The 46,600-nt window shown below is 72.3% G+C and carries 43 protein-coding genes, 1 tRNA gene and 1 riboswitch; of the genes, 20 read left to right on the forward strand and 24 right to left on the reverse strand.

Going from position 1 to position 46,600, the window contains the following annotated elements:
- Positions 1-57: 57 nt before the first annotated feature.
- From HF577_RS14990 to HF577_RS15020, 7 genes are all read left to right on the forward strand, one after another.
- Positions 58-2,331: a xanthine dehydrogenase family protein molybdopterin-binding subunit gene (locus HF577_RS14990; RefSeq protein ID WP_169396464.1), complete on the forward strand. Its 2,274-nt coding sequence runs from the start codon at positions 58-60 to the stop codon at positions 2,329-2,331.
- Positions 2,332-2,342: 11 nt separating this feature from the next.
- Complete coding sequence (locus HF577_RS14995) at positions 2,343-2,798, forward strand: (2Fe-2S)-binding protein (RefSeq protein ID WP_169396465.1); 456 nt, start codon at positions 2,343-2,345, stop codon at positions 2,796-2,798.
- A 142-nt stretch (positions 2,799-2,940) separates the two neighbouring features.
- Complete coding sequence (locus tag HF577_RS15000) at positions 2,941-3,783, forward strand: TIGR03621 family F420-dependent LLM class oxidoreductase (protein WP_169396466.1); 843 nt, start codon at positions 2,941-2,943, stop codon at positions 3,781-3,783.
- Between the two features lie 117 nt (positions 3,784-3,900).
- A complete protein-coding gene (locus tag HF577_RS15005; RefSeq protein WP_211174305.1) occupies positions 3,901-4,143 on the forward strand; it encodes a hypothetical protein in 243 nt (80 codons plus the stop codon).
- A gap of 4 nt (positions 4,144-4,147) precedes the next feature.
- Positions 4,148-4,840, forward strand: a complete 693-nt coding sequence (locus HF577_RS15010) for an alpha/beta fold hydrolase (protein WP_169396468.1) — start codon at positions 4,148-4,150, stop codon at positions 4,838-4,840.
- A 31-nt stretch (positions 4,841-4,871) separates the two neighbouring features.
- Positions 4,872-5,348 carry an OsmC family protein gene (locus HF577_RS15015; protein WP_169396469.1) on the forward strand — a complete coding sequence of 159 codons (477 nt, stop codon included), beginning with the start codon at positions 4,872-4,874 and terminating at the stop codon, positions 5,346-5,348.
- Positions 5,345-5,728 carry a hypothetical protein gene (locus HF577_RS15020; RefSeq protein WP_169396470.1) on the forward strand — a complete coding sequence of 128 codons (384 nt, stop codon included), beginning with the start codon at positions 5,345-5,347 and terminating at the stop codon, positions 5,726-5,728. The genes HF577_RS15015 and HF577_RS15020 overlap by 4 nt, the downstream gene beginning before the upstream one ends.
- A gap of 19 nt (positions 5,729-5,747) precedes the next feature.
- On the opposite strand, the gene HF577_RS39730 is transcribed toward HF577_RS15020, so the two are convergent.
- Entirely contained in the window at positions 5,748-7,019 is a 1,272-nt protein-coding gene (locus HF577_RS39730) for an FAD-dependent oxidoreductase (protein WP_169396471.1), read from the reverse strand.
- A complete protein-coding gene (locus tag HF577_RS15030) occupies positions 7,016-7,600 on the reverse strand; it encodes a TetR/AcrR family transcriptional regulator (RefSeq protein WP_169396472.1) in 585 nt (194 codons plus the stop codon). Before HF577_RS15030 ends, HF577_RS39730 begins: the two co-directional genes overlap by 4 nt.
- A gap of 98 nt (positions 7,601-7,698) precedes the next feature.
- Here HF577_RS15030 and HF577_RS15035 point away from each other — a divergent pair, with 98 nt between their 5' ends.
- Positions 7,699-8,907, forward strand: coding sequence for an amidase (locus HF577_RS15035; protein WP_169396473.1), 1,209 nt, complete (start codon positions 7,699-7,701; stop codon positions 8,905-8,907).
- 39 nt (positions 8,908-8,946) lie between these two features.
- Here HF577_RS15035 and HF577_RS15040 read toward each other — a convergent pair whose 3' ends face one another.
- Complete coding sequence (locus tag HF577_RS15040) at positions 8,947-9,774, reverse strand: putative protein N(5)-glutamine methyltransferase (protein WP_169396474.1); 828 nt, start codon at positions 9,772-9,774, stop codon at positions 8,947-8,949.
- Between the two features lie 611 nt (positions 9,775-10,385).
- On the opposite strand from HF577_RS15040, the gene HF577_RS15045 reads away from it, so the two are divergent.
- A complete protein-coding gene (locus tag HF577_RS15045) occupies positions 10,386-11,492 on the forward strand; it encodes an ice-binding family protein (RefSeq protein WP_211174306.1) in 1,107 nt (368 codons plus the stop codon).
- A 179-nt stretch (positions 11,493-11,671) separates the two neighbouring features.
- Here HF577_RS15045 and HF577_RS15050 read toward each other — a convergent pair whose 3' ends face one another.
- The 4 genes from HF577_RS15050 to HF577_RS15065 all read right to left on the reverse strand — a co-directional run bounded on the left by HF577_RS15050 (position 11,672) and on the right by HF577_RS15065 (position 14,926).
- The gene (locus HF577_RS15050; protein ID WP_169396475.1) at positions 11,672-12,373 is read right to left on the reverse strand and encodes a TetR/AcrR family transcriptional regulator; all 702 of its coding nucleotides are present in this window, start codon (positions 12,371-12,373) and stop codon (positions 11,672-11,674) included.
- 54 nt (positions 12,374-12,427) lie between these two features.
- A complete protein-coding gene (locus HF577_RS15055; protein WP_169396476.1) occupies positions 12,428-13,735 on the reverse strand; it encodes a cytochrome P450 in 1,308 nt (435 codons plus the stop codon).
- A 182-nt stretch (positions 13,736-13,917) separates the two neighbouring features.
- On the reverse strand, positions 13,918-14,409 hold the full coding sequence (locus tag HF577_RS15060) for a hypothetical protein (protein ID WP_169396477.1): 492 nt from the start codon (positions 14,407-14,409) through the stop codon (positions 13,918-13,920).
- A 73-nt stretch (positions 14,410-14,482) separates the two neighbouring features.
- The gene (locus HF577_RS15065; protein WP_169396478.1) at positions 14,483-14,926 is read right to left on the reverse strand and encodes a MarR family winged helix-turn-helix transcriptional regulator; all 444 of its coding nucleotides are present in this window, start codon (positions 14,924-14,926) and stop codon (positions 14,483-14,485) included.
- 90 nt (positions 14,927-15,016) lie between these two features.
- Here HF577_RS15065 and HF577_RS15070 point away from each other — a divergent pair, with 90 nt between their 5' ends.
- The 3 genes from HF577_RS15070 (at position 15,017) to HF577_RS15080 (ending at position 17,646) form a co-directional block, all read left to right on the forward strand.
- Positions 15,017-15,406 (forward strand): VOC family protein, encoded by a 390-nt coding sequence (locus tag HF577_RS15070; protein ID WP_246266395.1) that lies wholly within the window; start codon positions 15,017-15,019, stop codon positions 15,404-15,406.
- A 370-nt stretch (positions 15,407-15,776) separates the two neighbouring features.
- The gene (locus tag HF577_RS15075) at positions 15,777-17,051 is read left to right on the forward strand and encodes an HNH endonuclease signature motif containing protein (protein ID WP_169396479.1); all 1,275 of its coding nucleotides are present in this window, start codon (positions 15,777-15,779) and stop codon (positions 17,049-17,051) included.
- 124 nt (positions 17,052-17,175) lie between these two features.
- Positions 17,176-17,646, forward strand: coding sequence for a VOC family protein (locus HF577_RS15080; protein ID WP_169396480.1), 471 nt, complete (start codon positions 17,176-17,178; stop codon positions 17,644-17,646).
- Here HF577_RS15080 and HF577_RS15085 read toward each other — a convergent pair.
- The 4 genes from HF577_RS15085 to HF577_RS15100 all read right to left on the reverse strand — a co-directional run bounded on the left by HF577_RS15085 (position 17,643) and on the right by HF577_RS15100 (position 20,553).
- Positions 17,643-18,116, reverse strand: coding sequence for a hypothetical protein (locus tag HF577_RS15085; protein WP_169396481.1), 474 nt, complete (start codon positions 18,114-18,116; stop codon positions 17,643-17,645). The two genes, HF577_RS15080 and HF577_RS15085, sit on opposite strands and share 4 nt — an antisense overlap.
- Positions 18,117-18,267: 151 nt before the next feature.
- A tRNA-Leu gene (locus HF577_RS15090) sits at positions 18,268-18,341 on the reverse strand.
- A 44-nt stretch (positions 18,342-18,385) separates the two neighbouring features.
- Complete coding sequence (locus HF577_RS15095) at positions 18,386-19,822, reverse strand: NAD(P)/FAD-dependent oxidoreductase (protein ID WP_169396482.1); 1,437 nt, start codon at positions 19,820-19,822, stop codon at positions 18,386-18,388.
- Positions 19,823-19,851: 29 nt separating this feature from the next.
- On the reverse strand, positions 19,852-20,553 hold the full coding sequence (locus tag HF577_RS15100) for a uracil-DNA glycosylase (RefSeq protein ID WP_211174311.1): 702 nt from the start codon (positions 20,551-20,553) through the stop codon (positions 19,852-19,854).
- A gap of 31 nt (positions 20,554-20,584) precedes the next feature.
- Here HF577_RS15100 and HF577_RS15105 point away from each other — a divergent pair, with 31 nt between their 5' ends.
- Positions 20,585-22,036 carry a S10 family peptidase gene (locus tag HF577_RS15105; protein WP_169396483.1) on the forward strand — a complete coding sequence of 484 codons (1,452 nt, stop codon included), beginning with the start codon at positions 20,585-20,587 and terminating at the stop codon, positions 22,034-22,036.
- Between the two features lie 13 nt (positions 22,037-22,049).
- Here HF577_RS15105 and HF577_RS15110 read toward each other — a convergent pair whose 3' ends face one another.
- Positions 22,050-23,003 carry a Ppx/GppA phosphatase family protein gene (locus tag HF577_RS15110; protein ID WP_169396484.1) on the reverse strand — a complete coding sequence of 318 codons (954 nt, stop codon included), beginning with the start codon at positions 23,001-23,003 and terminating at the stop codon, positions 22,050-22,052.
- A 143-nt stretch (positions 23,004-23,146) separates the two neighbouring features.
- On the opposite strand from HF577_RS15110, the gene HF577_RS15115 reads away from it, so the two are divergent.
- Entirely contained in the window at positions 23,147-24,805 is a 1,659-nt protein-coding gene (locus tag HF577_RS15115; RefSeq protein WP_312859144.1) for an acyl-CoA dehydrogenase family protein, read from the forward strand.
- A 6-nt stretch (positions 24,806-24,811) separates the two neighbouring features.
- Here HF577_RS15115 and HF577_RS15120 read toward each other — a convergent pair whose 3' ends face one another.
- The 3 genes from HF577_RS15120 to eno form a co-directional block, all read right to left on the reverse strand.
- Entirely contained in the window at positions 24,812-25,342 is a 531-nt protein-coding gene (locus tag HF577_RS15120) for a DUF501 domain-containing protein (RefSeq protein ID WP_169396485.1), read from the reverse strand.
- On the reverse strand, positions 25,339-25,860 hold the full coding sequence (locus tag HF577_RS15125) for an FtsB family cell division protein (protein WP_312859145.1): 522 nt from the start codon (positions 25,858-25,860) through the stop codon (positions 25,339-25,341). Before HF577_RS15125 ends, HF577_RS15120 begins: the two co-directional genes overlap by 4 nt.
- A gap of 64 nt (positions 25,861-25,924) precedes the next feature.
- Positions 25,925-27,220, reverse strand: a complete 1,296-nt coding sequence (gene eno / locus HF577_RS15130) for a phosphopyruvate hydratase (RefSeq protein WP_169396486.1) — start codon at positions 27,218-27,220, stop codon at positions 25,925-25,927.
- Between the two features lie 205 nt (positions 27,221-27,425).
- On the opposite strand from eno, the gene HF577_RS15135 reads away from it, so the two are divergent.
- Complete coding sequence (locus HF577_RS15135) at positions 27,426-27,824, forward strand: tetratricopeptide repeat protein (RefSeq protein WP_169396487.1); 399 nt, start codon at positions 27,426-27,428, stop codon at positions 27,822-27,824.
- 11 nt (positions 27,825-27,835) lie between these two features.
- On the opposite strand, the gene efeB (HF577_RS15140) is transcribed toward HF577_RS15135, so the two are convergent.
- The 3 genes from efeB (HF577_RS15140) to efeU (HF577_RS15150) are packed head-to-tail and all read right to left on the reverse strand — an operon-like array spanning position 27,836 to position 31,131.
- Entirely contained in the window at positions 27,836-29,071 is a 1,236-nt protein-coding gene (efeB, locus tag HF577_RS15140; RefSeq protein WP_169396488.1) for an iron uptake transporter deferrochelatase/peroxidase subunit, read from the reverse strand.
- A 3-nt stretch (positions 29,072-29,074) separates the two neighbouring features.
- The gene (gene efeO / locus HF577_RS15145) at positions 29,075-30,220 is read right to left on the reverse strand and encodes an iron uptake system protein EfeO (RefSeq protein WP_169396489.1); all 1,146 of its coding nucleotides are present in this window, start codon (positions 30,218-30,220) and stop codon (positions 29,075-29,077) included.
- 53 nt (positions 30,221-30,273) lie between these two features.
- The gene (gene efeU / locus HF577_RS15150; RefSeq protein ID WP_169396490.1) at positions 30,274-31,131 is read right to left on the reverse strand and encodes an iron uptake transporter permease EfeU; all 858 of its coding nucleotides are present in this window, start codon (positions 31,129-31,131) and stop codon (positions 30,274-30,276) included.
- A 444-nt stretch (positions 31,132-31,575) separates the two neighbouring features.
- On the opposite strand from efeU (HF577_RS15150), the gene efeU (HF577_RS15155) reads away from it, so the two are divergent.
- From efeU (HF577_RS15155) to efeB (HF577_RS15165), 3 genes are read left to right on the forward strand one after another with little or no spacing between them, the layout of a single operon-like run.
- Positions 31,576-32,409, forward strand: a complete 834-nt coding sequence (efeU, locus tag HF577_RS15155) for an iron uptake transporter permease EfeU (protein ID WP_169396491.1) — start codon at positions 31,576-31,578, stop codon at positions 32,407-32,409.
- Positions 32,410-32,440: 31 nt separating this feature from the next.
- Complete coding sequence (gene efeO / locus HF577_RS15160; protein WP_169396504.1) at positions 32,441-33,583, forward strand: iron uptake system protein EfeO; 1,143 nt, start codon at positions 32,441-32,443, stop codon at positions 33,581-33,583.
- Positions 33,580-34,842, forward strand: coding sequence for an iron uptake transporter deferrochelatase/peroxidase subunit (gene efeB / locus HF577_RS15165; protein WP_169396492.1), 1,263 nt, complete (start codon positions 33,580-33,582; stop codon positions 34,840-34,842). The genes efeO (HF577_RS15160) and efeB (HF577_RS15165) overlap by 4 nt, the downstream gene beginning before the upstream one ends.
- 22 nt (positions 34,843-34,864) lie before the next feature.
- On the opposite strand, the gene HF577_RS15170 is transcribed toward efeB (HF577_RS15165), so the two are convergent.
- The 5 genes from HF577_RS15170 to mfd all read right to left on the reverse strand — a co-directional run bounded on the left by HF577_RS15170 (position 34,865) and on the right by mfd (position 41,850).
- Positions 34,865-35,635 (reverse strand): lytic murein transglycosylase, encoded by a 771-nt coding sequence (locus tag HF577_RS15170; RefSeq protein WP_169396493.1) that lies wholly within the window; start codon positions 35,633-35,635, stop codon positions 34,865-34,867.
- A gap of 18 nt (positions 35,636-35,653) precedes the next feature.
- On the reverse strand, positions 35,654-36,646 hold the full coding sequence (locus HF577_RS15175) for a MazG family protein (RefSeq protein ID WP_169396494.1): 993 nt from the start codon (positions 36,644-36,646) through the stop codon (positions 35,654-35,656).
- 3 nt (positions 36,647-36,649) lie between these two features.
- A complete protein-coding gene (locus HF577_RS15180; protein ID WP_169396495.1) occupies positions 36,650-37,582 on the reverse strand; it encodes a SurA N-terminal domain-containing protein in 933 nt (310 codons plus the stop codon).
- An 89-nt stretch (positions 37,583-37,671) separates the two neighbouring features.
- Positions 37,672-38,160 carry an RDD family protein gene (locus HF577_RS15185; RefSeq protein WP_169396496.1) on the reverse strand — a complete coding sequence of 163 codons (489 nt, stop codon included), beginning with the start codon at positions 38,158-38,160 and terminating at the stop codon, positions 37,672-37,674.
- Between the two features lie 111 nt (positions 38,161-38,271).
- On the reverse strand, positions 38,272-41,850 hold the full coding sequence (gene mfd / locus HF577_RS15190) for a transcription-repair coupling factor (protein ID WP_169396497.1): 3,579 nt from the start codon (positions 41,848-41,850) through the stop codon (positions 38,272-38,274).
- Between the two features lie 200 nt (positions 41,851-42,050).
- Positions 42,051-42,160, forward strand: a riboswitch (guanidine-I (ykkC/yxkD leader).
- A 52-nt stretch (positions 42,161-42,212) separates the two neighbouring features.
- Here mfd and HF577_RS15195 point away from each other — a divergent pair.
- A complete protein-coding gene (locus tag HF577_RS15195) occupies positions 42,213-43,379 on the forward strand; it encodes an agmatinase family protein (protein ID WP_312859146.1) in 1,167 nt (388 codons plus the stop codon).
- Positions 43,376-44,890 carry an amino acid permease gene (locus HF577_RS15200; RefSeq protein ID WP_169396498.1) on the forward strand — a complete coding sequence of 505 codons (1,515 nt, stop codon included), beginning with the start codon at positions 43,376-43,378 and terminating at the stop codon, positions 44,888-44,890. Before HF577_RS15195 ends, HF577_RS15200 begins: the two co-directional genes overlap by 4 nt.
- 7 nt (positions 44,891-44,897) lie before the next feature.
- Here HF577_RS15200 and HF577_RS15205 read toward each other — a convergent pair.
- On the reverse strand, positions 44,898-46,600 hold a 1,703-nt coding region (locus HF577_RS15205), incomplete at its 5' end, for a S41 family peptidase (RefSeq protein ID WP_211174308.1).

A 46,600-nucleotide genomic window follows, 5' to 3' on the forward strand; every position in this document is an offset into this window, starting at 1 on the left:
CGCTACCCCCACCCCCGCGATGAGGGGCACGCCGTCGTGCCCTCATGAGGAGCCCGGATGGCACAACACCCCACCGACGAGCCGACACGCGGACGCCACCGCACGGTCCACCCCGGGCTCCGCCACCCGGTCGTCGACCGACGCAGGTTCCTCACCTATCTGGTGGCGGGTTCGACGTTGACGGTTGCCGCGAAGCTCGGCGTCGACACCCTCGCCCCCGGGTCGGCGTCCGCCGTGCCGACGCCCAGCCTGCCCCAGCCTGCCGACCTGCAGGATCTCGGCGACGTCCTGATCCTGGCGGGAAGGCCGACCGATGCGCTGCTGTTCACGGTGGAGGTCACCGAGGACGGCCGGGTCCGGGCCGAGCTGCCCCGCATGGAGGTGGGCCAGGGCCTGACGACGGCGGTCGCGATGCTGGTCGCGGAGGAGCTCGACCTCCCGCTCGACCGGGTCGACATGCCACTGGCGCCGGCGCGGCCGGAGCTGCTGATGAACCAGCTCACGGGCGGGTCGAACTCGATCCGGTCGGTCTACGGGCCAGTACGCGCGGCAGCAGCGGCGGCCCGGGCCCGGTTGTGTGGAGCCGCGGCCGACCGCTGGGGCGTTGCGGCCGTGGGCCTGCGCACGGAAGGCGGCCGCGTCCTCGCCGCCGACGGACGCAGCGCCGGCTACGGCGAGCTCACCCGCCTCGCGGCGAGCCTGCCGATCGACGAGCTGGTGGCCCGGCCGAAGTCTCCGTCGGAGTTCACGCTCGTGGGCACGCCGCAGCCGCGGGTCGACGCCCGCGCCATGGTGACCGGCGCCTTCACCTACACGCTCGACCTGGACATCCCGGGTGCCACGCCCACCATGGTCCGCCGCCCCCCGACGATCAACGGCACGGTCGAGCAGGTGCACAACGAGGACGACGTCCGGGCCATGCCGGGCGTCCTCGACATCGCAGTGATCGAGACCGGGGTCGCCGTCCTCGCCGAGACGTTCGGCCAGGCACTCGACGCGGTGACCGCGCTGGACGTCAGCTGGGGTCCCGGCACCGTCGACGACCTGTCCGACGCGGCGATCCGCGACGAGCTGCGCCGGGCCACCGTTCCGCTGGTCCCCCCGATCTCCCTGCCGGACCAGCTGGACTTCGAGTTCGACTGGGCCCCCATCAGCCACGCGCCCATGGAGACCAACTCGGCGGTGGCCGACGTCCGCGGCGGGAAGGCCGAGATCTGGGGCGGTATGAAGTCACCGATCGTGGCCCAGCAGCAGATCGCGAAGGAGCTGGGCCTGCCGCCGGGCAAGGTCGTCTGCCACGTGGTGCAGGCGGGCGGCTCGTTCGGGCGCAGGCTCTTCTGGGACGGCCCGCTGGAGGCGGCGCGGATCTCCCATGCGACAGGCCGGGTGGTCAAACTGATGTGGTCGCGCACCGACGACATGCGTCACGGCCGGGCCAGACCGCCTGCGCACCACCGCTTCAGGGCCACTCTCGGGCCCGACACGGTGCTGCGGCTCGAGCACCACGCCGCGTTCGTCGAGACCGACTGGACGCACGGCCTCGGCGAGATCCTCACCGCGACCGCCGCGGAGCTGCCGGGCGGCAACCTCGGCTTCGCGCAGAGCGTCTTCACACTCACCGTGAAGAGCCCCTACAACTTCGGCGCCGTGGAGCAGGTGCTCACCGAGGCACCGATCAACATGCACACCGGCGCATGGCGCTCGGTCTACTCGGTGAGCTCGCGGGGGTGCGAGGAGATCGTCGTGGACGCGGTCGCGGCGAAGCTAGGCAAGGACCCCTACGAGTTCCGCCGCGCCTTCCTCAAGATCGACGCGCAGCGTGTTGTGCTCGACAAGGTCGCCGAGGAGGGCGACTGGGGCCGCTCGATGGACGACGGTTTCGCCCAGGGCATCGCGTTCCACGAGGAGTACCGGTCCCGTACCGCCTGCCTGGTGGAGGTCGACGGCCGTGATCCGCGCGCACCGCGCGTGACGAAGGCCGTGATCGCGGGTGACTACGGGCTGCCGATCAATCCCCGAGGGCTGAAGGCGCAGCTGCTCGGCGGTCTCACCGACGCGATCTCGGTGACGCTGCGGGCCGGCCTGCACATCGACAAGGGGCTGCCGCTGGAGGGGAGCTACTCGCAGTTCCACTACGCGCGCCAGGCGGACTCCCCCGCCGACGTGCAGATCTTCATCCTGCCGGGAGAGTCGGAGCCGGGCGGGGCCGGCGAGCTGGGTGTACCCGCCGCGGCCGGCGCGATCGCCAACGCCTACGCCCGCGCCACCGGCATCGCCCCGCGCAGCTTCCCGATCAACTTCCCGGTCGACTTCGAGCCTTTCCCCCGCTAGGAGGCACCGCCATGCCGAGCTACAGCTTCAGGGTCAACGGCCGTTCGGTCACCGTCGACGCCCCGGCCGACCTGCCCACCCTCTGGGCACTGCGCGACAAGCTGGGAGTCACCGGTCCGAAGTACGGCTGCGGGATCGACGTCTGCAAGGCCTGCACCAGCCACCTGGACGGCGAGGCGTTCAACCCCTGCGTCACGCCGGTGTCGGAGGTGGAGGGCCGCGACGTCACCACGATCGAGGGCCTCGCCGACGGCGACGAGTTGCACCCCGTGCAGGAGGCCTGGCTGGAGCAGGACGTCGCCCAGTGCGGCTACTGCCAGCCGGGCCAGATCATGGCCGCCGTCGCCCTGCTCAACAGGACCGCCGACCCGACGGACGCGGAGATCGACGAGATCGAGAACGTCTGCCGCTGCGGCACCTACTTCCGCATCCGCGAGGCGATCAAGAGCGCCGCGGCCAAGATGTGATCGCGTTCCGAACGGCGGACAGGGTCCGGAGGGTCGAACCCGTTCCGGTCGACACGAAGATCGTGAACCCGGCAGTGCTGGCGTACGTACTCCATTCGGGACGCCTCGGCGGCTCACCCGTTGATCAGCACGAAAGGCAGTTATGACCAACCACCCGTTCCGCTTCGGCGTCACCCTGCTCACCGTCGGCTCCCGATCGGGCTGGCGCGCTCGTGTGCAGGAGGTGGAGGACCTGGGGTACGACGTGCTTCAGGTGGCCGACCACCTGGGTCTGACCGCGCCGTTCCCGGCGCTGGTGGCCGCGGCCGACGTGACGAGCATCCGGCTGGGCACGTTCGTGCTCAACGCCGGCATTCTCAGCCCCGCATACCTGGCCCGGGACGTCGCCGACGTGCACCGCCTCACCGACGGCCGCCTCGAACTGGGGTTGGGCACCGGCTACGTCCCGACCGAGTTCGAGGCAGCGGGCGTGCCCTTCGGCACCGCGGGTGAGCGACTGCGCAAGCTGGAGACGACCCTGACGGAGACGCGTGCGCTGCTGGCGGCGGAGGCCGACCACCCCCAGCCGCCGATCATGCTGGGGGGCGCGGGCGAGCGCATGCTGCGTCTCGCCGGCCGCGAGGCCGACATCTTCAGCTTCTCCATCATGGCCGGGGTGACCCCGGGTGTCGCCCCGCAGGAGGCGCTCGCCCGCCGCATTCAGGTGCTGCGCGACGCCGCCGGCGACCGTTTCGACGACATCGAGCTGAACCTGTTCATCGCAGCGCTGGGCGAGAGCACCGAGAAGGTCGACATCGAGATCGTCCGCCAGGCCAGCGGTCTCCCCGAGGACCAGATCACCCAGCTTCCCGGCGTCCTGATCGGCTCGCCAGCCGAGGTCGCGGACCGGCTGCGGCGCTACCGCGAGGAGTTCGGACTCAGCTACATCAGCGTCCTGGAGCCGCACATGGCCGCGTTCGCCGAGGTCATCAAGCACCTGCGCTGACGGTCCGGTCCGGTCCGGGGCCCGGTGACGGTGGCGCTTGATCGTGCGGGAAGGGTCACACCCGCATAGGCTCCCCGCCGCCGGGCCGGACCGACCGGCTCGATGGAGGTGAGCCCGATGTGGGCGTTCTTCTCGGCGCGGCTGCGGATGTGGCTCATCCTGGCGGTCGCGGCACCGCTCGTGGGCTGGCTGCTCGGACGCATCGGCGATCTCATCGAGGCTCGGCGGGGACCGACCTCTGCGAGCCGGATGCTGAAGAAGGGCCGCGACTTCCTGGGGCGCCGCTCGCGCGGGCCGCTCGCTCCCCGGCCCACCGCCGACCGCACCGGCAGCCGCGACGCCGGCCTTCCCACGCGCTGACCAGGTGGCCTGCTACGTCCTGGTACACGGCGCCTGGGGCGGCTCCTACGGGTTCCGGCTCGTACGGCGGCTGCTCCAGGCCGACGGCCACGAGGTGTTCACCTCCGCCCTCACCGGCATCGGCGAACGCTCACACCTGACCGGCCCGCACGTCGACCTGTCGCTGCACGTGCTCGACGTCGTCAACGTGGTGCGCTACGAGGACCTCGACGACGTCGTGCTCCTCGGCTACTCCTACGGGGGCATGGTCGTCACCGGCGCGCTGGAGCACATCGGCGACCGTGTCCGCGAACTCGTCTACCTCGACGCGTTCGTGCCCGCAGACGGCGACAGCATCGCCTCGCTGAGTGGGCAGCCCCCCGCGGGACCGGTGGCGCAGATCGGAGCGCCGTGGCTCGTCCCGGCCGAGCCGCGGGAGTTCGATGACCCGGCGACGGGGGCGTGGTCGAACCTGCGCCGCACGGCGCAGCCGGTCGGGACGTTCACCGAGCCGGTCCGGCTCCCGGTGCCGCTGGAGGAGCAGCCCTTCGGCCGCACGTACATCCGGGCGACCGCCGACCCGGGCGGCCCCTTCGAGATACCGGCCCGCCACGCGCGGGAGAGCCCGGCCTGGCGCTACCACGAGATCGCGACGAACCACATGGTCCCGGAGAACCGGCCCGCCGAGCTCACCGCACTGCTCGGCGCGCTCGCCTGAGCGGGCTAGATTCTGATCATGGGGTCTGATCATGGATGAGCCGCCCGTCCACCGGTACCGCGCCCTCTGCTCGTGGTCCGGCTCCACCGCCGCGGGCTACGACCACTACGGACGGGCTCACACCGGCTCGGCCCCACCCGCCGGGGCGGAGCTGGCGCTGTCGTCCGACCCGGCGTTCCGTGGAGACCCGGCCCTGCTCAACCCCGAGCAGCTCGTGGTGCTCGCCGCCGCGTCCTGCCAGCTGCTGTCGTTCCTGGCCGTCGCCGCGAGGGCTCGCCTGGACGTGCGCGACTACCGCGACGACGCGACGGCCACGATGCCGGAGGCGCAGCGCCCGATCCGGCTCGCGGAGATCGTGCTGCGACCCCGGATCGTGCTCGCCGCCGGTCCGAGCGAGGAGCGCGTGCGTCACCTCGTGGAGGTGGCGCACCGCGAGTGCTTCATCGCCAACAGCCTCGCCACCCCCGTGCGCGTGGAGCCCGAGATCGAGTTCGTGGCTGCCGGATGATCCGGGCCGCGGGTGTCACGGCGCTGTTCGCCCTGGCCACAGCCGTCCTGTGGTGGGCGGTGTTCCCCGCCGACTGGAGCGTGGTGCCCACCCGCGACCCGAACACCCTCGCATCGCCGGTGCGCGTGAGCCACTGGGCGACGGCAGGCGCCGGGCTGGCCGTCCTGTCGGGAGCCGCCGGATACCTGCGGGGGGTGCGGGTGGCGCTGGTGAGCGTCGCCGCGCCGGCGGTGGTGCTGTTCTGCGTCTACAGCGCGGCCGCCGAGGTCGTCGGCGCGAACCTGTGGCCGGTCGGCGCCCTCTTCCTCGCCGTGCCACTGGCAGCGGGCGTCGCGGTCATCGCCGCGCTGGCGCGGCGCCTCCCGACCGGCGGGCGCTGACGTCCGGCTCGGCCCGCACTCACACCCGTTCCCAGGCACGGGCCGCGGCCGGGCCCGCGAACCCGCTCCCGAGGGTGCGGCGGCGCAGCGCGGGCACCGCGGCACACAGCCGGAACCAGCCGCGGGCCCCTGCCGTCGCCAGCACGCCCCGGGACAGGGCCTGCTCCGTCTGCGCCAGCACGTAGCGGACGGTCGCGGTGCCGTACTCCCGCATCTCGGACTCGTACTCACCGATCGCCGAGACGGTGTCGCGCTCACCGCGGGCGACCGCGCCCAGCAGGCGGCTGAGCAGGTGCGCGTCGCGCAGCGCGGTGTTGCCGCCGAGCCCCCCGACGGGCGGCATGAGGTGGATCGCGTCGCCCATGACCGTCACCGGTGTGGTCGGCCACGGCTCCCCGGGCTCCGCGGCGCGGAAGGCGATGGCGCTGCGGCTGCCGTGGTCCGACGCGGCCAGCGCGCGGCGCAGCTGCGGATGCCAGCCCGCGACGAGCACGTCGACCACGGCCCGCAGCGCATCGCTGTCGAGCTCGCTGACGTCGGGCGGGAGCAGGTCGGGACGGGTCACGAGAGCACAGAGCAGGTACGGCGCGGAGGAGCTGTCCGGCGGCTCGAAGACCGAGGTGAACAGGAAGCAGGGCGCGTTCACGTTGACGATGTTCATGCCCGTGCCGAGCCGTGACGGCAGTGCGGCGCGCACCTCGTCGGTGAGCCAGATCTTGTGTGCCACCCCGACCGCGCCGGCATCGACCGTGCGGATGTGGGGCAGGTACTGCCGGCGGACGCGCGACGAGGCCCCGTCCGCTCCGACCAGCACGTCCCCGACCGCGGTGCGACCGTCGGCGAACGACGCCTCGACCGTGCCGTCCGGACGCTGCTCGTAGCCGACGAACTCGGCACCGAACTGCACGACGTCCTCCAGGCCCGTCAGCAGGAGCCGGCGCAGCGTGGCCCGGTCGGCGGCGTAGTGGTTCTCCGCCGGGTCCGCGCCGTCGGGGTACATGACCGACTCCTCGACGACGACGAGCTCGTCCATCTGTTCGGTCAGGAAACCGAAGTCGCCGCCCGGCCCGGTGGTGGCCAGGAACTCCTGCCAACGGGCATCGGGCAGGCAGGCGTGCAGCGCTCGCGCCCCCACCGGGTTGACGTGGATCCGGTACCCCTCCCACCGGCTGCCGACGGCCTGGTCGCGCTCGTGGACCGCGACGTCGATGCCCGCCCGGCGCAGGCCTTGGGCGAGGCACAGACCGCCTATGCCGCCGCCGATGATGATCACCCGTCCTGGTGCGCTCACTGCCGCTCCCCCTCCGCGTTCCCGGATGCCCCGCCGATCAGCAGGGCCTCGAGCTGTTCGAACGCCTGTGCCGCGACCCGGGGGGTGAGCCGGACACCCTTGACCGTCGCGATCACGAGCTCGGTGGCGACCACCGGTTCGACGGGCCTCGCCCACACCCCTTGCGCGGCGCCGGCGGCCAGCACTCCCGTCAGCACCTCGCGCCACCCGGCCTCGTGGTGCTCCATCGCCGCGGCCACCGCCGGATCGCGGCGCCCCCTCAGGTCGAGCTCGGCCGTGACGACGAGGAGGTCGGGCCGGTCCTCGATCATCCGGCGGAGCGCCGCCAGGTGCTCGCGCAGCGCGGCGGCCGGCTCGGCGCTCTGCGGCGCCGCCGCCCAGAAGTGCCTCGTCGTGTACTCGGCGACCGCCCCGACCAGGTCCTGCTTGGTGGCGAAGTGGTGGTGCAGCGTCGAGTGGTCGATACCGACGTCCTCGGCGACCTGCCGCAGCCGCAGCCCCTCGAACCCCATCTCGGCAACACGCCGGAACGCCGCGGCGACCAGCTGGTCGCGTCGCTCCCCTTGTACTCCACCAACCACTTGGTTGACTGTACGGCACGGACGGCCGATCCGCACGCCGCGCGGATACAGTCGTGGCAAGGGGCGCTCGCACCGTCCGGATTGGGATGCGGAGAACGATGACCGACCGACTCGACCGCGTGTCCGAGCTGGACCGGAGCCTGCGGGCGTTCACCTGCGTCGGCACGTCGCCGGGCGCGTCGGACGACCGGCCGGACGCCCTCCCCCTGGGCGTCAAGGACCTGTTCGACGTCGCCGGCCTGCCGACCGCGCTCGGCACCGCGGCCCTGCCCACGCGGTTGGCTGAGCGCACCGCCGCTGCGGTCACCGCGCTCCAGCAGTGGCGCGCCGTGGTCGTCGGCAAGACCGTGACCAGCGAGTTCGCCTACTTCGGCGCGAGCGCCACCCGCAACCCGTGGCATCCCGCCTTCAGCGCGGGCGGCTCCTCCACGGGATCAGCCGCCGCGGTGGGCGCAGGCGTGATGCCGCTGGCGATCGGGACGCAGACCAACGGCTCGGTGGTGCGGCCCGCCTCCTACTGCGGGGTGGTCGGCTTCAAGCCCACGTACGGCTCGATCCCCACCGACGGACTGTGGTTGTTCGCGCCGAGCTTCGACACGGTGGGGACGTTCGCCCGCACGGTCTCGCTGGCCGGCACCGCCGCCGACGTGATGGCCGCGGGTCGCCTGGGTTTCCACGGCGGCACCGGGCCGCTCGACCTCGCGGGCCTGCGGATCGCGGTGGTCCGCACGCAGGACTGGTCGATGACCACCGACGAGATGCGCGCCGCGCTGGAGCGCACGGCGCGGCTGCTGGCGGAGGCGGGCGCGAAGGTGGATGAGCTGACCACCCCGCTCTGCGGCGAGGAAGGCCTCTCGCTGCACCGGACCATCTCGGAGTTCGAGGGCGCGGCCGGCATCGGGCGGCTGGGGATCGAGCGCACCGACCTGCTCGGTGCGAAGGTCCGCGAACTTCTCGAGCACGCCTGCACCATCAGCGCCGATACCTACGGCGACGCGCTCGCCCGGCGCACCGACCTCCTCGCCGAGTTGGACGGCACGCTCGCCACCGTCGACGCGGCGCTCACCGTTCCGGCGGCCGGTGCCGCCCCACCGACCGGTGACAACGGCGACCCCCGCTTCTGCACCAGGTGGAGCCTGGCCGGCACACCGGCGGTCTGCCTGCCCGCGACGCTGGGCGAACACGGCCTGCCCCTCGGCGTCCAACTCGTCGGCCGGCGCGGCACCGACGGGCGGCTGCTGCGCCTCGCCCTGTCGGTGGAGGAGCTACTGGGCTTCGCCCCGAACTATGAACGGCTCGCCGCGTGACAGTGGCCGCCGGCGTCTGACGGCGTCCGGCGTGCCGGCCTAGCCGGGTCGAGTCCCGATCACGACGGTGGCGCCCAGGTCCTCGGAGGCGACCACCCGCGCAATCAGCCCTTGCTCCGCCAGTGCGGCCGCGGCCTGCGGCGCCTGGCGCTCGCTCGTCTCGGTCAGCAGGTGGCCACCCGGCCTCAGCCACAGCGGCGCCGCGGCGGCCACCCGCCGCAGGATGTCGAGCCCGTCCGCACCGCCGTCGAGCGCCACCCGCGGCTCGTGGAGCCGAGCCTCCGGCGGCATCAACCTGATCGCCTCGCTGGGCACGTAGGGCGTGATCGCCACCAGGACGTCCACCCGGCCGCGCAGCACGGTGGGCAGCGGCTCGTAGAGATCGCCCTCGTAGACGTGACCACCGGCGTCAGCGAGGTTGCGCCGGGCGCACCGCACCTCGGCAGGGTCGATGTCGACGGCGTGCACCTCGACCCGCTCCAGGGCCGCGGCCAGCGCGACGCCCACGGCACCGGATCCGCAGCAGAGGTCGACGACGACCGTGGCGCCGGACCCGGCGACCCGTCCGAGCGCGGCGGCCTGCTGGACGAGGAACTCGGTGCGGCGGCGGGGCACGAAGACCCCGGGATCCACGGCTATCCGCAGACCGCAGAACTCCGCCCAGCCGAGGACCTGTTCGAGGGGCACGCCGGCGACCCGCCGGTCGACCATCGCGACGAGGTCGGCCGGGGTCCGGGCCGCGGAGCGGAGCAGGCGTGCCTCGTCCTCGGCGTAGACGCAGCCTGCGGCGCGCAGCGTGCTGACCGTGGCGGACTCGGGTTCCGGGAGAGGCACGGAGGAGGAAGAAGCTGACGGTGGTGCCGACATAGGAGCCTTTCGAGATGCCCGTGGGCGCTCCCTCGGTGACCTACGTCAGGTCGACCGCGCGGCCGTGGAGGGGGAGCACCCGGCCTGAACCAGCAGTGATCGGTCCCACCTCCTCGAACTGCGCACGTTCTCGTTGCAGCGTCCACCCTAACCACCGGCGGGGATCCTCATCCACGAGGGCGAAGTCTTTCCGTCCCCGAGCGGCCCGCACGGCCGATCGGGGGGCCCGGCCACCCGTCTGCCGTGCCGTCATCGCTCCTGCGACAGCCGCGCTGGGCGCTACGAGTGGCGGTGCGGCGCGAGCGGGCGAACCCGGACCGCTCTCACCCGGATTCTCGTCACACACCGTGCTTGCCGATCCAGCATTTTCTGCACCCGAATGGGTATTCCTGAACACAGGTGTGAAAGAAGTGTAACTGTCTTCTCCTGCCGTTGCCGCATCGAGCGACGTTCGTTAAGTCGCTGAGGAGTCAGATCCGTTTCCGACGGCCCCGAATTCATTCGGGTGCCGGCCTTCGGGACGTTCACCGGTAGGGAGAAACTTCGTGACATCGGCAAAACATTCGGCTCACCCAAACAGGCTGCGTGCCTCGCTGGGAGCCGTCCTGGCGGTGGGAACTGCCGCAGTCATGGTGCTCATGGTGGGTGTCGCGGGGATGTCGCCGGCATCGGCGCAGTCGGCCCAGGCGCCGGTCGGGTTGGGTACGGCCACGTCCTTCGCCGTGCTCGCGGGCTCGACGGTGACCAACACCGGCCCCTCGGTCATCTCCGGTGACGTGGGCGTCAGCCCGGGATCGGCGATCGTCGGCTTCCCGCCGGGAATCGTGGTCAACGGGGTCTTCCACGCGGCGGACGCCGTCGCGGCACAGGCTCAGGACGACCTGACCACGGCCTACAACGACGCCGCCGGGCGCTCCCCTGTCACCGCGGTCGGCCCCGAGCTCGGCGGTCTGACCCTGGCGCCGGGCGTGTACGGCGGCGGAACCTTGCAGATCACCGGCACGCTCACCCTGGACGCGCAGGGCGACCCGAACGCGGTCTTCATCTTCCAGGCGGCCTCCACGCTGATCACCGCGTCGGCCAGTGACGTCTCGCTGATCAACGGAGCGGACCCCTGCAACGTGTTCTGGCAGGTGGGTAGCTCGGCCACCCTGGGCACCGGCTCGGACTTCGTCGGAACCATCCTGGCGCTGACCTCGATCACCGCCCAGACCGGTGCCGACGTGCAGGGACGGCTGCTGGCCCGCAACGGTGCGGTAACCCTGGACACCAACACGATCACCCGGCCGGACTGCGACGTCGTCCCGCCGACGACCACCACCACCGCGCCGCCCACCACCAGCCCGACGGTGACGCCCCCGATCCCGCCGGTCGTCATCCCCCCGATCGTCATTCCGCCGATCGTCATCGGTCCGATCACCATTCCGGGAATCACGATTCCGGGAATTGGCGACGACCGGCCGAACTTCCCGAACTTCCCCGGCTTCCCGGGCTTCCCCGGCTTCCCCGGTGACCGCGACGACCGCGGAGACCGCGGAGACCGAGGCGACCGCGGAGACCGCGGCGATGAACGCGGCCGCGACGAGGGCCAGAAGGACAAGGACAAGGACGGCAACCAGAACGGACACGACAAGGACTCCCACAAGTCCTACGACAACGCCGAGTACAAGGACCACGACAAGGACAAGGACAAGAAGGACTCCCACGAGTCCCACTAGTGGCGGGGCTGCTCCGGCCACCCCCGGCGGAGCAGCCACATCCATCGCGCGCGTCGCACGTTGACACAGCGCACGGGACGTCACGAGGCCTGATTCGTCACCGCCTCACACGCCACCCCCGTCGGATCCCGGTTCCGGGTTCCGCCGGGGGTGGCGCTCGTTGTGGGTGGTTCCTCCGCTCAGGAGGCGCCGGGCCGGTCCAGGCCGGCTGCCAGCTCGGTGATCGCCTGGTCGATCTCCGCGCGCAAGGCGTCGAGCGGCGGGGTGTCGTCGGGCCCGGTGGCCCGGTCGAGCCACCGGTCGACGACGAGACGCAGAGCCGCGAACGCTGCTGCCGCGCAGAGAGCCGGGTAGATCGGCCCGGCGGGTGGAACGGCTGTCCCGGCCGGGTCCCCGTGGGGGTCGAGGCGCTCGGCGATCGCCTCGGCGAGTGCCTTCTCGGCCACGGCGAGGATGGCGAGCTGGTGCGGGACCAGGGAGGGCGCCTTGCGAACCAGCCGCAGTGCCTCGATGTGGTCGCGACCGGCCGCGTCGCTCTGGTCCATGACGACGAGCACCGCTTCGCGGATCGCCTGGAGCACCGACTCCGTTCGCGGCCGGGCCCGGAAGGCCACGATGACCGCGTCGGCGCCGGCCGCCGATGCGGCCACCACCGCGTCTTCCTTGCTGGGGAAGTGGTTGAAGAAGGTTCGCAGCGCGATGTCGGCTTCCGCCGCGATCTGTTCGACGGTGACGTTCTCGACGCCGTGCCGTACGGACAGCCGCAGCGCCGCGTCGCGAACGGCGGCCCGAGTGGCGAGCTTCTTCCGTTCACGACGCCCCACCACCGCCGCAGTCTCGCCGGCACGGGACTGCGTGCCCGGCGGCACGGAACCAGCCATCCTGTCCCCCTCGTGGTCGCCGGATGCGGTGCAACCCGAGTATCGCCGCCCGGCTCAGGCCCAGGTCACCGGCAGCGCGTGGACGCCGAAGATCTGCATGTCGTTGCGCAGCGGGACCTCCTCGGCGGGGACGGCCAGCCGCAGGTTCGGCAGGCGGGTGAGCAGCTCGCTGAACCCGATGCGCATCTCGATGCGGGCCAGCTGCTGGCCCAGGCACTGGTGAACGCCGTGACCGAAGGCCAGGTGCGGGGTGCGGTGCCGGTGCACGTCGAGCCGGTCCGCATCGCGGAACTGCCGTGGATCGCGGTTGCTTTCGGGCATCGCGATCACCACGGTCGTCCCGGCGGGGATGTCGACCCCGCCGACGGTGACGTCCTTGATCGCCACCCGGGTGACCCCGAGCTGGACGATGCTCAGGTAGCGCAGCAGCTCCTCGACCGTGTTGTCGATCAGCGTGGGGTCGGCGCGCAGCGCGGCGAGCTGGTCGGGGTTCTCCAGCAGTGCGAGCGTGCCGAGACCGAGCATGTTCGCGGTGGTCTCGTGGCCGGCCCCGAGCAGCACCAGTGCCATGTCGACCAGCTGAGCGTCGGTGAGCGGCGGGTCGGAGTCGTGGACGAGGCCGGAGAGCAGGTCGTCGGTCGGGTTCTCCCGCTTCTCGTTCACCAGGCGCTGGATGAACCCGTAGAGCGCCGCCCCGGCGCGCGCCCGCTCCTCGTCCCCGGAGTTGATGTTCAACGCGATGGCCGTGTTCGCCTGGAACTCCTCGCGGTCGGCGTAGTCGACGCCGAGCAGCTCGCAGATCATCAGCGAGGGGATCGGCAGCGCGTAGGCGGCCACCAGATCGGCCTCGGTGCCCCTCGCCTGCATGGCCTCGATGTGCTCGACGGCGATCTCGGTGAGCCGCGCCTCCAGAGCCTTCATCCGCCGCACGGTGAACTGGCCGGTGAGCAGGCGCCGTAGCCGCGTGTGCTCGGGCGGGTCCATGAACACGAACATCCCGTCGGTACGGCTCTCCACCCCGGTCCCGGCCGGGGCCTCGCCCCGCTCGGCAGCAGCGGCCATCTCTGCGACCTCGTGCGGCTGCAGCTGGGAGGCGTCGCGGTGGCGTACCCGGTCAGAGCTGAACCGGGGGTCGGCCAGCACCGCCCGGGCCTCCTCGAACCCGGTCACCAGGACGGCACGGGCGCCGTTGAGCAGCGTCAACGGCTGCACCGCCCCGTCTCCCCGGCGCCGCTCCAATCCGGGCGCCGGATCGAACGGGCACTTCCCGCGTTCGGTCATGTCCGCGGGCAGGACCCGGGTCATCGCGGTCGCCGACCCCGCCGGGGACTCGTTCGAGGTCTGTTCGCTGGTCGCGCTCATCAACGTCCTTTCCAGGCACGCCGTCGCGTGGCCGCCCGTGGTGGGAGGGCGCCGCCAGCCTACAAACGTGCACGACGCGCATCAATGCACGTCGTGTCACATCAAGGCAGCCGAACGCGCACCCGTTCATGATCGCCTCTGAACCAGTGCACGCTCGGCGTCTGGCGGCGGTCAGCGCCGCGTCACACGTACGCGCCCGGCCGGACGATCATCAGCACCACGACGACCGCCCACAACACGTTGTAGATGCCCGCGAACATGCTCAGCCTGCGCAGCCGGCTGCCGTCGTCGGGCTCGGCGAGCGCATCCCGCTGCCCCGGCACGATCAGCAGGGCGAGCAGCAGGCCGGCAGCCAGGGTGAGGACCATGGCGATGTTGATCCAGATCTCCCCCATCCGCCCCTGGACGACGGCGAGCGCGATCCCCACGACCGGCACGGCGATGCCGAAGACCCCATAGACCCGGGTGATGCGGTGCAGCGCGACGGCGACCGACCGGCTGCGTCCGCCCTCCCCGTCGGACGGCGACCCGGCGTCGACGCCCGCCGCGTCCGGCCCCACCACCACCCCGGCGGTGACCGGCGCGTAGCGGGAGAACAGGCTCGCCGCGACGGCCGACCCTCCGACGAAGACGATGCCGGCGAGCACGTGCACCGACAGCAACAGAGCTTCCACAGCCAGACCCCGTCCCTCAACCTTCAGAGTGCCTGAAGCCTAACAGGACCTTCAGGGCGGCTGAAGCTGACGGTCAGGGCCGCGCGCGCTCTCCGAAGACACCGTCCAGGGCGGCGGCGACCCGTTGCTGGATCGGGTCGGCGTCCGGCCCGAAGAGCAGCGCGTCGACACGTGCCACCCCTGCCATGGCCTCGCCGAGCAGCCGAACACCCTCCGGGGTCAGCTCGATGTTCGACGCCGACCCGGCGCGCGCGGTGGTGTCGCGGACCAGCCCGGCACCGACCAGCGACTTCACCGCCGCGTGGACGCTCTGCACCGCGACCCCGGACATCCGGGCCAGATCACTGAACGAGGCACCGGGCACACCCGAGATGTGCCCGAGCAGGCTCAGCCTGCTCACCGTCAGGCCCAGCGGCGCCAGCGCGGCGGCCAACTCCGACTCGATCCGGTGCGCCAACGTGAGCAGCACGATGGACGTGCTGATCGTCGGCGGTGCCGGGACGTCCTCGCGAGTCACGCATCCAGTTTCCCGTAGCGCCTCGACGGCCGACAACTGCGCCACAGTGCACGGTCGTCAACGCTTGACCTGGTGCGCGGTGTGCGCAGGATGGTCCTCCCGACCATCAACCCTGGGAGCGCGTCGATGATCCACCGCCGCATCGTGCCGAACCTCAACGTCGACGACGCCACCACCGGCCACGAGTTCTACGAGGAGTTCCTCGGGCTGCGGAAGGAGTTCGACATGGGCTGGGTCGCGAGCTTCCGGTCACCGACGAACCCCACAGTGCAGGTGAGCCTCGTCTCCGGCGACCGCACCGCGCCGGAGCCGTCGTCGCTCAGCGTCGCGGTAGCCGATGTCGACGCCGCCTACGCCGACGCCCAACGCCGCGGCTACGAGATCGTCCACCCCCTCACCCACGAGCCCTGGGGCGTGCGGCGCTTCTTCGTCCGCGACCCCCACGGCATCGTGGTCAACATCGTCGGCCACGCGGACTAGCTGCAATGCCCAGCCGGGTTGTTGACCCGGCTGATGAGTGGGTGGCCGCCGAGCGCGGTGTGGCCGTCGTGGGTTTTCTCGTCGGGGTGGATCTCGGCGTGGGCCAGGCGGGTGTCGTCGTCGATGGCGGCGTGGACGGAGCTGAACCCGACCCGTGGCCGGTGCGGGTCTGGCGGGAACGGTCGCTGTCGCGGCCGTGCACCGGCCGGCGCTGCCGTCGCGGAGCCGGGCGAGCTTCTTCACATCCACGTGCGTGGCGGACGGCGGGGGCGATCGGCGAGTCCGGAAGGCCACTGCCACGAGCGCTGAACGGCTGTTGACCTGCGACGACGAACATTAATTCGAACATATGTTCGAGTATGATGGAAGGGTGTCGGACAGCCCGCTCACCACCACCCATCGCCTCCTGGTCGAGGCGATCGACGCGCTGTCCGCGGCCATCGACGGCGCTACCGACGACGACCTGCTCTCGGTCCTCACCTTGTGCGAGGGCACGAGCCGGCGGTTGGACCGGGTTGTCGTTGCCGCCGTGTCGATTTTGGAGCGGCGGGGGACGTTCGCGGAGCGGGGCTACAGGTCGACTCCGGCGGCGTTGGGGGATCTGCTCGGGTGGGAACGGTTCGAGGCCCGGCAGCGGGTGGTCGCCGCCGAACAGGTCTGCCCGCGGGTCGGGCTAGACGGCACCGCGCTGCCCGCCCGGTTGGCCGCCACCGCGGAGGTGTTCGCCGCCGGCGCCACCGGATTGCGGCACGTCGCGGTGATCGCCCGCGTGTTGGCCAGCCCGGCCGCCGAGCGGCTCACGCCCGAGGTGTGGGCGGGTGCCGAAGCCCAACTCGCCCACAAAGCGGCCGTCTATACGCCGTCGGAGCTGCAGACCTGGGGCACCGCTCTCGTGGAGGCCCTCGACGAGGACGGGCCCGAGCCCGACGACCGTCCACCCGCGCCGGTCAACGAACTGCACCTGCTCCGGCACCGCGGAAAGGCGGGCGGCACGCTGAAGGGCCGGTTCGATGACGCGGCGATGTTCGATGCCATTGCCACCGTGGTCGACTCCCACGCCCGACCCGTCACCGGTGATGAGCAGCGCAGCCTCGCTCAACGCCAGGCCGAAGCCCTCGCGGATGTGTGTGGCTACGTGCTCGACCACGGTGACGTGCCCGAGTGCGGCGGGCGCCGCCCGCACCTGAATGTGTTGATCCGGCTGGAGGACCTGGAGAACCGGGCCCGCGCCGCGTGTTTGGACTTCGGTGGCACCTTGTCGCCGGAGTCGTTGCGGATGCTGGCCTGTGACGCGAGGGTCGTCCCCGTCGTGCTCAACGGGAAGGGCCAGCCCCTCGACGTCGGCCGGGTCACCCGCACCATCCCCGACGGGCTGCGCCGCGCCATCGCCGCCCGCGACCGCGGCTGCGCCGGGTGCGGGCGGCCACCGTCGTGGTGCGAGGTCCACCACATCACAGCCTGGCAAGACGGCGGCGACACCGCCCTGCACAACTGCGTCATGCTCTGCCGGGCGTGCCACCGCCTGCAGCACCACTCCGAGTGGGAAGTCCGCATCCGCGACGGGTTGCCCGAGCTGATCCCACCCGCCTGGATCGACCCGCAGCGAAGACCCCGCCGAAAACCACTCCTGCACCTCGCCGCGTAAGAGGTCGAACAGATGGGCGCGCTCGGCTGTGCCCACCCTACGACTCACTCGCCACTCTTGACCTCAACCGGGCTTCAGGGGCGACTCTCCTTGTGACAGTCCGGTTGACGTGATGGAGAAGCAGATGCCAGTCCCGACGACGGGTGTAACTGAGCTCGTCATGGAAGTGCGTGATCTTGCGGCGTCCGAGCAGTTCTACACCGGCGTACTCGGCTTGCCGGTCGTAGGCCGCTGGGAAGGAGAGGCGCTCCGAGGGCGGGAGGCCGTCTGGTTGCAGTCGGGAAGTCAGACCCGCATCGGTCTGTGGAAGCCGCAGATCGGCATCGCCGGCTCGCGCGGTGGCGTGCATGTTCACTTCGCGATGACTGTCGCGGAGGGTGACTACGACGCGGTCGTGGCCCAGATCCGTTCGCACGGGGTGCACGTCGACGAGGTCTACTTCGGCGACGATCCAACAGCGCCGGGACAGCGCTCGGCCTACGTCACGGATCCCGACGGGCACGTCGTGGAGTTCTGGACGCGTGACGTCGCGACGCAGACGGCGGCAGGCCCTCCGCACGCCACGAGCCCGGACGTACACAGTGCCGACGGCTAGGAAAGGCGTTCCGTCGACCCGGCGGTGAGCGCCGCGGCGATGTTCTCCATCGCGTTCTTGACCAACGCGCCGTAGGAATCATCGCCGAGTACGTCACTGACCGACCGGGCCCGAGCGAGGAATTCGGCGGCCCGCTCCGCGTCGCCGAGGCGCCGGTGGTCGTCGGCGATGCTCAGGTAGAGCGACGGCATGAAGCTGCGGACCTGCAACGACTCGTCGAACTTCTGTGCGCGTTCGTCGGTCACCGCGGCAACGGCAGCCAACGCCCGTTCGTCCCACAGCAGCTCGCTGCGGTCGTCGTCCTGGACATCCGCTGTGAAGTGCGCGATCACGCAGCGGTGGAAGGCATCGCCGTCGTCCTCCCCGATCTCGGTCCAGAGCGCCTCGAGCGCTGCCCGTGCGGCCGCTCTGTCACCCGTGCGCCCTCGCTCGACAGCAGCGTTCAGGCGTGCCATCACGTCGTCGTTCATCTGCGGTCCCTGTCTGGACGGGTGTTGATCTGTCCAAGGGTCACACCTCAGGTAGGTCGAGAGTCAACGAGCACGACCGGGTGAGAGCACAAAACCGCCCGCTGACCGTGTCACTGCTGGTCAGCGGGCGGTTCTGCGAGTCGAGGCGAGGTGCCCCCGGTGGGATTCGAACCCACACTGGAACCCTTTTAAGGGGCCTGCCTCTGCCGGTTGGGCTACGGGGGCGCACGCCCAGCGTACGGATCAGACCCCTGTGGGCACGTACCCGGTCACGCGCCCCGGAGGCCGGGTGAGACGGCCTCCTCCCCCTGGCCGGGGCCGGGGGGAGCGCCTGCCTGTTCCGCACCGGGCCGCGCTGCGGGCGGGGCCGGCGGGGCGGGTGCGGCGGGCAGTGAGGACGGGTCGCGGGCGACGCGGTCGAACTCCGCCTTCGGGTCGTTGATCTGGCCCAGGGCCACGACCTCCCGGCCCAGGAACAAGGCGCCGGTCCAGTCGAGGACGATGCGGACGCGCCGGTTCCAGGTGGGCATCCGGCTCACGTGGTAGGTGCGGTGCATGAACCAGGCGACGATTCCGCGCAGCTTGATGCCGTAGATCTCCGCAACGCCCTTGTACAGCCCGAGGCTCGCCACCGAACCGGCGTAGCTGTGCTTGTACGGCGTGAGCTGACGCCCCCGCAGGTGGGCCACGATGTTGTCGGCGAGCACCTTGGCCTGCCGCACCGCGTGCTGCGCCGACGGGCTGGTCTTGGCCTCCGGGTCGTCCTTCGACAGGTCGGGGACCGAGGCGCAGTCGCCGGCGCTGAACACCTCGGGCATGCCGACGACCTGGAGCATGGCCGTGCACTCGATACGGCCGCGGTTGTCGCGCGGCAGGTCGGTGTGCTCGAGCATGGGGTTGGGCTTGACGCCCGCGGTCCAGACGATCGTGTCGGCGTCGAACTCGTTGCCGTCGTCGAGGACGACGTGGCCGTCCACCATCGACTTGACGCGGGTGTCGAGGTTGACCTGGATACCGGCCTCGAGCAGGCGCTCCACCGTGTAGCGACCCATCTTGGGCCCCACCTCGGGCATGATCCGGTTGGCGGCTTCGACGAGAACCCAGCGCAGGTCCTCCGGCGTGATGTTCTCGTAGTAGCGGGTGGCGTAGCGGGCCATGTCCTGCAGCTCGGCGAGGGCCTCGATGCCGGCGTAGCCGCCGCCCACCACCAGGAAGGTGAGGAAGCGCTCGCGTAGCTGCGGGTCGAGCGTGGTGGCCGCGGCGTCGAGCCGGGACAGCACGTGGTTGCGCAGGTAGATGGCCTCGCCGACGGTCTTGAACGCGATGCCGACATCGGCCAGACCCGGGACCGGGAGCGTGCGGGCCACCGAGCCGGGGGCCACGACCAGGACGTCGTAGCCGACCGTGGTCATGTTGCCTGCGGCAAGCTCGGCGGTGACCTCACGCGTTGCGTGGTTGATGCGGGTGACTCGGCCGGTGAGGTGGTGACACTTCCTCAGCACCTTGCGCAGCGGCACCACGACGTGCCTCGGCTCGATGGATCCGGCCGAGGCTTCGGGCAGGAACGGCTGGTACGTCATGTGTGACTGCGGGTCGATCACCGTCACTTCGGCTTCCCCCCGGCGCAGCTTCTTCTGCAGCCGCAGGGCTGTGTACATGCCGACGTAGCCGCCGCCTACCACGACGATCCTCGTGTTGCGCGCCATGAGCCCATGCTCCCACTCTCACGGCGCCTTCACCGCCCGAGTGCGCGTGACGAGGGCAACCCACCCTCAAACGTAATACCTGCAGCGTGTGCGGCGCGCCGCAGCACGTCCTCCAGCATGGCCGGAGTGAGCTTGCCGGTGAACGTGTTCTGCTGGCTGACGTGGTAGCTGCCGAACAGGTGCAGCGGCCCCCGCTCGCCCGCCAGCTCGACGTGGACCCCGTGCCCGAACCGCGGCCGCGGGCGCGGCACCTGCCAGCCGGCCCCGGCCAGTACCGGCAGCAACGCCTGCCACCCGAACGCCCCCAGCACCACCGCCGCGCGCGGGCGCAGCAGCGCCAGCTCGGCACGCAGCCACGCGCCGCAGGTGTCGCGCTCGGCCGGGGTCGGCTTGTTGTCCGGCGGCGCGCAGTGCACCGGTGCGGTGATCCGGGTGTGGAACAGCTCGAGGCCGTCGCCGCGATGCACGGCCGTCGGCTGGTTCGCGAGCCCGACCGCGTGCAGGGCCGCGAACAGGACGTCGCCGGACCGGTCGCCGGTGAACATGCGGCCGGTGCGGTTGCCGCCGTGGGCGGCCGGCGCGAGCCCCACAACCAGCAGCGATGCGTCCGCGGGACCGAGCCCGGGCACCGGACGGCCCCAGTACTCCTCGTCGCGGTACGCGGCGCGCTTCTCCCTGGCCACGAGCTCCCGCCAGGCCACCAGCCGGGGGCAGGCCCGGCAGTCGACCAGCGCCGCGTCGAGGTGATCTAGGGTCGGAAACGTGTCCGAGGAGAGCGCACCGGAGAAGCCCGCACCGCCCGTCGACGACCTCGTCACCACGTCCCACACGTTACGCACGCCTGCGGGCGAGCTGGCCTACACGGCGACCGCCGGGCGGATCGTGCTGCGTCACGAGAAGCACACCGACGGCCGGTTCGACGGGCACGAACCGCACGCCGAGGTCTTCGTCGTCACCTACACCCTCGATGGCGCCGACCCGGCCACCCGCCCCGTCACGATCGCCTTCAACGGCGGCCCCGGGTCGTCCAGCGTGTGGCTGCACCTCGGGCTGTTCGGGCCGCGGCGCGTCGTGATGGGTGACGCGGGCGCGCTCACCCCGCCCCCGTGGGGCCTCACCGACAACCAGGAGTCGCTGCTCGCGCACTCCGACCTCGTCTTCGTCGACCCCGTCTCCACCGGCTACTCCCGCGCGGTCACCGGCGGCAAGCCGGAGGACTTCCACGGCTACGCCTCCGACGTCGAGACGATCGGGGAGGTGGTTCGGCTGTGGGTCACCCGCAACGAGCGGTGGCTCTCGCCGAAGTACCTCGCCGGGGAGTCCTACGGCACGCTGCGCGCCGCCGCGCTCGCCCAGCATCTGCAGGACCGCCACGGCATGTACCTCAACGGCCTGATGCTGATCTCCAGCGTGCTGGACATGGGGTCGATCCGCTTCACCGAGGGCAACGACCGGCCCTTCCCGCTCTTCCTGCCCACCTACGCGGCGATCGCCCACCACCACGGACTGCACCCGGGACGTGAGCTGCGGGAGGTGCTCGCCGACGCCGAGGAGTTCGCCGCGGGTGAGTACCCGGCGGCGCTCGCCAGTGGCGCCCGGCTCCCCGCGGAGGACCTCGACCGGGTGGCCCGGCGACTCGCCACGCTGACCGGGCTCGACGAGGGCTACGTGCGCCGCGTGCGGCTGCGGATCGAGCACCACCGGTTCTTCCGGGAGCTGCTGCGCACCTCGGGCCGCACCGTGGGCCGCATCGACGGCCGGTTCACCGGCTGGGAGGACGACGGCGGCGGCGAGCGGCCCAGCTACGACCCGTCGATCGCCGCGATCACCGGGCCGTACACCGCGGCGCTCAACTCGCACGTCCGCAGCAGCCTCGGCTACGCCAGCGACCTGCCCTACGAGGTGCTGAGCGGACGGGTGCAGCCGTGGTCGTACAAGGAGTTCGAGGGCCGCGGGGTGTCGGTCGTGGGGAAGCTCTCCGCGGCCATGCGCGCCAACCCCCACCTGCGCGTGCACGTGGCCTGCGGCTACCACGACGGCGCCACCCCGTACGCCGCCGCCGAGCAGGTGCTCGCCCAGCTGCCGATCCCCGACGAGCTGCGGGACCGCATCGAGGTCCGGTACTACGAGGCCGGCCACATGATGTACGTGCACGAGCCCTCGCGGCTGGCGCAGTCGGCCGACCTGGCGGCGTTCGTGACGGAGAACCGGTAGCGCGCGGCGGGGATCAGGCGATCGAGCGCGCGATCCCGTCGAGGATGTCGTGCTCGCTCACCACGAGCTCGGTGACACCGGCGCGGTCGGCGAGCTCACGGGCCAGCGCGTCGACGATGAGGGCCCCGGCGCCGATCACGTCGATCCGGCCGGGGTGGATGGCACGGTGGGCCTTGCGCTCCTCGCGGGACATGCCCAGCAGCTCGGCGGCCACCCGGTGCAGTTCCTCGGTCGCGAGCCGGGAGTGGTGCACCGCCTCGGGGTCGTACTCCTCAAGGCGGAGCGCCACGGCCGACAGCGTGGTGACGGTGCCCGCGACGCCGACCCACGTGCGCACGCCCTCCACCGGCACGGCGGCGAACGCCTCGTCGAGGATGCCGGTGGTCACCCGGCGGGCCTCCGCCACCTCGTCCTCGGACGGCGGGTCGCCCTGCAGGCACCGCTCGGTGAGGCGGACGCTCCCCACGTCGACCGAGCGGGCGGCCTGCACGGTGGCCTTCCCGTCCTCCAGCGTGCCGACGACGAGCTCGGTGGAGCCGCCGCCCACGTCGACCACGACGAACGGGCCGTCGCCGGGATCGAGGTCACCCACCGCCCCGACGAACGACAGGTTCGCCTCCTCGTCGCCCGAGATCACCTCGGCCTCGACGCCGAGCGTGTCGCGGACCATCGCGAAGAACGCCTCGCGGTTGCGGGCGTCGCGCGAGGCGCTGGTGGCGACCATCCGCACCCGCTCGGCGCCCTCGCGGCGCACCACCTCCGCGTAGTCGACCAGCGCCGCGTGGGTGCGCTCCAGCGCCTCGGGAGCGAACTCCCCGGTGGCGTCGACGCCCTGCCCGAGCCGGACGATCCGCATCTCGCGGTGCACGTCGCGCTGCTCGGTGGCGCCGTCCTCACCGGTCGTGATGTCGGCGACGAGCAGGCGGATCGAGTTCGTCCCGCAGTCGATGGCGGCCACGCGCGACATGCACCCTCCAAGGTCGGATCGGGGAATGCGCCAACCGTACGCGGGCGGGTGCCAGGAGTTCAGGAAAGCCACTTTGCTGCCCGCAGAGGGCCTGAAAGTGGCTTTCCTGAACCTCCGGGGTGCCCCCCGGCTAGCCTCGGGTCGTGGTCGACCAGTTGAGTGCCTTTGCGCCGTTCGTCGGGGCCGTCGGCAGCGAGACTCACCGCGTCTCGAACCAGCCGCCTCCCCTGGCCGGCCACGACCCGCTGGCCTGCGATCCCGCCCTCATCGACGCCGTCGGCCGGGAGGGTGCGCAGGACGCACTGCCGGACCTCGGACGGCTGGGCGCGCTGATCACCTCGCCGGAGGCGCAGGACCACGCGCGGCTGGCCAACGTGCACGAGCCCGTGCTGCGCACCCACGACCGGTACGGCCACCGGATCGACGAGGTGGAGTTCCACCCGTCGTGGCACTGGCTGCTCCGCACCGCGGTCGGGGCGGGGTTGCACGCCACCCCGTGGGCCGCGGAGCCCGGCACGGGCGCCCACGTGCGGCGGGCGGCCGGCTTCTACCTGATGAGCCAGCTCGAGTCCGGGCACGGCTGCCCGGTCTCGATGACCTACGCCGCGGTCCCCGCGCTGCGCCACGACCCCGCGCTCGCGGCGGTGTACGAGCCGGGCCTGCTCTCCACGTCGTACGAGTTCGGGCTCGCCGACCCGGGGACGAAGGCGGGGCTGCTGGCCGGCATGTCCATGACCGAGAAGCAGGGCGGCTCCGACGTCCGCGCGGGCACCACGGCGGCCACGCCCGCGCCGGACGGGACCTACCGCCTCGTCGGTCACAAGTGGTTCACCTCCGCGCCGATGAACGACCTGTTCCTCACGCTCGCCCAGGCCCCCGGCGGGCTCACCTGCTTCGTGCTGCCCCGCGTGCTCCCCGACGGCACCCGCAACGCGATCCGGCTCCAGCGGCTCAAGGACAAGCTCGGCAACCGGTCCAACGCCTCGGCCGAGATCGAGTACACCGGTGCGACGGGCTGGCGCCTCGGCGACGAGGGACGGGGCGTCGCCACGATCATCGACATGGTCTCGATGACCCGCCTCGACTGCGTGCTCGGCTCCGCCGCCCTCACCCGGGCCGCACTGACGGAGGCGGCGCACCACGTGGCCCACCGCAGCGCGTTCGGGTCCCGGCTCGCCGACGCCCCGCTGATGCAGGCCGTGGTCGCGGACCTCGCGCTGGAGTCCGAGGCCGCCACCGCGCTCGCACTGCGGCTCGCCGGCGCCGTCGACCGTGGTGAGCGCTCCCTGCTCCGGCTCGCGCTCCCGGCGTCGAAGTACCTGGTGTGCAAGCGGGCGCCGGGTGTGGTGGCCGAGGCGCTGGAGTGCCTCGGCGGCAACGGCTACGTCGAGGAGTCGGCGCTGCCGCGGCTCTACCGGGAGGCCCCGCTCAACTCGATCTGGGAGGGCTCGGGCAACGTCACCGCGCTCGACGTGCTGCGCGCCGTGACCCGTTCCCCCGGCTCCGTGGACGCGGTGCTGGCGGAGGTGGACGCGGCCGCAGGCGCCGACAACCGCTTCGACCGCGGCGTCCGGGAGCTGCGCTCCGAGCTGCAGGGGCGCGACGAGCGACGGGCCCGGCGCCTCGCCGAGCTGCTCGCCCTGTGCCTGCAGGGAGCACTCCTGCTGCGGCACGCGCCCGACGAGGTCTCATCGGCGTTCGTCGCGTCGCGCTTCGGCTCCGACGGCCCGTGGCGCACGGCGGGCACCCTGCCGCCCGACGTGCCCGCGGCGGCCCTCCTGGAGCGGGTCACACCCCGCTGAGGCGGCTCAGCCGTCGGTGGCCTGCGGCCGGGCGCAGGGGCCCGCGTGCCACCACTCGCCCAGCTCGGCGAGCGCCTCGTCGCCGAACGGGTTGACACCGGGACCGGCAGCCAGTGCGTGCGCGACGCACACGTGCAGGCACTTCACCCGGCTCGGCATGCCGCCCGCGCTGACGTCCGTGCCCAGCGGCTCGATCGCGTCCCGTTCGGCGAGGTAGGCGTCGTGGGCGCGCTGGTAGGCCGCGGCGAGCTCGGGGTCATCGGCCAGCCGCTCGGTCATCTCGCGCATCCGGCCGTCGGCCTCGATGCCGCCGATCCGGGAGTTCAGCCGGGAGCACGTCAGGTAGTACAGCGTGGGGAACGGGGTGCCGTCCTCCAGGCGGGGAGCGGTCTGCACCACCGACGGAAGCCCGCAGGGGCAGCGGTGGGCCACCCCGCAGACCGCGCGGGGGGCGCGGCCCAGCTGCGCGGCCACCGCGGCCGCGTCGGCGGTGTCGATTCCGGGGCTGATTCCGCGCGTCTCCGGACTCGGCGTCATCGGGAGCCCTCCAAGGTCTCGCGCCACAGGTTCCGGTACCACGGCTCGCCGCCGACGTCGGCCCCCGACCCGTCGTCGTCCGGCCCGGTCGGGAGCTGCACGACGTAGGGCACCTCTCCCGGCGTGACGTAGCCGAGCCGGGTCCTGGCCTGTGCCTCGACCTCTGCAGGGTCCGACAGGCGCGCCCGCTGCCTGGTGAGCTCGTCGACCTCCGCGGCGAGCGCCTGCTGCTGCTTCGAGACCGCAGCCAGCTCCTGGCGCTGGGCCACGTAGTTGCGCAGCGGGACCGACACCGTGAGCGCCAGCGCACAGATCACCAGTGCCAGCACGGCGGCGCGCCGCGTGGAGGACACCCCGAGCATCCCGGTGGTGGCGGCCACGACACCGCGCGTGCGGGTCAGCCGGTTGAGCTTCGGCTCCCGGCTCCGGCGGCGCGACGCCCCCGTGCCCGACCGGCGTGGCGCCGGTGGCGTCCGGGGCGTCCGTTCGCCCCGGACCCTGGTCCGTTCCTCGGCCACCACGCCGCCTCAGGCCCCGCGCGCGAGCGACTCGCGCACGAGAAGGGGGCGACCAGCTGGCACGTCAGGCTCCTGACTCCGCCACCGTGAACCGGGGGAAGGCAAGGTCGCCGGCGTAGCGGGCGGCGTCGCCCAGTGCCTCCTCGATGCGCAGCAGCTGGTTGTACTTCGCCACGCGCTCCGAGCGCGCCGGGGCCCCGGACTTGATCTGCCCGCATCCGGTGGCGACGGCCAGGTCGGCGATGGTGACGTCCTCGGTCTCGCCCGAACGGTGGCTCATCATGCAGCGGTAGCCCGAGGAGTGCGCGAGCGTGACGGCGTCGAGGGTCTCCGACAGCGTGCCGATCTGGTTCACCTTCACCAGCAGCGCGTTGGCCGCGCGGCGGCTGATGCCCTCGTCGAGCCGCTCCGGGTTGGTGACGAACAGGTCGTCGCCGACGAGCTGGACCTTGTCGCCGAGAGCCTCGGTGAGCGCCACCCACCCGTCCCAGTCGTCCTCCGACAGCGGGTCCTCGATGGACACCAGCGGATAGGCGTCGACCAGTTCGGAGTAGACGGCGGAAAGCTCCTGTGAGGACAGCTTCCGGCCCTCGTAGGAGTAGACGCCCTCGCTGTGGAACTCGGTGGCCGCCACGTCGAGGGCGAGCGCGATGTCCCGGCCGAGCGTGTAGCCCGTCTTCTCCACCGCTTCGGCGATGAGGTCCAGCGCCGCACGGGTGCCGGGCAGGTCGGGCGCGAAGCCGCCCTCGTCGCCCAGACCGGTGGCCAGGCCCTTGCCCTTCAGCACCGACTTGAGCGCCTGGTAGACCTCCGCGCCCCAGCGCAGTGCTTCGCGGAACGAGTCGGCGCCGACCGGCGCGATCATGAACTCCTGGACGTCGACGGAGCTGTCGGCGTGGGCGCCACCGTTGATGATGTTCATCATCGGCACCGGGAGCACGTGGGCGTTCGGGCCGCCGACGTAGCGGAACAGCTCGAGACCCGACGACTCCGCCGCGGCCTTCGCCACGGCGAGGGACACCCCGAGCAGCGCGTTGGCCCCGAGGCGGGACTTGTCCGGCGTGCCGTCGAGGTCGACCAGGCGCTGGTCGACGAGGCGCTGGTCGATGGCCTCCATGCCGGTGAGCTCCGGCCCGATCTCGTCGAGCACCGCCGCGACGGCCTTCTCGACACCCTTGCCGCCGAAGCGCAGCGGGTCGCCGTCGCGCAGCTCCACCGCCTCGTGCTCACCCGTGGACGCGCCCGACGGAACGGCGGCGCGCGCCAGCGTCCCGTCGTCCAGCGCGACCTCGACCTCCACCGTCGGGTTGCCCCGCGAGTCGAGGATCTCCCGCGCGCCGACCTGCTCGATGACCGCCACCAGTGCTCCCGTCCGGGCTCGTTATGACGCCAGTTCGCGCTCAGCCGGGGCTGGGCGCCGTGTCCGGTGGCTCAGCGTAGTCGCCGCCCCTTCTCCACCGGCGCAGGAACTCGCCACCGGTCGCCCGGGTCCTCGATAGTTTGCCGCCACGACCCGTGTCAACCCCTCGCAGATCGCGTCCCGTCCACCTAACGTAGGGACGACCATGACGAGCCAGCCCGCGTCCGACGGCCTGTTCGAACAGTTCCGCCGGGCAGAGATGTTGATCGCCAGGAGCCGTCCGCTCGACGCGCTGCAGGCGCTCGGCCCCGTGCTCGAGAGCCAGCCCAACGACGTGTCCGTTCAGCTCCTCGCCGGGCGCGCCTACCTCAACTCGGCCCAGCTGCACCGCGCCGAGGAGGCCTTCGCCCGCGTGCTCGACCTGGATCCGTCCGACCACTACGCGCGCTTCGCGCTCGGCAAGGCGCTGCACCGGCAGGGACGGCTCGCCGAGGCGCAGGCCCAGCTCAAGATGGCGGCGGCCATGGACCCGCGCCCGGAGTACCAGGAGGCGCTGGGAGAGGTACTGGCCCGCATCGCCGTGGAGGGCGCGGAACCGGCCTGACCCGAGCCGGCTCACGCCTCGAACAGTCCGCTGCCCCAGTAGTCCCCGTTGCGCGTCACGCCGGGCGGGCACGCGAACAGGCCCGATGCGACGTGCTGGATGTACTCGTTGAGCGCGTCGCTCGACCCGAGCTTGCGCTGCAGCGTCACGAACGTCGCCGGGTCGGACTGGAAGCTGATGAAGAACAGCCCAGCTTCGAGATCGCCCGTGGTGGGGTCGATCCCGTCGTTGAACGAGTACCCGCGGCGCAGGATCCGCAGGCCGTTGTTGTTCTCGAACGCGGCGAGCCGGATGTGGGCGTTGTCGGCGATCACGGGGGTGCCGTCGGGGCCGGTCGCGCCGAAGTCGGGGGTGTCGAACTCGGCGGTGCCGGTGAGCGGGGCCCCGGCCGACTTCGTGCGTCCGAACACCTCCTGCTGGTCGGACAGGTAGTCGCGGTCCCAGTTCTCGACGAACATCCGGATGCGCCGGGCCACGAGGTAGGTGCCACCGCGCATCCACGCCTGGTCCGCCCCGTTGCCGACCCACACGTGCTGGTCGAGCGCGGCGGTGTCGTCGCCCCGGATGTTGCGGGTACCGTCCTTGAACCCCATCAGGTTGCGCGGCGTGGACTGGCCCGCGCCGGTCGTGGAGGTGCGGCCGAAGCCGAGCTGGGTCCACCGGTTGACCACGGTGCCGCGGCCGAGCCTCGCCAGGCTGCGGATCGCGTGGAACGCCACCTGCGGGTCGTCGGCACACGCCTGCACGGCGATGTCCCCGTTGCTCCTGGAGCCGTCGAGCAGCTCGCCCGGCAGCGCGGGCAACGGCTGCAGCGCCGCGGGACGCCGGGAGGCGAGCCCGAACCGGTCGTCGAACATCGACGGCCCGAACCCGATCGTCATGGTCAGGCGGGACGGCGTCAGCCCGTCGGCCTCGCCGGAGTCGGCGGGGGGGACATCGGGCGTCGCCGAGCTGCCCGGCACGGGCGCGCCCTGGGCCATCGCCGCGGCCGCCGTCGTCCAGCTCTGCAGCATCGAGACCAGATCGTCGCGGTCGGGGGTGGTGACGTCGAACGCCGCGAACGCGAGCTGGTTCTGGACGTCGGTGCTGATGCCGGCCTGGTGCTCGCCCTGGAAGGCCACCACGGGTGCCGCAGGCGCCGCGGGTGCCGCCGCGGCGATCGACGTGCCCGCGACGGCGAGACCGGCACCCGCCACTCCCGCACCGGCAAGACTGCCGAGGAAGCGGCGCCGGGACAGTTCAGCCATGCCTCAGACCACCTTTCCGGCCACCTGCGACAGCGGCTCGGCCAGTGCGTTGACCGCGTCGGCGAGCTGGCGCCGCTGGTCGGGCGGGACGGTGCTGTAGTCGACGTAGCCGTTGCCCTGCTGGTACTTCGCGAGGCCGGAGGTGACGTCGGTGAAGCGCGCCTCGAGCTGCTGCGCGAGCTGGGGGTCCTTCGCCGTCAGCGCGGGCTGGAGCAGCTCGAAGGCCTTGCGGGCGCCTGCGATGTTGGCCGCGAAGTCCCAGAGGTCGGTGTGCGAGTAGCGGTCCTCCTCGCCGGTGACCTTCGACGTGGAGACCTCGTCGAGCAGGTCGCTGGCGCCGTTGGCCAGCTGCGCGGGCTGGTAGGTGGCGGTCGCGACGTTCTTCTGCAGCGTGGCGACGTCGGCGTCGAGCTTGTTCGCGATGGGCGTCATCCCGGCCAGCGAGTTGTCGGCCCAGAGCGCCTTCTCGATCCGGTGGAACCCGGTCCACTTGGTCGGGTCGGCGACGTCGTTGATCCTGGCGTCGATGTCGGGGTCGAGGTTGCCGAAGCTCTCGGCGACCGGCTCGATGCTCTCGTAGTGCGTGCGGGCAGGCGCGTAGAGCGACTTCGCCTTGGGGATGTCGCCCGCCCGGACCGCGTCGTCGAACTCCTTCGTCGCCGGCACCAGCGCGGCGACCTCGGAGACGACGTAGTCGTGGTACTGCTGCGTCGCCTTCGTGAGCGAGGTGTCGGCGGGGGCCGTCGGAGGCGCGGCCGCGCCCGTCACGGTGAACGTCCAGGTGTCCTGCGCCGCGCCGGGGCAGTACACGGTGTACGAGCCGGCATCGAGGCGGAGGGAGAAGTCACCGTTCAGGCCCTCGGTGATGTTCTCCTTCTCCCCGAGGATCCGGCCGTTGCTCTGCAGCTCGGCCTCGGTCACCTTGGCCGTGCCGGAGTTGGTGACCGTGAAGGTCACCGGGCCCGCCGCCACCGTCTCGGGCGTCGGCCGGCAGCCGCCGTCGGACAGCGCGACCTGTACCCCCGCGTTCGGGCCGCCGGGGGCGGCGGCGCCACCCCCGGATCCTCCGCAGGCCGCGGCCAGCAGGCCCACCGACAACGCTGCGAGTACAGCTCCCGGTAGGCGGGGACGGAACGATGTGGAGGACATACCAAACCTTCGCTTGAACGTGGGGGACGAGCAGGGAGCGCCCAGGTCAGGGCTCAGCCGCGGCTCGGCTCGGGTGCGGGCTGCGGTTCCGCCGCGGACCGGCGCGTGGGCCGCCGCTGCGGCCACAGCACGTAGGCGAGCAGGGGCACGGCGTAGAGCACCCAGACGAGCACCTCGACGACCGTGGGGAACGGCTGGATCCCGAGCACGCCGGTGACCAGCGAGGAGATGGGCGTACCGGGCTGCACGAGCACGGACAGGTCCGCCGCGCGCTGCTGCCCGACGTCGAGCCAGCCCGCCTCGTGGGCGGTGTGCGCGGCCGTCATGAGCAGGCCCGCCGCCACGATGACGAGCACCGCACCGGTGACCCGGAAGAACCGGGCGAGGTTGAGCCGGAGACCTCCGCGGTAGATGCCGTAGCCCAGCACGACCGCGACGAGCACCCCGATGAGGGCGCCGCCGCCGGCCTCCAGCGGGGAGGTGCTGGCCTGGAAGGCGGCCAGCAGGAACACGACGGTCTCGAAGCCCTCCCGGAGCACGGCGAGGAACGCCATTCCGACCAGTGCGCCTGCCGAGCCCCGGGCCAGCGCCGCGGTGGCTGACGTCTCGAGCTCCAGGCGCATCGAGCGGGCGTGCCGCCGCATCCAGATGATCATGTAGGTGACCATGGCGACGGCGAACAGGCCGATGAGCGTCTCGAGGCCCTCCTGCCCCGCCTGGGGCAGGTCGGCGGTGACGAGCTCGAGCACCACGCCGACGGCCAGGCAGATGACGACGGCGGCACCCACCCCCAGCCACACCTGGCGCAGCGCGTCGCGGCGGCCCTGGTTGGCCAGGAAACCGGCGATGATGCCGACGATGAGAGCGGCTTCGAGACCCTCCCGAAGGCCGATCACAAAGGTCGCGAGCACAGCGTCGACCCACTTTCGTAAAGGCGTGTGGAACGGAGAGCAGGGTTACCTATCTCGAACCCAAGTTAGGTTTCCCTGAGCTGGGTGTCAACGCGAGAACAATTCCGGGCCATTCTTCACAAATACACAGCTGAGCCCAGGTTTGGATCATTCGGACGGCAGTCGCCGGGCTCCCCCGCCGCCCGCAGGCGAGAGCCGGTCCGCCGGCGCCTCGGACCACCCCACCAACCGGCCAGGTCGAGCCGAGCAGTTGATCTTCACGGTGGTAACGATCGCGCATCGCAGAGCACCCCGAACCCACCCGAAACGTGCAACTCGGACAGGTGAGGGCGGTTGGCGCAGCTCACACCCGGCTGCCCCTTTCCTCCCCAGGTTCGCTGAGGCTACCCTCGGTCCGATTCTGGCGAGCCTGACCTAATACGCCGTGCGGAGAAGGGAATCCCATTGCTCGGAAATGCCCTCATCGGCCTTCGGGAAGGCCTCGAGGCAGCTCTGGTGGTGAGCATTCTCGTCGCATTCCTGGTGCGCACCGGACGGCGCTCCGAACTGCCGAAGGTGTGGCTCGGGGTCGCTGTCGCCGTCGTGGTGAGCGGCGGCGTCACGCTTGCATTGACCCTCACTCAGCAGGCACTCACGTTCGAGGCACAGGAAGCATTCGGCGGGGGACTGTCGATCGTCGCCGTCGGCTTCGTCACCTGGATGATCTTCTGGATGCGCCGCGCGGCCCGCTCCATCTCGGCCGATCTGCGCGGACGCCTGGAGGACGCGATCCGGATGGGACCCGCCGCCGTGGTCGTCATGGCCGCGCTCGCCGTGGGCCGGGAAGGCCTCGAGACGGCGGTGTTCTTCTTCGCCGCGGCCCAGGCCGCAGGCGAGACCACCGAGCCGCTCATCGGGTTCCTGCTCGGGATCGCCGTGGCGATCGTGCTCGCGTACCTCATCTACCGCGGCGCCGTGACGTTGAACATGGCCAGGTTCTTCACCGTCACCGGCATCCTGCTGATCTTCGTGGCCGCCGGGATCCTGGCCTACGGCGTGCACGACCTGCAGGAGGCCGCCATCCTCCCGGGGCTGACCACCCTCGCCTTCGACGTCAGCGCCGCCGTTCCGCCGGACTCCTGGTACGGCACCCTCCTCAAGGGCGTCTTCAACTTCTCCCCGCAGACCACCGTGCTCGAGGCGATCGTGTGGGTCGCGTACGTGGCCGTCGTTCTCACCCTGTTCCTGCTGCCCCAGCGCAGCGCCCGGCCCGCCGCGGCGGCCACCACCCCGTCGTGACCGCTCTCCACCCCGATCGTCTAGGAGCATGATGTCCCGCAGAGTCCGCGCCGGGATCCCCACCGCCGCGCTGGCCGTGGCCGCCCTCGCCGGCTGCACCAGCACGGCACCGGCCACGAACGCCGGCGCCGCGGGCGGCCCCATCGCCGTCCGGGCCGCCGACGACGCCTGCGAGGTCGGCGCCACCGAGGCGCCCGCCGGGAAGATCACCTTCACGGTGAACAACACCGGCAGCAAGGTCACCGAGTTCTACCTCCTCGGCACCGGCGACCGGATCATGGGTGAGGTCGAGAACGTCGGTCCGGGCCTCACGCGCCAGCTCATCGTCGAGGTGCCCGACGGCGGCACGTACACCACCGCGTGCAAGCCGGGGATGGTCGGCGACGGCATCCGGGGGCCCTTCACCGTCACCGGCACGGCCGCGCGCTCCGTCGACGAGAACACCAAGCTCGCCGAGGCCACCGCCGGCTACCACCGCTACGTCACGTCGCAGATCGAGGCGCTGGTGCCGAAGACGCAGGAGTTCGTCGACGCCGTGAAGCGGCAGGACGTCGAGGGCGCCAAGGCGCTCTTCCCGGTCTCGCGCACCTACTGGGAGCGCATCGAGCCGGTGGCGGAGTCGTTCGGGGACATCGACCCCAAGATCGACGGCCGTGAGGACGACGAACGCGACCCCGGCGTCGCGTTCACCGGGTACCACCGCCTGGAGAAGGACCTCTGGGTCGACGGCCTGCAGCCCGACTCGGCGGCGATCGCCGACCGGTTGCTGGCGGACATCAAGGACCTGCAGAACCGCGTGAGCACCGTCGAGCTCACTCCCGTGCAGTTGGCCAACGGCGCGAAGGAACTGCTCGACGAGGTGGCCACCGGGAAGATCACCGGTGAGGAGGACCGCTACTCGCACACCGACCTGTGGGACTTCAAGGCCAACGTCGAGGGCTCGCAGGCCGCGGTCGCCGCGCTGCGTCCGGTGCTCGACGACAAGGACCCGACCCTCGGCCCGACGCTCGACGAGCGCTTCGCCGCGGTCGACACGCTGCTGGAGGGCTACCGCGCAGGCGACGGGTACGTGCTCTACACCCGGCTCACCCCGGACGACACGCGGAAGATGGCCGAGGCCGTCGACGCGCTCGGGGAGCCGGTGAGCCAGGTCGCCGGAGTTGTCACGTCGTGACACCGATATCCCGACGGCGGCTGCTGGGCTGGACGGGCGCGGGCGCCGCGCTGGCCGGCGTCGGCGCCGCCACCGGCTTCGCGGTCGGCTCGGCGGGGTCGGCCGCGGACTCCCCGCCCCGTCCGGGGGTGGTGCCCTTCCGCGGCGCGCACCAGGCCGGGATCGTCACACCTGCCCAGGACCGGCTGCACTTCGTCGCCCTCGACGTCACCACCGGCGACCGCGAGCGGCTGCGGTCGCTGCTGCAGAAGTGGACCACCGCGGCGGAGCGGATGACGGCGGGCGCCGAGGCGGCGCCGGGCGGTGCGGTCAACCTCAACCCGCAGGCGCCCCCGGCCGACACCGGTGAGGCGCTCGGGCTGCCCGCGTCGTCCCTGACCCTGACGTTCGGCGTGGGCGCGTCGCTGTTCGAGAAGGACGGCGTCGACCGCTTCGGGCTGGCGGGCCGGCGCCCGGCGGGGCTCGCGGAGCTGCCGGCCTTCACCCGCGACCAGATCGACCCCGCGCTGTCGGGTGGGGACCTGTGCATCCAGGCGTGTGCCGACGACCCGCAGGTGGCGGTACACGCGGTGCGCAACCTCGTCCGGATGGGCTTCGGCACCACCACGGTGCGCTGGTCGCAGCTGGGGTTCGGCCGCACCTCGTCGACCTCCACGGAGCAGGCCACGGCCCGCAACCTGTTCGGTTTCAAGGACGGCACCAGGAACCTCAAGGCCGAGGACCCCGCCGACCTCGAACGGCAGCTGTGGGTGCAGCCGGGCGACGGCCCCGCGTGGCTCGACGGCGGTACCTACCTGGTGGCCCGCCGGATCCGCATGCACATCGAGATCTGGGACCGCACGTCGCTGGCCGAGCAGGAAGTGATCATCGGCCGGACCAAGGGCGAGGGTGCTCCACTGGGAGCCACCGCGGAGTTCGACCCCATCGACTTCGCCGCGACCGGCACCGACGGCAAGCCCCGGATCCCGGTGGACGCGCACATCCGCCTCGCGTCGGCGGAGTCGCTGGGCGGGGTGAAGATCCTGCGGCGGGGCTACAACTTCGTCGACGGCAGCGACGGTCAGGGACACCTCAACGCCGGCCTGTTCTTCCTCGCGTTCATGCGCGACCCGCACAGCCAGTTCGTACCGATGCAGCGGGCGCTGGCCAAGTCCGACGTGCTGATGGAGTACATCGAGCACACGAGCTCAGCGGTGTTCGCCTGCCCCGCGGGCCTCGCCGAGGGGGACTACTGGGGCCAGCACCTGCTGGAGGCCTGACCGGCGGATGGCGGCGGCCCCGTCAGGGGGCGGCCGCTCCGGCGTAGCGGTCCGCCGCCGCCCACACCAGCCGCGCGTAGGAGACCGACCGGTTGTAGGTCAGCACGCCGTCCCACCAGCCCGCTCCGCTGGCCGTGTCGCGCCCGTCGGCGCACAGGTAGGCCGCGGCGGCCGCGGCGGCGTCGTCCATCTGGAACGGGTCGCGCACGCCGTCGCCGTTGCCGTCGGCGCCGTAACGGGTCCAGGTGGTGGGCAGGAACTGCATCGGCCCCACGGCCCGGTCGTAGATCCGGTCCCCGTCGAGGCGGCCGCCGTCGGTGTCGTGGATCTCCTTGGTGCCCCGCGAGCCGTCCAGCGGCACGCCGATGATCAACGGCCGGGGCACGCCGTCGGCGCCGAGGGCGGCGCGGCCCAGCTGTCCGTGGTCGGACTCGACGCGGCCGATCGCGGCGAGGGTGGTCCAGGAGAGCCGGCAGGCCGGCGTGGCGGCCCGCTCCGACAGCTCGGCCGCCCCGTAGGCTCGCAGCGCCCGCGCGGGCACGTGGCTGCGCTCGGCGACTCCCGCCGCCCATGCGGTGAGGTCGAGACCCGGCTGCAGGGCCGCCGGCTGCGGGACAGGCGTGTTGCGGGCGACGTCGGCCGGTGTCAGCGAGTTGTCGGCACGCCGGGCACCGTCGTCCTCCCACCCGACGAGCACGACCCCGGCGATGAGCCCGAACACCGCGAGGACCAGCACCAGCACGGCGACACCGGAACGGCGACGGGGAGCATTCGGAGCGTTCCGGACAGCCACCCGATCAGGTTATCGATCTCAGGCGGTCGTGGGGTCGCCGTCGGTTCCACGCGACGACCTGCCCGGCCGGCGCGGCCAGTGGCGTTCCCAGGCGGCCGTGTCGAGCGAGTGCGGGTCGGCACCGGCCGCCGCGGCGCCCCGCTCGGCGGCCCGCACGTCGTCGGCGAAGCGGCGGGCGGCGCCGCGGAGCTCGGCCTCGGGGTCGATGCCCGCGAGCTTGGCCGCAGCGGCCGCCGCGAACAGCTGCTCGCCCACACCCGGGCCGGCAGGCAGCAGCTCGGCGGGCAGGCCGGCGCGCGCGGTGCGGCTGGTCAGCTTCGCCGCGAGCGCGACGGCGGGCTGGCCGAGCGGCACGCCGTCGACGCTGGACTCCCGGCGCTTCTCGGCGCGCTTGAGCTCCTCCCAGCGGTGCTCCTGGCCCTGCGCGGTGTCGATCGTCTCGGTTCCGGCGAAGACGTGCGGATGCCGTCCGACGAGCTTCGCGACGAGGTCGGCCGCGACGTCGTCGATGTCGAAGGGAGCCGCCTCCCCGGTGAGGCCGGGCTCCGCGGCGATCCGGGCGTGGAACAGCACCTGCAGCAGGACGTCGCCGAGCTCCTCACGCATCGCGTCCCGGTCACCGTCCTCGATGGCCTCGTAGAGCTCGTAGCACTCCTCGACCAGGTACTGCAGCAGCGACGCGTGGGTCTGCTCGGCGTCCCAGGGGCAGCCTCCCGGCGAGCGCAGCCGGTCCATCACGGCGACGGCGTCGAGCAGCGCCGCGCCCGGCACCTCGGGCGCCCGGATCACGGTGTCGGCCACCGCGAGCATCGGGTGCGCGTCGTGGGTGGTGAGCAGGACCCCGCCGTCCGGGACGTCCTCGCCCCGGGACGCGCCGGCGGCAGCGGCCACCTCGTCCGAGACCGACGCGTCCGCCACCACGACCGCAGCGGCCCGCAGCGCGGGGAGCGCGGCGGCCGGGACGGCGTTCGGCGTGCGGGCGGAGAGGACGACGACGGTGCGCGAGGCCACCGCTCAGCCCGCGGTGGCGGGAGCTGCGGCCGGCGCGGTGGACCCCGGCTGCAGGACGATGCCCGCCTGCTGGTCCTCGGCGACCACGCGCAGCTGGATCGGGTCCCACACCCCGTAGCGCGGGTTGACCCGGACCCCCACCCGTTCGGCGTCGGGCTGCAGCAGCCGCTCGCCGATGGCGGTGAGCTGCGACTGGCTCATGTTGCTGACCGTGGCCGGGTCGGACGGGGCGTCGGTGCGCTGGTCGGTCACCCGGAAGACGATCCAGGTGCTCTCCTGCGGGTTGGGCTGGAACGCGACCACGGACCCCTTGGGCACCCCGAACAGCACGCTGCTCGCCTCGTTCGGGTTCGACGCGGCCTGCACGCTGGTGCCCCGTTCGGACATGCGGGGATCGTTGAACAGCGCGTCGGCTGCCGGTCCGCCCGCCGCGAGTGTCTGGGCCTTCGCGGTGGCGTCGGCGCGGGAGGTGGCTCCCACCAGGTCGACCGTGACGGCGAGGCCACCCACCGAGCGCTGGGCCAGCTGTGCGGCGGTGAGGTCGTCGCGCACCCGCTGGCGCAGGGTCGTGGCGTCGTAGAGCGACCCGTCGACGACCGCGTCCGTGCCGCCGCTGCCGGCGAGCTCGGCGTCGATCTGGGCGTCGGTCACGACGATGCCTTCGGCGGCGGCGCGCCGCTGCAGCAGGTCGTGCAGCACCTCGCGGGTGACGATGCTGCGCGCGAGGTCGGCCGTCGTGCCGCCCTGCGCGGTGATCTGGGCGATCTGGTCGGTCTTGGCCAGCGCGGTGTCGAGCTGCGACTGGACCTGCCCGAGCGGCACGGCATCACTGCCGACGATCACCGCCGACCCCGCCTGATCCGGCCCGCCGCACCCACTGACCACTGCGCCCACGACCGCTACGGCCACTGCGACGCGCCCCACCTGCCTGCGCACGGGCCACACTCTTTCACGGCCTCGACCCCCGGCCACCGGCGCCCGTACCGTCCGGCCCCGTCGGTGACCTCACAACGCGGCGGGACGGGTCAGAAGTCGGCCTGGACCACCAGCGTGGAGCACACCTTGTCGGCGAAGGTCTGCCGCTCCTCGTCCCAGAGCGGCCACAGGTAACCGAGGCCGAGCGGCAGCCCGTCGAGCAGATGGGCGAACTGGCGCCCGACCGCGCGCCGGAACCCCACCGGCAGCCCGGTGTCCGTCGCCACGAGCCGCACGCCGAGCGCCATCTTGCCGATGCTCTGCCCGGAGGTGCCCTGGCGGTACCCGCTGTTCCACAGCAGGAAGACGATCGACACGACCGCCGCCAGGACGTAGACGACAGTGATCATCCGCAGGTCGCGGGTGAGCAGCGCGGCGATCAGGACGGTGATCAGCAGGCCGGTCGGGATGCCGACGTCGATGAGGAACGCACCCACCCGCTGCCCGTAGGTGGCAAGGGCGGGGGCCCCGGTCTGCACGGCGCGACGCGAGAGCATCGGGCCGGAGGACGGCCGGGGCTCCGGGTGGGGAACGGACACGCGACGCTCCGGATGTCATGCCCTGCCCCGGGCCGTTCCCGGGAGGGCTCCTGTCTGGAACCTCTCCCGGGAGACGGCCGGCGTTACCGCCCGTCCCCCGTTCGGGAAAGGTCAGACGGCGGCCGGCACCTTCGCGGGGGACAAGAGGTCGCGCAGGAGCTTCGCGCACCACTCCAGCAGCTCGACGTCGCGCAGGGGCGCTCCGCCGATCCGGCCGCTCTCCACGGGCTTCGGCACGACGACCGCCCGCGCGGCCGGGCGGTAGACGGCCTTCGGGTGCAACCGCTTGAGCCGCATCTGCGCCGAGTCGGGCAGGTCCACCGGACCGATGCGGATGCCGTTGCCCGCCACCGCCACCTCCGCGACGCCCAGCGACCGGCAGGTCTGGCGGAACGCCGCGACGGCGAGCAGGTTGCGCACCGCCGCGGGCGGCTCCCCGTAGCGGTCGGTGAGCTCCTCGACGATCGCGTCGAGCGCCTGGCCGTCGCCGGCCTCGGCGATCTTGCGGTAGACCTCCAGCCGCAGCCGCTCGCCCGTGACGTAGTCGTGCGGGACGTGCGCGTCCACCGGGAGGTCCACCCGCACGTCGGCGAGCTGCTCGACGTCCTCGCCCTCGCCCGCGCCCGCCTGCTGCCGGAACGCGGCGACGGCCTCGCCGACCAGCCGGATGTAGAGGTCGAACCCGACGCCCGCGATGTGGCCACTCTGCTCGGCGCCCAGGATGTTGCCCGCGCCGCGGATCTCCAGGTCCTTCATCGCCACCGCCGTGCCGGCCCCGAGCTCGCTGTGCTGGGCGATCGTCGCGAGGCGGTCGTGCGCGGTCTCGGTGAGCGGGTGCTCCGGGGGGAAGAGGAAGTACGCGTACCCGCGTTCCCGGCCACGCCCCACGCGCCCGCGCAGCTGGTGGAGCTGGGAGAGCCCGAGGGTGTCGGACCGCTCGACGATGAGCGTGTTGGCGTTGGAGATGTCGAGGCCGTTCTCGACGATCGTGGTGCAGACGAGCACATCGAACTCGTTGTGCCAGAACCCGGCGACGGTGCGCTCCAGCAGGTCCTCGTTCATCTGCCCGTGCGCCACGGCGATGCGCGCCTCCGGCACCAGCTCGCGGATCTTCCGCGCGGCGCGGTCGATCGTGGAGACGCGGTTGTGCACGTAGAACACCTGGCCGTCGCGCAGCAGCTCACGCCGGATCGCCGCGCCCACCTGCTTGTCGTCGTAGGCGCCGACGTAGGTGAGCGTGGGGTGGCGGTCCTCGGGCGGGGTGGTGATCGTGGACATCTCCCGGATGCCGGCGAGGCTCATCTCCAGCGTGCGCGGGATGGGCGTGGCGCTGAGGGTGAGCACGTCGACGTACGTGCGCAGGGCGGTGATGTGCTCCTTGTGCTCCACGCCGAAGCGCTGCTCCTCGTCGACGATCACGAGGCCGAGGTCCTTCCACCGGATGCCGGTCTGCAGCAGGCGGTGGGTGCCGACCACGACGTCGACCGTGCCGTCGGCGAGGCCCTCGATCGTCTGCTTCCCCTCGGCGGCGTCGGTGAACCGCGAGAGACCGCGCACGGTGACCGGGAAGGCGCGCATCCGGTCGGAGAAGGTCTGCAGGTGCTGGGTGGCCAGCAGCGTGGTGGGCACGAGCACCGCCACCTGCTTGCCGTCCTGCACGGCCTTGAACGCCGCCCGGACCGCGATCTCCGTCTTGCCGAAGCCCACGTCGCCGGAGATCACCCGGTCCATCGGGACCGGGCGCTCCATGTCCTGCTTGACCTCCTCGATCGCCGCGAGCTGGTCGGGGGTCTCGGTGAACGGGAAGGCGTCCTCGAGCTCGCGCTGCCACGGGGTGTCGCCGGCGAACGCGTGCCCGGGCGAGGACTGCCGCGCGGCGTAGAGCTGCACCAGCTGCGCCGCGATCTGGCGGACGGCCTTGCGGGCGCGTCCCTTCGTCTTGGCCCAGTCGCCGCCGCCGAGCTTGTTGAGCGTGGGCACCTCGCCGCCGACGTAGCGGCTGATCTCGTCGAGGGAGTCGGTGGGGACGAAGAGGCGGTCGGCGGGCTGGCCCCGCTTGGACGACGCGTACTCGAGCACGAGGTACTCGCGGGTCGCGCCGCCGACGGTGCGCTCGCGCATCTCGACGAACTTGCCGATGCCGTGCTGGGAGTGCACGACGTGGTCACCGGGCTTGAGCGTCACGAGGTCGACGGTGACCCGCCGCCTGCTCGGCAGCTTCCGGGTCTCCGCCTGCCCGGTGCGGTTGCCGGTGAGGTCGGCCTCGCTGAGCACGGCGAGCGAGCTCGCGGTGGCCGTGAAGCCCTCGGTCAGCCGTCCGCAGGTGACCGTGACCAGGCCGGCCTCGGGCGCCTCTTCCAGCCGGTCGACGAGCGTGGCCGGGACGTCGGCCTCCCGCATCTGTTCCAGTGAGCGCTGCGCGGTGCCCTGGCCGCCGACCACGAGGACGGCGGTGCCGCCCGCCGTCACGTGGGCGCGCAGGTCGACCAGCGCGCGGTCGGTGTCGCCCCGGTAGGACTCCACCTCGTGGACGGCGGGCGCGAGCGCGTCCTCGCGCCCGCTCAGCAGCGGGCTGAGGGTGACCACCGGGCGCCCGGTGGCCGTGGCGTGGTCGAGGACGTCGCCGAGGTCGCGGTAGGCCGACGCACCGACGTCGATCGGCGCCGAGCCACCCGTACCGGCGGCGAACCAGCTCGCCTCCAGGAACTCCTGCCCCGTGCGGACCAGGTCGGCGCTGCGGGTGCGGATCCGCTCCGGGTCGGCGAGCAGCACGACCGCGTCCGCCGGCAGCAGGTCGGTGAGCAGCTCCAGCTCGCCCCCGACCAGCGCCGGGACGAGCGACTCCATGCCCTCCGTCGGGATGCCCTGCGCCAGGTGCTCCAGCAGCTCACGCAGCTGCGGGTTGTTCTCGTGGGCACGGGCCAGCGCGGCGGCGCGCTCCCGCACCGGCTCGGTGAGCAGCAGCTCCCGGCAGCCCGGCGCGAGCAGCTCCTCGACGGGCGCGACGGAGCGCTGGTCGGCCACGGCGAAGTAGCGAAGCTCGGTCACCTCGTCGCCCCAGAACTCGACGCGGACCGGGTGCTCCGCCGTGGGCGGGAAGATGTCGATGATGCCGCCGCGCACCGCGAACTCGCCGCGGGTGGTGACCATCTCGACGCGCGTGTAGGCGAGCTCGACGAGCCGGACGAGCAGCGCCTCGAAGTCGGCGGTGTCGCCCACCCGCAGCTGGACGGGGTCGAGCCGGCCCAGGCCCGGCGCGATGGGCTGGATGAGGCTGCGGGCCGCGGTGACCACCACGCGGGGCGCGGTCTCGCGGCGGGCCAGCCTGCGGAAGATCGACAGCCGCCTGCCGACCGTGTCCGGGCGGGGCGAGAGCCGCTCGTGCGGCAGCGTCTCCCACGACGGGAGGACGGCAACGGAACCGGCGTCGAGCAGGTCGGCCGCGGCGGCGCAGAGGTCCTCGGCCTCCCGGTCGGTGGCGGTGACGGCGAGGACGGTGCGGCCCGCGCCGCCCGCGTCCGCCGCGGTGCCGAAGGCGGCGGCGAGGACGGGACGCAAGGCTGCGGGGCCCTCGATCCGGAGGGCGGGCACCTCTGCGGTGGTGGTGCGGGCGTCGCGTGCGGCGTCCACCACGGCGCGCAGATCGGGGTCGGACAGGGCGGAGCGGAGCAGACCGGAGAGCTTGGCCACGGTTCGGGATACCCCTCGCGGAGGTGGAGGTGGGCAACGCAGACAGACCCCTACCCGGGACGATCGCCCCCGGCGGGGCCTACGCCCTCAGCCTACGCCCGCCCCCACGAGCCCCGGCCGGAGATCGGATTCACAAGCGGGTAACGGTGGCGGCGCGTGTCGGCAACACGGCGTGCCTCTACTGGTCGGGACTCACACGCGTGAGGCGCGTCTAGGGTTCCGCCCCCGGTCACGGGGGGTCTGGTCCGAGAGACGCAGGCGGTCGCGGCAGGTGCGGCCGCCCCCACGGCGGGACAAAAGCCCGGGAGACAGCTGGTGGCACCGGCTGCTCGCGGTCGGTTCCCCCCACCGTGAGGAGCGTCGTGCACTACCACCCCCAGCAGCCCGATCGGACCACCGACGGCCAGATCCACGACAACTACGGCCCCGAGGCGGCGTTCGCCGTCCAGGCCGAGGCGGGCCTGCCCTCCACGAAGTGGGAGGAGGAGGTGGCCCGCGGCCTTGAGCTCGGGCTGCAGGGCGCCGACTCCATCGTCGACCGGCGCATCCCCACGTTCTCCCGTGGCGAGCTGCCGCACTTCGCCGGAATCAACACCTTCCTCAAGGCGCCCTACGTCGAGGATGTGCGCCGCTGCGGCGAGTACGACGTCGCCGTGCTCGGCGCCCCGTTCGACGGCGGCACGACCTACCGTTCCGGCACCCGCTTCGGGCCGCAGGGCATCCGCAAGATCTCCGCGCTCTACGGGCCGTACAGCTTCGAGCTCGGGGTGGACCTGCGGGAGTCGATCACCATCGGCGACCTCGGCGACATCTTCACGATCCCCGGCAACATCGAGAAGACGTTCGACCAGATCACCAAGGCCGTGTCGCACGTGTACGAGAGCGGTGCGTTCCCCGTGGTGCTGGGCGGCGACCACTCGATCGGCTACCCCACCACCCGCGGCGTCGCACCCCACCTGAACGGCGGCAACCTCGGGATCATCCACTTCGACCGCCACGTCGACACCCAGGAGACCGACCTCGACGAGCGGATGCACACCACGCCGTGGTTCCACGCCACGGACCTCCCGAACGTCCCGGCGAAGAACCTGGTGCAGATCGGCATCGGCGGCTGGCAGGCCCCACGGCCCGGTGTGAAGGTGGGCCGCGAGCGCGGCACCACGATCATGACGGTCACCGACTGCGTCGAGATGGGCATCGAGGACGCCGCGCAGCGCGCCCTGGACGTGGCGTGGGACGGCGCCGACGCCGTCTGGCTCTCGTTCGACGTCGACTGCCTCGACGCGGCGTTCGTGCCCGGCACCGGCTGGCCCGAGCCGGGCGGTTTCCTGCCGCGCGAGGTGCTGAAGTTCATCCAGATCATCGCCGACGCGCGCCCGCTCGCCGGCATCGAGGTCGTCGAGTGCTCCCCGCCCTACGACAACGCCGAGATCACGGCACTGATCGCCACCAGGGTCATCTGCGACACCCTCGGCTGCCTCGTGCGCTCGGGTCACCTGCCGGCAGCCCGCAAGGACCGCACCTCGTGACCGCCGTCGCGCCCGGCACCGCGCGTCCCGACTCCGACGACCTGGCAGCGCTGGGCTACTCCCAGCAACTGCACCGCGGGCTCGGCCCGTTCTCCTCGTTCGCGTCGGGGTTCTCGTTCGTCTCGATCCTGACCACGGTGTTCCAGCTCTTCACCATCGGCTTCGGTTTCGGCGGCCCGGCCTACATCTGGACGTGGCCGATCGTCTTCGTCGGGCAGTTCGCCGTGTGCCTGGTGTTCGCCGAGCTCGCCGCCCGCTACCCGGTGGCCGGCGCGATCTACCAGTGGTCGCGCCGCGTCGCCACCGACCCGGTGGGCTGGATGGCCGGCTGGCTGATGCAGATCGGCTACATCATCAGCGTCGCGGCGATCGCGATCGCGCTGCAGGCCGTGCTGCCCGCGGTGTGGAGCGGCTTCCAGCTGGTCGGCACCGACCCCTCCCCCACCTCGCCCGACGGGGCGCGGAACGCGATCATCCTCGGCTCCGTCTGCATCGCGCTGTGCGTCGCGATCGCGTCCTTCGGCGTCACCAGGATGGCGCTGATCACGCGGATCGGTGTGACGTTCGAGATCGCCGGGGTGCTGCTGGTGATCGTGCTGCTGTTCCTGCACGCCCAGCGCGGCCCGTCCGTGGTGTTCGAGACCAACGGGGTGCAGGGCGACGGGCCCTACGTCTTCCCGTTCCTGGCCTCGATGCTCATGGCCGCGTACGTGATGTACGGCTTCGACAGCGCCGCGGAGCTGTCGGAGGAGACCAACGACCCCCGCCGCACCGCGCCGAAGGCGATCACGCGCTGCATGCTGATCTCCGGGGCGGGCGGCGGGCTGCTCATCCTCGCCACCCTGATGGCGGCCCCCGACATCAAGTCGCCGCAGCTGTCGGCGGAGGGCATCTCCTACGTCGTGACGGCCCAGCTCGGCGACGTGCTCGGCCGGATCGTGCTGGCGGTGGTCGCGATCTCGATCTTCTCCGCGGCGCTCGCCATCTCGGCGTCGGCGACCCGGGTGATGTTCTCGATGGCCCGTGACGGGCGGCTGCCCTTCTCCGCCGCGCTGTCCGCGGTGTCTCCGCGGACGCACACCCCGATCCTGCCCGGCGTCGTCGTCGGGGCGCTCTCGATCGGGGTGCTGCTGATCAACCTGGGCCAGACCAGCGTCTTCGCCACCGTCACGAGCGTGTCCGTCGTGATCGTCTACCTGGCCTACCTGTTCGTGACGGTGCCGCTGCTGTGGCAGCGGCTGCGGCGCAACCCCAGCCACGTCCCCGACCCCGCCTACTTCACCCTGGGCCGCTGGGGCCTGCCCGTGAACGTGGTGGCCGTCGTGTTCGGCGTGTTCATGCTGGTCAACGTGGGTTGGCCGCGGCAGGAGGTCTTCGACCCCGACGGGCACAGCCGGGTGCTGCAGTACGCGGGGCCGCTGTCGGTGGTGGTCGTGGTGGCGCTCGGGCTCGTGGCGTACCGGGTGATGCGCAGGCAGCGCCCGGTACGCCACGAGCCGGCGGAGGGCTGACCGCCGGTCAGGGGCGGGGCGGGAGCTCCGGGCGGCGACGGCTCGGCCGGGTGGCGACGTCGGGCGGCCGCACGGCGGGCCGTTCCGCCAGCGCCTCCAGCGCCATGTCGACGGCCCGCTCCAGCTGGGGGTCGCGCCCCGCCACCCAGTCCTGGGGCGCGATCACCACCTCGACGTCGGGGTCGACCCCGTAGTTCTCGACCCCCCACTGCGTGTCGTCGAACCAGAACGCGTAGCGCGGCTGCGTCACGCGGGTGCCGTCGACGAGGCCGTAGCGGCTGTCGATGCCGATCACCCCGCCCCAGGTGCGCACCCCGACCACCGGGCCGATGCCGAGGCGCTTGATCGCCGCGGTGACGATGTCACCGTCGGAGCCGGAGAACTCGTCGGCCAGCGCCACGACGGGGCCGCGGGGGGCGTCCTCGGGGTAGGTCGTGGGCTGACGGTGCCGCGGCATGTCCCACGCGATCACCTTGCGTGCGAGCTTCTCCACCACCAGCTGGGACGTGTGGCCGCCACTGTTGCCGCGGACGTCGAGGATCAGCCCCTCGCGGCTGGTCTCCCGGCTCAGGTCCCGGTGCAGCTGCGCCCAGCCCGGCGCCATCATGTCGGGCACGTGCAGGTAGCCGAGCCTGCCGTCGGACCGGTCGGCCACGAACGCCCGCCTGCCCGCCACCCAGTCCTGGTAGCGCAGCGAGGCCTCGGACCGCAGCGGTCGCACCACGATCCGGCGCACCTCGCCCGCGTCCTCGCGGTCGGGCCCGGAACGCACGGTGAGCTCCACGAGCTCGTCGGCCCGGGAGACGAGCAGCGGCGCAGGCCCGTACTCGGGGTCGACCTGCTTGCCACCGACCTCGAGGATCACGTCACCCGCCCGCACGTCCACACCCGGACCCGACAGCGGGCTCCGCGCGGCGGGCGCCGACGTCTCCGGGGGCAGCACGCGCACCACCCGCCACCCGTCGTCGGCCGGCTCGAGATCGGCGCCGAGCAGCCCCGGCTGGCCGGTGTGGTCGCCGCCGCCACGGCCCATCACGTACGCGTGCGACGTGCCGAGCTCTCCCTGCAGCTCCCACATCAGGTCGACGAGGTCGTCGTGGCTGCCCACGGCGTCGACGAGCGGCCGGTACCGGGCGATCTCCGCGTCCCAGTCCACGCCCGCCATGTCCGGGCTCCAGAAGTGGTCGCGCATCAGCCTGCCGGCCTCGTCGAACATCTGACGCCACTCGGCGGCGGGGTCCACCGTGACGACGATGCGCCGCGTGTCGATCTCGAACTCGTCGCCGTCGCCCTCACCGGGCGCCGCGGAGCCGGGCCGGTCGGTGCGCAGCACCCGCAGCGACGCCCCGTCCCGCACGACGAGCCGCGACCCGTCCCCGCTCACGGCCGCCCAGGTGACGGGATCGGCGATCACGTCGAGCTTGCGGCGCACCAGGTCGTAGCGCTCCAGCACCGGCCGCTCGGCCTTCTCGGCAGTGCCGGCGCGGGTGTCGCCCAGCACCCCGGAGACCGGGCTGCGGTACCACAGCAGGCAGTCCTTCCCGGCCTGCATCCCGCTGTAGCGGGCCGCGACGACCGGCACCGGCACCACGCGGGCCGCGAGGCCGTCGACGTCGACCACCACCTCCGGCGGCGCGTCGTCCGTCTTCTTCTCCGGCTTCGCCGTGACGCCCTCGCCGTCGGCGGCCGGGTCGGCGGACGGGTCCGTGT

Origin of the sequence: Pseudonocardia xinjiangensis (assembly GCF_012911925.1) — a bacterium.
Lineage (GTDB): Bacteria > Actinomycetota > Actinomycetes > Mycobacteriales > Pseudonocardiaceae > Pseudonocardia > Pseudonocardia xinjiangensis.

Coding starts and splice junctions, on each gene's coding strand:
- efeB (WP_169396488.1), bottom strand. CDS start 29,071: ATGGCTGAACTGTCCCGGCGCCGCTTCCTCGGCAGTCTTGCCGGTGCG.
- HF577_RS15080 (WP_169396480.1), top strand. CDS start 17,176: ATGCCAGTCCCGACGACGGGTGTAACTGAGCTCGTCATGGAAGTGCGT.
- HF577_RS15120 (WP_169396485.1), bottom strand. CDS start 25,342: ATGACGCCGAGTCCGGAGACGCGCGGAATCAGCCCCGGAATCGACACC.
- HF577_RS15000 (WP_169396466.1), top strand. CDS start 2,941: ATGACCAACCACCCGTTCCGCTTCGGCGTCACCCTGCTCACCGTCGGC.
- HF577_RS14990 (WP_169396464.1), top strand. CDS start 58: ATGGCACAACACCCCACCGACGAGCCGACACGCGGACGCCACCGCACG.
- HF577_RS15085 (WP_169396481.1), bottom strand. CDS start 18,116: ATGAACGACGACGTGATGGCACGCCTGAACGCTGCTGTCGAGCGAGGG.
- HF577_RS14995 (WP_169396465.1), top strand. CDS start 2,343: ATGCCGAGCTACAGCTTCAGGGTCAACGGCCGTTCGGTCACCGTCGAC.
- efeO (WP_169396489.1), bottom strand. CDS start 30,220: ATGTCCTCCACATCGTTCCGTCCCCGCCTACCGGGAGCTGTACTCGCA.
- efeO (WP_169396504.1), top strand. CDS start 32,441: ATGTCCCGCAGAGTCCGCGCCGGGATCCCCACCGCCGCGCTGGCCGTG.
- HF577_RS15055 (WP_169396476.1), bottom strand. CDS start 13,735: ATGAGCGCGACCAGCGAACAGACCTCGAACGAGTCCCCGGCGGGGTCG.
- HF577_RS15015 (WP_169396469.1), top strand. CDS start 4,872: ATGGATGAGCCGCCCGTCCACCGGTACCGCGCCCTCTGCTCGTGGTCC.
- HF577_RS15040 (WP_169396474.1), bottom strand. CDS start 9,774: ATGTCGGCACCACCGTCAGCTTCTTCCTCCTCCGTGCCTCTCCCGGAA.
- HF577_RS15050 (WP_169396475.1), bottom strand. CDS start 12,373: ATGGCTGGTTCCGTGCCGCCGGGCACGCAGTCCCGTGCCGGCGAGACT.
- HF577_RS15035 (WP_169396473.1), top strand. CDS start 7,699: ATGACCGACCGACTCGACCGCGTGTCCGAGCTGGACCGGAGCCTGCGG.
- HF577_RS15005 (WP_211174305.1), top strand. CDS start 3,901: ATGTGGGCGTTCTTCTCGGCGCGGCTGCGGATGTGGCTCATCCTGGCG.
- HF577_RS15020 (WP_169396470.1), top strand. CDS start 5,345: ATGATCCGGGCCGCGGGTGTCACGGCGCTGTTCGCCCTGGCCACAGCC.
- HF577_RS15095 (WP_169396482.1), bottom strand. CDS start 19,822: ATGGCGCGCAACACGAGGATCGTCGTGGTAGGCGGCGGCTACGTCGGC.
- HF577_RS15110 (WP_169396484.1), bottom strand. CDS start 23,003: ATGTCGCGCGTGGCCGCCATCGACTGCGGGACGAACTCGATCCGCCTG.
- HF577_RS15135 (WP_169396487.1), top strand. CDS start 27,426: ATGACGAGCCAGCCCGCGTCCGACGGCCTGTTCGAACAGTTCCGCCGG.
- HF577_RS15070 (WP_246266395.1), top strand. CDS start 15,017: ATGGTCCTCCCGACCATCAACCCTGGGAGCGCGTCGATGATCCACCGC.